Origin of the sequence: Pararoseomonas sp. SCSIO 73927, from assembly GCF_037040815.1 — a bacterium.
In the GTDB taxonomy this organism is placed as follows: Bacteria; Pseudomonadota; Alphaproteobacteria; order Acetobacterales; family Acetobacteraceae; genus Roseomonas.
The window spans coordinates 2,821,072-2,877,209 of record NZ_CP146232.1 but is presented as its reverse complement, the minus strand read 5'-3'; the positions used below and the strand labels follow the sequence as shown (position 1 = coordinate 2,877,209).

Genomic DNA, 56,138 nt, shown 5'->3' with positions numbered 1-56,138 from the left:
CACCCGCTGTCCGATGGTCCTGATCGGCTACGACCGCTTCTCGTCCATCCTCCGGGAGAACGGGTTCCTCGGTGGACGCCTGTTCGCCGCAGACCCGCTGAAGCCCTACTCGTCCAGCGATCCGCAGAGCTTCGATACGTTCCAGTTCGTGCTCCAGTCCTTCGAGGAGGCGCTCGGAATGCCGCTCGCGTCCGGGCTGTCCGAGCCGGACAAGGCGGCGCGCCTGCTCGTCGCGTGCGGGGGCCGTCTCGGCCTGCTGGAGAACCTGCTGACCAACGCCCGCCAGGAAGCCCGCAGGCTCAAGCATTCCAAGCTGACCACCGAGGTCCTGGCGGCGGCGGTGGAGCGCATGCGGAACAGCTGGGGCGACCTCCGCTTCAATCCCTTCGAGGTCCAGGATCTAAAGGCGGCGATCAGACAGTACGGTGAGGGGTTCCGGCTGCCGGAGGATGGGTAGTCAATACCTCCGCCTTCGTCCTTACCCTGCACTACGGTTTGCTGCCTATGTCCAAGGACCAATGCCCTCGATGACCGGAAGACCAAGGTAGACTTTGTCCAGCCCTTTGCTCCTATTTTCTATCGCGAGCTTCAATGTCTCACGGTTAATCTCGACATGGGTCGCAATCGTATCGGTCGGATGGCCGGTTCGTTCTGCAGGAAGGGGATCTCGCCTCATGGCCGTCCATGCACGTCTATCGGCAGATGACTGGAACAGGATCCAAGATGCGAAGCCCGCCGCTTCGGTTCGGGCGCCTCTCAGCAAGGCCCACCAGTGACAGGCAGATGCCTCAAGCGACAGTGCCATCCCTGAACGGTGGCGCAACCGTGCCCATGACCCAACTGGCGGATCGTTGGGCCAAGCTTGCGGAACGGCGAGGGATGCGTCAGTCGAGAAGCCTTGAAGCACTAGTCCGCGTCTACGACGCCAGACGAGCGGCGATCGCGCATCGTCGGCGACTACCGCTTCGAGCCAGTCCTTCCTGCCGTTCGCCAAGGCTGCGACGGCGACGCGCATGAGGCAGGCGTCCGTTCTGGCGTAGCGCAGACCGACAACATCAGCGCGTAGTGCCTCGACGGCCACGGAGTCCGGCGCCCGGAAAACGACATGGAGCAGTTCCTCGACGCCGGATGCCCCGATGTAATTCGTCCTGACCGCCCTCTGGAGGGCATGCCAGAGCGTGACGCCCTTCTCGGGACGCTTGCACAGCAGGGCGCCGCACAGGGCGATGTAGGCACCATCGGCAGCCCTCACCCGCGATCGGAACGCGTCGGTGATCTGCTCCATGCCGTCGAGCCAGCCTTCAACGACGTCCGGCGCGTGATCGAGGACGCCCTCGAAGTCGTCGGAGGGAAAGAAGAAGGCGAAGAGTTCGGCACCATTTTGCCGGGCCGCCCTAATCCGCTCGAAGGCGATCTCGGCCGTCCTGAGGCGCGCCTCGTGTTCTGCGGCTGGGTTCCCCACGATTGCCGACAGGCGTCGCGCGTCATCGCCCGTCGGTCCACCATCACCAGTCGTCACGACCTGGAACATCGTCCCCCGCTCGACGTCGCCCTCCTGGACTCTGATCTCCGCGCCGGGTTCGACGTCGCCGCCGTGCTCGGCACGGAGAACTCGACCGATGATCGAGGCGGCAAGCAGAACCTCGGAAGGACGTGCCCCCCTCGTTCGTGTGGCCTGAAGAAGCATCCAGGGAGCGACGCGGTGCGCGATTTCGTGGAACGGCTGGTTCGACGCTGCGGCCAGGATAGCCTCGCTGCCATAGTGGTTTACCCAGAACTCCTCAGTCGGACTCCAGGTCCAGTCCTCCGCGAGGAGCCTCGCGCCGAAGGACGCTGGGTCCGATCGGTGGATTGCCCGGAACGCGGCGCCGCGAACGTTGAGATCCTCGCTCGCCCTGAACGCTTCGACCCACTGCAAAACCTCGCCCTCAAGCGGAACGCCGATCTCCGAGATCAGCACAAGCAACGTCTTCTGCCGATCTGGCTTATCCTCCCGGTACCGCGTGACGAGCTCAATGAGATCCGATGAGGAGGGGATCGTGAGAGGTGCGGCTAGGTCGAGCGGCACGTATCGAAGGTCGGCCTCGACCAAGAGGGCGATCTGGTCGAGCGCGGACCGACCACGCATCTCGGCCGTGAGCAGGTCTCCTGCCGCGATGCCTTCATTGTTGTCGTCCTTCTCGCTCCCGCCCCTCCGCAACGCTTCTGCCTCCCGCCGCGCGCTCTCATCGACAAGCAGATGGAGACCCGGGACCCGGGACGCGGCTTCGTATCTCCCTTCGGGCGGCGTCGATCCGAGCCGGTGGAGGAAGGTCCTTACGATTTCCGCGAGAAGATCGGGAGCGATACGGGCGAGCGGCACGATCAGGCCACCGAGACGAACCTGCTCCCGATACCAGCGGGCGACGGCAGGATGGTCGCGGAGTTGATCCAGGACGTGGTCGCGTAACTCGGCAGCGAACTCAGGCGGGGTGTCGAAGGTGGGGTCGAGCCAAAGATCTGCATGCCGCCGCACTCGATCACCGATCGACTTCTCTCGGTCCAACAGACTTTCGGCAGCCAGCCCTCGCGAGACATGTTGCAGAGCGCGATGCTCGAGCATGATCGCACTCTGCCCCGCGGGCGAGTCGGCGAATGGCCCCTCGCTTAGCTGAAAAGATCTGATTTCGTCCACCTCGTCTCCCGTGAGTTCAAGAAGGACTGCTGCAACACGCGCGGGCAACGAGGCGTCCTGTTCCGGCTCCGCCGTCCGCTCCGCCATTTCGGTTGCAAGTCGACGTAGGAGTACGGTCGTCTCGGCGGGATCTGCTTCGTTCAGGATGCAAAGCCAGCGGAGTCCCTGCCAGCCCGTGTCGTCCCCGCGAACCACCCGGACGATCGCGGCCATGCGGAGCAGGCCTTCCCATTCCGACAGGCGACGTCCCTCGATGATCGAGGGGATCGCTGACAGGAGAGTGCCGTCGTCAAAATCGACGAACCGGACATCCTGTCCGAGCACGACCGCAGGCCCCGAAACGTCATGGCCGACTAGGCCCACGAGCCTGTCATGGCGTCTGCGTTCCAGCATCTCATGCTGGGAATAGAAATGACTGACTCCCCGAGAGATGGTCGCAAGCCACCGGGTGCAGCGTGGGGAGACTTCGACCGCGAAACGAGCATCGTTTTCAGGAATGCAGCGCAACAGGTTGATGGCTGCGATCCGGATGGAGACCGACGCTCGTCCGGTGGATTGTTCCACGACAGTGAGGAGTTCAGGGATTAGGTCCGGCGCGATCCCCTGCAGTTCCTCGAGATGCGCCTCCGGCAGGTTCTGTGACTGGAGCCAAGCCGTCAGAATGGAACCCATGACGGACGAGGGCACGTGGTCGCGGCGCGCGACAGCGATTGATGCGGCCGCTCTCAATACCTCTGGCGCCGCCGTGAGGGCGGCGATCGGGCCGATCCAGGCATGCAGCGCCGCATCGATCGCCTCTGCCCCCCAGGTCGCCATTTCCCCGAGATGCTTGACGAGGGCCAGACCCAGCGCCTGCTGGGCCAGCAGCGGCGACGGCTGAAAGCGATCGTCGGCAACCCGCTGGGTCAAGGGAGCGTCGACGATGTCGCTCAGCCGCGCGTAGACTGCTTCCGGCGAGAGGTCAGCCCTTACGACGGCAGCGCCGATATCCCTGGAGGAATAGTTGGTGATCTCCCTGCGGTAGTCAGCAGCCACCTTGGCGAGCCAGTCCGCCCATTCCGCCGGGCTGAACGACCGCCCCGCACGGACACCGAGAGTGTCGCGTCCATACTCCCAGAGTAAACGGTGGACCGTCACCTCACGGACGTCACGGAGGCTGCTTCTCATCTTAACGGCCAATTGGAAGAGCCGTGGATTGGAGGCCACCTCTCGGAGGCCGGGTCCCAGCCCATCGGGCGGTATGCCCTCGAGAGCAAGCATCTTGTCTAGTTCGCCACCTTCCTCGGTGCCGAACGGCGCGACCTCGACTGTCGTAGGCCCGGTAGTCAGTCCTCGAAGTTCGGCGAGGCGATCGGTCAGATGGTGCATCCGCGTGGTGCAGATCACGCGCACCCGTTCCGCGAAGGGTTTAGCCTGGAGAATTCTGAGGAGCTGGATCCAGTCCAGTTCCGCCCTTTGGTTCATTCCGTCGAAGAACAGGAGGAACCCGGGACCCTCTTCAAGCGGGCTGGACAGGATGCGTTCGACCCGCTTGAGCCAGTAGGGTTCGTCGCGGGCGCCATCCGTCATCTCGCGCAGGCGGGTCGCGAGGAGGCGCTTGACCGCCAGGGCAGACGAGAAGTCGTCCACGCCGAGCGAGGGCGCCGGGATGGCCACCACGATCGGCAGGTCGTCAAGTCTCTCGACTACCCAGTCCATTATGGCCCAGGTCTTCCCGACGCCCTCCTCTCCGAGCGCGACGAAGGGCAGGGTAGACGGTGTGGAACTCCACCATTCGCTTAACGCCCCATGAGGTGCCTGCCGACGGATGCGGTTCGCGCGGGCGCGGACCGCGACATCCTGGGCAAAACGGGCCTGGGCCTCTGACACAGAGGACGACATTTCCCTTAGAAAAGCGGCAGCGCGATTTCGAAGGGATGCGAAGCCGAGGTTCCAGGATTCGAGGTCGCGCCGGAGCTGGGCGACGACTAAAGTCGACACAGTGGTTAGGGCACGCGCGGCGTCCCCTGCTGCCGGGGAGACGTACTTCTCGACAAGGTCTGGCGCGGAGGAGCACAGGGCGGCCAGGAAGCCCACATCGTCTCTCGGGTAGTCAAGGATGACGACCGGGCATCCCTCGCGCTCGCCCTTCGCACGCAGGTCGTCCCCGACCTGCTCAGGGACATCCCGTGTCGTGACTAGGATCCAGGCCTCGAGGGCGGCATCCCGTTCCACCGCGTAGTCGACTTGGCCAAGGAGTTCGCGGCGGGGGAGCGAGGATTCTGCCGCGTAACGCTTGGCCTCCAATCTAAGCCGCCGTCCGGTCCGCCCGGACGTACCAGCGTCCCCCCCCTGCTGCCATCCCCGCGCGGCGACAAGGACCGGCACATCGAGAAGGCGGCCGAGCAGGGCGGCGGCGAGTTTCTCGAGCGTCTCGGCTTCGGGCATCGCCAGCAGTGCTAGCCGGAGTACCTCCAGGGGCGCGGGGGAGGCGGTCATTCCTGATCCGCTCGACATGAAGCTGGAGCACCTCGCTACTACGGTGACGAACATATCCGCGTGGGCTGCCGCCTCCTACCCGCCGCCGATCAAGCCAGGAGACGACCTCGCATGCCTGGCATGAAGCCCCTGGCCGGTCCTTGCCCGCACAAATCCACAGGCTGGCCGAAGCCTTGCCGGGCGGCGTCACACCGATGCCCGGAGACCGTCCCTGTCAGCGGGCCTCCCGAACCCTGTATCGGGCATCAGGCAGTATCCAGATCGCCGCCCGACCCGTCCAGGACGGTTTCTCAAGTAATGGGCATCAACCGTCCAGTAATATGGATGTCCGCCCGCCACGCGTATGTCCCGGAGCAGCGTTATGGCAGGCAGTCCTGGCCTGAAGCTGGGATGTGGGGGGTGGCGGGAAATCTCACTCCGAAGTGGGACCAATACAGATCAATGGGTTACCGGCTTGGGCAGAGTGAGGTTATGGATGGACTGACATGACGCCTGTGGGTTGACCCATTAACCGGCGCCTCGCCCCGGCACTCCGTGGGCGTCGCAAGTAGTCCGCGCAACAGGTCGGAGTATTCTGGAGACGTCCGGCAAGATGTCCGTGGGAAATTCTGGAGTATCTGGCACCTCCAGCGTCGCCTCAAGTAGATACGGGCAAATAAAAATTTTAATGTATTAGAGCCCGCTTTATAACGGCTGAGGTGAGCGACGGCGGTTCTGCGCGTTCGGAGGGTGTCTGACGTCCTTCTAGGTGGCCCATGTGGACCCCTGCCGCCCGCGCGCAGCTTGCGCGTGGTTCCCAGCCCTATGCAACGTGCCTGACCGATGCCGAGTGGGCGCTGGTCGAGCCCTTCCTGCCCGATCCAGCGCACACAGGGCGGCCGCGATCCTGGCCGATGCGACTGTTGGTCGATTCCACCCTCGACGTTCTCCGGACGGGTTGTGCCCCGGCGCATCTGCCCCGCGACTTCCCGCCACCCGGGACCGTGCATTGCTGGTTCCTGCGCCTCTCGCGTTCGGGCACCTTCGAGCGACTGGCGCACGCCCTCACCATGGCCGACCGCGAGCGTGTCGGCCGGGAGGCCTCGCCGACGGCGGCCGTGCTGGATGCTCAGTCCGCCCGCTCGGGCGGTGTCGGCGTGAAGGGCGTCCGCGGCCATGACGCCGGGAAGAAGGTGACGGGGCGCAAACGCCACGCCCTGGTGGACACCGACGGCAGGCTCTTGCTGGCCGCCGTCTCACCGGCTTCCCTGCACGACAGCCGGGGCGGTGCCGCGCTCCTCGCCATGTCGCGCCGTCCGTGGCCGTTCCTGGCCCGCTGCTTCGCCGGCCGCGCCTATACCGGATCCCGCGTGGCATGGGCCTCGCCGGTTGCCATCACCATCGTCGGCAGCGCGCCCGGCCAGAAGGGTTTCGCCGTCCAACCCAGGCGCTGGGTGGTGGAGAGGTCCTTCGCTTGGTTCGGCCGCTGTCGACGCCTCGCCCGCGACCACGAGACCACCATCAGCTCTGCCATCGCATTCTTCACCCTCGCCGCCACCATGGTCCTCGTCAGGCGTCTGGCTCAGGCGTTATGAAGCGGGCTCTAAGAATGCTACTCACGGCATGACCCCACCACTCCGTCGCCCTGACCAGGACCGGGCTCCGTGCCGGTCAGGCCGACACACCTGGGCGACGGCGATGCCCCGAGCCTCGCGAGAGCGGCAGCCGCGATGTCCCGGTCCGGGCGGTGAGGCCACCCGCAGCGCGAGCTTGACCGGGCGAGGGTCATCCGAGCCTCGGCTGCAGCGGCAACCCACTTCTGGGCCAGTCAACCGCGATCAGGCGCCCGGTCCCGGACAGGGTGATGAATGCCGTCCGGAGACCGTCACCGCCGAAGCAGATGTTCGTGCAGTACGGCTCGGGCGCGGCATGGAACTCCACCAGCTCGCCCGCGGGGGAGATGACCGAGATGCCGGCACGGACCAGTGTCGCCACGCAGATGTTCCCGTCCGCCTCCACGGCAAGAGAATCGAAGCGCTGGTAACCCGGAGGGCCGTAAAGGAGGCGCCCACCGTTGGGTGACGGCCAGGTCTCCAGGCCCACCTCACCCGGCGCGGTCACCGGATAGGACCAAAGGCGGCTCGTCTCCGTCTCCGCCACGTAGAGCGTGCGGCCATCCGGGGAAAGCCCTACCCCGTTCGGGGTCAAGGAGGGGAAGATCACCTCCCGTATAAGGCTGCCGTCACAGCGGGCATAGTAGACGGCGCCACGGTCCATGCTGCGGGCTCGCACCTTGCCTAGATCCGTGAACCAGAAGCCGCCATGGCCATCGAAGACGATGTCGTTTGGCCCATTCAGGGGCTTGCCGTCGCATTCGGCGTAGAGAACCTCCGCGCGGCCCGTCCCAAGGTCCACGCGCTCGATCCGGCCGCCAACGTAGTCCTCCGCAATGCCGACGGGGCGCAGGTAGCCGTCCGCCTGCTCCAGCCAGCGGAAGCCGCCGTTGTTGCAGACGTAGCAGGCGCCGTCCGGCCCGATAGCGGCCCCGTTCGGCCCGCCGCCCAGCCTTGCCACCACTTCCGTGCGGCCGGATGGGGCAATCCGCGTCAGCGTCCCGCCCTCGATCTCCACCACAAGCAGGCTGCCGTCGGGCAGCCAGATCGGCCCTTCCGGAAAGCGCAGCCCGCGCGCGACCTCGCGCCCAGCCAGATCCATCATGCCACCCTTCGTGAATGCATTCACGCCGCCACCTCCCCCGCCCCGAGATAGGCGGCGATGGCCTCCTCCATGGCCGCAGGGTCGCGTAGTTCCGCGGCCTCCCGTCGCCCGAGCATCCGCCCTCCCCGCATGAAGTGCACCGCATCGGACACGCGGACGGTGAGGCGGAAGTTCTGCTCCACCAGGATCATCGCGAGCCCGGTCTCGGCCCGCACCGCCTCCAGCTTCTCGAAGACGCGGCGCACCAGCAGCGGCGCGAGGCCGAGGGAGGGCTCGTCCAGCAGCAGGAGCCGGGGCCCCGCCATCAGCGCGCGGCCGATGGCGAGCATCTGCTGCTCCCCGCCGCTCAGGCGCCAGGCCGGGCTCCCGGCCCGCCCGGCGATCTCGGTGAAGATGCCCAGCACCATGTCCCGGCGCCGGCGCCGCGTCGCCCCGTCGAGGTGGAACCCCCCGAGCACGAGGTTCTCGTCCACCGACAGGTTGGGCACGATCTCCCTCCCCTCCGGCACGTAGACGATCCCGGCCCGCACCAGCGCCCGCGCGTCCTGCGCCGTGATGTCCGCGCCCTCCAGCAGCACGCGGCCCGCGGCCTTCGGGACCAGCCCCGCGATGGCCTTCAGCACCGTGGACTTGCCCGCCCCGTTGGCGCCCAGCAGCCCCACCGTGCCGCGCTGCGGCACGGTCAGCGCAATCCCGCGCACCGCGGTGGCGGCGCCGTAGCGGACCTCGAGCCCTTCCACCCGGAGAAGTTCAGTCATCGGAGTCCCCCAGGTAGACGCGGATGACCTCGGGGTCGGCCCGGATCTCCTCCGGCGTGCCCGTCGCAATCCGCTGGCCGAAGTTCAGCACGTGGATGCGGTGGCAGAGCTGCATGATGAGGTCCATGTCATGCTCCACCACCACGATCATCAGCTCCGGCGAGACGAGGCCCCGCAGCACCGCCATGAGTTGCCGGGTCTCTGCCGGGTTCAGCCCCGCCGCAGGCTCGTCCAGCAGCAGGACGCGGGGGCGCGAGACAATGGCACGGGCAATCTCCACGAGGCGCTGGGTGCCCGGGGGCAGCCCGGCGGGCGTGGTCTCCGCGTAGGCCGCAAGATCCAGGCGGCGGAGCACCTCCATGGCCGCCGCCCGGGCCTCCTCCGCCTCCGCCCGCCCGCGGGAAAGGGGCAGGAAGGCGTCCGCCCAGCCGGAGCGGCCGAGCCGCGCCCGGCCGAACATCACGTTCTCCACCACGTCCAGCTCCGGGCAGAGGGCCACGTGCTGGAAGCTGCGCGACAGGCCGACCCGGGCCCGTTGCGCGGGGGGCAGCCGTTCCAACGGCTCGCCACCCAGGGCGATCGTGCCCTGTTGCGGGCGGTAAAGCCCGGTGAGGCAGTTGAACAGGCTCGTCTTGCCCGCCCCGTTCGGCCCGATGAGCCCGGTGACCTGGCCGGGCCGGAAGTCCATGCTGACGTCCTTGAGAACCCGGTGCCCGCCGAAGGCGAGGGAGACGGAGGCGACCGTCAGGTCCGCACTCCCGGCTGCCAGGGCGTCAAGCATTCCGCCGCCCTCCCCCCAGACGCGCCCACAGTGCCGCCAGGACCTCCGACGGCCGGTGGCCGAGGGTGACGACCAACAGCAGCGCGGCGCCGTAGATGATCGGCACCCAATCCCCCCAGGCCGCGAAAACCTGCGGGACAAGGGTGATGAAGGCGCCCCCGGCCAGGGCTCCGATGAGCCCGAGCGACCCGAAGCTGACCACCGTGCCCACCAGGAGGTAGATGGCCGTCGAGAGGGTGAAGCTGTTCGGCGACACGGTGGATGCCGCGAAGGCGAGGAGCGACCCGGCGACGGAGGCGACGGCGGCGCTGATGGCGAAGGCCGCGAGGCGTGCGTAGCCGCGGGAGAAGCCGAAGGCCTCGGCCGCCCGTGGATGGTCTCGGGCCGTGAGCAGCACCAGCCCTTGCCGGGAGCGCCGGAAGCGCGCCAGCAGCAGGACGACCAGCCCCAGCACGACGAGCGGGAGGTAGTAGCGCTGCAGCTCGATGGACAGGCCGGGCACCAGGGGCCGCGAGACGTAGAGACCCTCGTAGCCGCCAGCGACAGGTCCCGCCTGCAGGATCAGCTCGGGCACCGCCAGCGCCAGCGCCATGGTGGCGATGGCAAGGTAGATGCCGGACAACGCGCGGGACGGCCAGGCAAAGGCAATACCGAGCACCGCGCCCGCGACCGCCGCGACCGGGAGCCCCATCCCGACCGACAGGCCCAGTTGCCGTTCCAGGATGGCGGTGCAGTAGGCGCCGAAGGCCAGGAAGAAGCTGTGCCCGATGGAGACCTCTCCACCGTAGCGGAGCAGGAAGCCGACGGAGAGCACCGCCACGGCGTTCGCCATGCAGACGCCCAGGCTGTAGGTCCAGAAGCCGCCCGCCAGGGCGGGGACGGCGGCCAGGATCACCAGCATGACCCAGCTCGCCAGGTGGCGCGGCATCGCGCGCCCTTCGCTCGTGGCCATCGGAGCCACCACGCCGACCGCCTCAGGCACGCGAGCCTCCTCCGCGCTGGGGCAGGATGCCGCCCGGAAACAGGTTGAGGGCCACGAGCATCAGGACGAGCAGGAAGGTGGCGCTCAGCTCCGAGGTCACGAAGTAGCTGAACAGGTTCATCGTCACCCCCACGATCAGCCCGCCGACGATGCTGCCCGGCAGGCTGGAGAAGCCGCCGAGCACCGCGGCGGCGAAGGACTGCAGCATGAAGGACGCGACCGTCGTGGAGCTTAGGAAGGTGCTGGGGATGATGAGCAGCGCCGCCGTCACGCCCAGCCCTGCCGCCACGCCCCAGGCAAGGCCCTGGACGGCGTGGATGTTCAGCCCGCAGACCCGGCTGGCGAAGGCGCTGGTCGAGACCGCGCGGAAGGCGATGCCGACCCTGGTCCGCTCGATGACGAAGAAGAGGACCGCGATGACGGAGCCGGAGACCGCCAGCACGGCGACGTCGTAGGAGGTGATGCGGAGGCCCGCGACCGTCGCGCTCCAGCTCGGCACGGGCAGGTCGAGGTTGACGATGTCGGCTCCGAACAGGACCTGCACCGCCCCCTGCAGGACGAGGCTGATGCCGAGGGTCGCGATGGTCCCGCGGAGGTCCGATGCCTCCGAGACGCGGGCGATCAGGCCGTAGGAGACGAGCGCCAGGACGATCACGATCGCCAGCGCGACGAGGACGGAGGCGAACCAGCCGAGGCCGCCTCCCATGGCCGTCAAGCCATAGACCACGAAGCCCGCGAGGGCCGCCAGGTTGCCGTGCGCGAAGTTCACCACCCGGGTCGCCTTGAAGATCATCACCAGGCCGAGGGCCCCCATGGCGTAGAGGCAGCCCGTGACGATCCCCGTCCAGACGAGGGAAAGAAGGTCCTGGAGGAGGTCGCTCATGTCACGGCGGGCTCCGTCACGGTGAGGCGCCCCGCCACCAGCTCCAGCAGGACCGGGAAGTACTGGCTGCCCGCGCCGACGCGGACGAGCTCGGCGTAGTAGTCGCGCGCCGTCTCCGTGACGCGGGCCTGAACGCCCGTGTCGCGGGCCAGCTCCAGCGCCCCGGCCAGATCCTTGAGGACGTAGGTGGAGGGGAAGGCGCGCTCCGGGTAGTTCCGGGGTACCATCGCCTTTAGGCCGTGATTGCGGAGCACGAAGCTGTCGCCGGACCCCCGCGAGACGGCCTCCAGCAGCCTCGCAGGCTCCACCCCGGCCCGCTCCCCTATGGCCATCATCTCGGCAAGCGCCGCGACGTGCTCGAAGACCAGGGCGTTGTTGATGAGCTTCACGGCCTGGCCCGTGCCGGTGCCGCCGCAGTGCGTGACGTCGGTGGCCATGTAGCCGAGGAGCGGGCGCAAACGGGCGAAGGTCGCCTCGTCCGCGCCGACCATGATGCTCAGCTCGCCGCGGATCGCGGCCTCGCGGGTGCGGGCCACGGGGGCGTCGGCGAAGCCCATCCCGCCGTCCGCCAGCCGCCGCGCGACGTCCCGGGCCGAGGCGACCGTGGTGGTGCTGAGGTCCACGACGAGGAGGCCGGGCTTGCCGTGGCGCAGGATCCCGTCCTCGCCGAGGCAGACCGCCTCCACCTGCGGCGGCCCCGGCAGGGAGAGGAAGACGATGTCCGCCCCGCGCACGGCCTCCGCCGCGCCCTCCACCACCACGGCCCGGGTGTCCCGCAGCGCGTCGCGCGCGGCCGCGCCCATGTCGAAGGCACGCACCTCGCCCGCGTGCTTGGTGGCGGTGTTGCGGCACATGGGCCCGCCCATGACGCCGAGGCCGATGAAGCCGATGGTTTCCGCTGCTGTCATGTTCGCCTCAATCCATCAACATGCCGCCGTTCACGTCGAGCACGGTTCCCGTGATCCAGTTCGACGCGGGCGAGCAGAGAAACAGGATGGCCTGCGCAATGTCCTCGGGCTGGCCGAAGCGCCCGAGCGGAACGCTGCCGTTGGCAGAGGGCGGCGCGCGGCCGGTCACGGTCTGCCACATGGGCGTCTCCACCGGGCCGGGCGCGATGGTGTTGGCGAAGACGCCGTGCTGGGCACCAGACTTCGCGACCCACTTCATCAGCCCGTGCACCGCCGACTTGGCGGAGACGTAGGCGGGCCCGGACGCCACGCCGCCGATCTTGGCGGCGATGGAGCCCAGGGCGACGATCTTGCCGCCGCCGCTCTGCACCATAAGGGGGTAGAGCTTTCGCAGCGGGTTCACCACGCCCATGAGGTTGACGTCGAGGATGGACCTCCACTCGTCGTCCTCGCTCTCCGCCAGGGGCGTGTTCGCGATCGTGCCCGCGCAGAGGACCAGCGCGTCCACCCGCCCATGCTCCGCAAGGACCGCGTCGATCATCGCCTCCGTCCCGGCCCGGGACGTTACGTCGCACCGCATGAAGGTGACTCCCGGCGTCATCACCGTTCCGGCGGGAGCCTGGTGGAGGTCCGTGGCCACGACCTTCGCCCCGGCTTCCGCAAGGGCGGCGCAGACGGCCCGCCCAATGCCGCCGGTCCCGCCGGTCACGATGGCCACTCGGCCGTCCATCCGCGCGGGCGCGCTGATCGGAATGCTTGTCATGTCTGTCCTGTCTTGGCTGCTTCGTCGGTCGGACGCAGTCGTTGCCTGCTCAGGTCGGGAGGTCGAACGCCGCGGCCGGGTAGGGCCGGAACTCCCGGACGAGGCTGAACTGCCCGCCCTTGGCCTGGATGATTCCTTCCTGACGGGTGCCGCGGTGGTCGCCGGGCTGGAAGGAAACATTGCGGGCGCCGCCGACCGCAGCGTTCGTCAGCCCCTCCATTGCCTCGATCAGGTTGGGGCGCGTCAGCGGCTTGCCGCTGTCCAAGAGCCGCTCAAACCCGGAGGCGAAGAGGGCCGCGTTGCTCCACCCATTCAGCCCGAAGACCCCGATCGGGTCGTTGGGAGCGTACTTCGCGGCGGACTGGCGGTAGGCCTCCACCTCCGGCTCCGACCCGCTGACGGGCAGCAGCCATGAGGAGAAGTAGGTCCCGTCCAGCAGCTCGGAGGCGAGGCGGTAGGTGGATGGGTCGGCGGTGAAGAAGGGTGCGAACCAGGTGGCGCGGAAGCCGCTGCGGCTCGCCGAACGCAGGGCGGCGGCGAGGTTGGCATTGGAGCCGAACATCACCACCGCCTTTGCCCTCGCGCTGATCAGGCGGCGGATCTGCGGCGTGAAGTCGGTCGCCCGCACGTCGAAGGACTGCGACTCCGCAGGCTCCATGTTGCGCGACGCCATGTACTTGTCGAAGCCGCGCTTTGCGGAGCGGCCGAGCTCGTCGTTCTCCCACAGGAGCGCAACGCGCTGGAGCTTCAGCCCGTCGATCGCGTGCTCGGTGTTCGCGGCGGCCGACCAGCCATAGTCCGGCAACAGCGGGAAGACGTGCTTCTCCGTGAAGAAGGCAGAGGCGCCCCCGATCGGGCCGATCATCGGCAGGCCCTGCTCCCGGGCGTAGGGGATGACGGCCACGTTCGTCGCGGTGCCGACCGGCGCGACCAGGGCGAAGATGCCCTGCTCCTCCACCAGTCGACGGGTCACGGCGACGCTGCGGGAGGGCTCGTATCCGTCATCCATGGTGGCGTACCGGACCTGCCACCCCCGGATCCCGCCATTCTCGTTCTTGTACCTGAAGAATGCATCGGCGGCCCGGGTCAGGATGGCATAGAAGGGCACGGGCCCAGTGACGGGCGTGAAGGCGCCGACCGTGACCGTCTTCGTTGCAGCGTCGATTCCCGGCACGGCACCCTGTGCCCGCGCGGGGCGCGCCAACGGTGCCAGCGCCGACGCAGCCAATGCCGACAGGAACTGGGCTCGGCTCATTGTCATCTTCTTGGATCCCCAGTGGCCGCCTTTCCGGTGGCCCTTTCTGATGGCGCCCGCGCAACATCCTGCCCGGCCAACCTTTCCCAGGAGCTTCGTCGCAACTTGGCCGAACGTCAACGAATAATGCATTATGCATCCAAGCTTGTGAGCAGTTCGGCTCTCCGTCCCTCGTCGGAGCACTAACTCACCCGTCCCAGCAGTCCCCGCGCGATCACCTGCGCCTGGATCTCCGCCGCGCCCTCGAAGATGGAGAGGATGCGCGCGTCGCAGAGCACGCGGCTGATGGGGTACTCGATGGCGTAGCCGTTGCCGCCATGGATCTGCAGCGCGGCGTCCGCGTTGCTCCACGCCACGCGCGCGGCCAGCAGCTTCGCCATCCCCGCCTCCATGTCGCAGCGCTGGCCGGAGTCCTTCGTGCGCGCGGCGAAGTAGGAGAGCTGGCGCGCCATCATCGTCTCCGTCGCCATCCAGGCCAGCTTCGCGTGCACGCGCGGGAACTTCAGGATGGGCCGCCCGAACTGCTCGCGCGTGGTGGCGTAGGCGGCGCCCAGCTCCATCGCGTTCTGCGCCACGCCCAGGGCCCGCGCCGCGGTCTGGATGCGCGCGCTCTCGAAGGTCTCCATCAGCTGCTTGAAGCCCTGGCCCTCCACCCCGCCCAGCAGGGAGGAGGCGGGCACCTCGAAGCCGTCGAAGCCGATCTCGTACTCCTTCATGCCGCGGTAGCCGAGCACGGGGATCTCCGCCCCGCTCATGCCCGGGGCAGGGAAGGGATCGCCCTCCGTGCCGCGCGGCTTCTCCGCCAGCAGCATGGACAGGCCCTTGTAGCCCGATCCCGGCGCGCCCGTTCGCACCAGCAGCGTCATGAGGTCGGAGCGCGAGCCGTGGGTGATCCAGGTCTTGGCGCCGTAGATCTTGTAGACCGCACCCTCCCGCACCGCGCGGGTGCGAAGGTTGCCGAGGTCCGACCCCGTGTTGGGCTCGTGGGCCACGCCCGAGGACGCCGCCTCCTCCAGCAGTCTGCGCAGCAGCGGCACCACGGCCTCCGCATGCGTGGGAGGAGGGCGGGTCAGTGCGCGCGAATGCGGGCTGCGAGCGCTTCCGCGGTCGCGGCCGTGCCGAGGTGGCCGCCGATGTCCCGTGTCGTCTCCCCCGCACTGATGGCGTCGGAGACTGCGGCCTCGATTGCGTCACCGGCGGCCGCGAACTCTCCCTTTCCGGTCCGGCGCCCGTACCAGGACAGGAGCAGCGCCGCCGAGAGCACCAGCGAGAAGGGATTGGCCAAGTCCTTTCCGGCGATGTCCGGCGCCGACCCGTGAGCGGCCTGGGCCATGGCGTGCTCCGCCCCGGCATTCAGCGACCCGCCCAGCCCGAGGCTACCCGAGAGCTCGGCTGTTAGGTCTGAGAGGATGTCGCCGAACATGTTCGTGGTGACGACCACGTCGAAGCGCCGGGGATCCCGCACGACATGGGCCATCATGGAGTCCACCAGCACTGTCTCGAGCGAGATGTCCGGGTAGTCGGCGGCCACCTCGCGGCAGGCACCGAGGAACAGACCGTCCGTTACCTTGAGCACGTTGGCCTTGTGCACGACCGTGACGTGGCGCCCGCGGCGCATGGCCAGTTCGCAGGCAGCCCGCGCGACGCGAAGGCTGCAGGCCCGGGTGATCCGGCGCAGCGAGATGGCCACCTCCGGCGTGACCAGGATCTCGCCGTTCCCCGCCTCCATGTTGCGGTCGGCGTAGAAGCCCTCCGTGTTCTCCCTCACTACGACCAGGTCGAACTCGCCGACCTTCCCGACGAAGCCGGGATAGGTCCGGCAGGGGCGGATATTGGCGAAGAGATCCAGGCCCTTGCGAAAGAATTTCGAGGGATTGATCTCCCCTCGCCGCTCGTCGTCGCTCTCCAGGATGTCGGCCGGGCCGAGCATGACCCCGTCCGACCTGCGGGCCTCGTCCAGCAGCTCACCCCGGGCCGTGGTACCGTGGAGCCGGTGGCTCTCCCGGCCGACCACGTCGTTCTTGAACTCCAGGGACAAGGAGAAGCGGCTCCGCGCCGCGTCGAGCACGGCCAGGGTAGCAGCCGTGATCTCAGGGCCGACCCCGTCCCCAGGGAGAACCAGGATGCGCATCTCGTTCAATCCATCTTCGCCGCGTTGATGTGGCGCAGAACCTCGCCCCAGCGGCTCGTGTCGTTTGCGATCAGCACGGCCAGATGTGCGGCCGTCGCCTCCTGCCCGGCCGGGATCCGGCCCATCATCCCCTCGTAGCGGCGCCTCAGCGACGGCTCCTTCAGCGAGGCCGCCAGGGCGGCTTCCCAGGCGGCCCGGACCGGCATGGGCGCGGCGGAGGGCAACGCGAGGGCATTCCAGACCTCCATGTCGAGGCCAGGCAGGCCAGCCTCGCCTGCCGTGGGCACCGCAGGCAGCACATCGAGCCGCTTGGCGCCTGTGACCAGGAGCGCCTTGGCCATGCCGTCCCGGGAGTTGGGGACGGCGCTGAAGGCCTGCTCAATGAGCATGTCCACCTGCCCCGCTAGCAGGTCGTTCACGGCGGGAGCTCCCCCGCGGTAGGGTATGAGATCCGCACGCCCTCCCGCCGCATCCAGGAACTGCAGCGCCGCGAGATGCAGGGTCGAGCCCGCGCCAGAGGTCGCAATCCGCAGGTCCCCGCCCCTGGCCCGGCGAAGCAACTCCTCAAGATCCGCTATTCCGGACCGGGCGGAGACCAGGAGCACCATTGGGTTGGTGCAGACCACCCCCACGGGCGCGAAGTCCCGCTCGCTCTGGAAGCCCGGCGAGCGATAGAGGTGGCCGTTGATTGCGAACACCCCGACGTGGGCGAAGAGCGCCGTGTGTCCGTCGCCCGATGCCCGGGCAACGCGCTCCGCACCGATGTTGCCACCCGCGCCCGTGACGTTCTCTACCACCACGGTCTGACCGAGGCGCTGGCTGAGCTGTTCGGCCAGGAGCCTCGCCATCACGTCCGTGGTCCCGCCCGCGGCGAAGGGCACCACCAGCGATACGGAGCGCGTCGCGCTCCAGGGCGTCTGGGCCCGGGCGATCGCTGGCAGGGACAGTATCCCCGCCAACACCGCCCGTCTGGATGCGCCGGTCAGCGCAAGTATCACCTCGGCGTATCTCCAGCGAGGGTCACGCGGTGCATGATCCGCCGGTACCCGTGGTAGTCGTTCACCGGGTTGTGCAGCGCGCAGCGATTGTCCCAGAACGCGATGGACCCCGGCTCCCAGCGGAAGCGGCAGGTGAACTCGGGCTTGACCTGGTGCTCGAACAAGTAGGCGAGCAGGCCCGCGCTCTCCTCCTCCGACATGCCCTCGAAGCGCAGCGTATGGCCACCGTTGACGTACAGTGCCTTGCGCCCCGTCTCGGGGTGCGTTCGCACCACCGGATGCGCGGCCTCCAGCACCTTGCGCTCCTCGCCCGCCTTGCGGTCCTCGCGCGTGCGCGTCTTCTCGGCCTTGGCGGAGCTGTTGATGGCCTTCAGCGGGTCGATCAGCTTCTTCATGCCGTCCGAGAGCGCGTCGTAGGCCGCGTAGGCGCTCGCGAAGAGCGTGTCGCCGCCAAAGGGCGGGAGCTCGCGCGCCACCAGCATCGTCGCCATGGGCGGCTGGTCCAGGTAGGCCGTGTCCGTGTGCCAGAGGCCGCCGAAATTGACGCGCTCGTCCTCGCGCTTGGCGACGGTGATCACCTCCGGCGCCTCGTCCAGCCCCTTGAGGAAGGGATAGTGGACCACGTCCCCGAAGCGCCGGGCGAAAGCAACGAAGTCCTTGGGCTCCAGCGGCTGGTCACGAAAGAAGATGACCGAGTGCTCGAGCCAGAGCTCGCGGATACGCGCGATGGTCTCGTCGGAGGCCTTGGCGAGCGGACCGACGCCGTAGACCTCGGCGCCGAGAGCCCCAGCAATGGGGCGGGCTGTGATCTGCGGAGTGATGCTATTCATGGCGGCCCCACTTCTTCGAGTGATTGAAAGTCATGATGGTCGTCTCCTCCATAAGATTGTGCATCAGGACGGGGAGAGGCGCTCCGCCGCCAAACACCAGGGCGCCCGGACAGAGCATCCGTCCGGCGATGCCCGCCGGGGCAGGTTGAGAACCGGCGCGCCAAGCATCTCGGGAAGCACCCCGGCGACACCGACCGGAACCAGCATCGTGGAGCGCCTCTATAGATGATGCATAATGCATTCTTTTGGCGCTCACAAGCGGGCTGATTGTCGTGCGCCTGTTTTCTTCTGCAATTCGCTGGAGGGTGCGGGCGAGTTGGATGGGTACAAGCGCCACCCGACATCCGGTCTCCCGGGAGTTCAAATCTCCCGTCTCGGGCACTCACCCGACGGCGGGATGGTTCAGACCGCTTGGCACTGTGCCTGAGGCAGCAGTATCGGCTCAGGTGGAGAGGTCGACCTCGTCAACGGTCTGGATCTTGGCGAAGCGCTGCATGCAGAAGACGGCGTTGCGATGCTCTTCGTCGGAAATCCCGGTGCAACAGTCTTCTACGACCACACAAGCATAGTCGCGATCGTGTCCTTCGCGGACGCCCGTGTGCACGACGCCGTTCGTCGAGACGCCAGTAAGGAAGAGGCGCTTTGCCCCAAGGGCTCTCAGGGTGGGTTCAAGCGAAGTACCGTAGAAGGGGCTGACCCTGTGCTTCACGATATCCAGGTCATCATGTTGGGGCTCCAGAGCCGGATGAACCTCGGTCCCCCAACTGCCGAGCTTGAACAGCCCTTTCTGCCGCGCAGCGGAGAAGACCGGGGAGTTGGGCGGGCACTGGACGTAATCGGGCGAGAAACCCACGCGCACGAACCCCACCCGCATCCTCGCTCCCCGCGCCTTGCGGATCAGCTCGCGCGTCCGCTCGATGACGCCGCGCTCCGCAACGATTGGAGCGTATGTCTTCGCGTTGGGTCCCTCCGGATGGATCAGATCATTCATCATGTCCATTACGAGAAGCACTGAGTCACTCATTCCGTCTCTCCTCCTTGCCGCTCCGCGGCGTCCTACGGACACGGATGGCAGGCGGGTGGTCCCCCCCGCCTTCCGTTTCGTCCTTCACCGTTGCCCACCCCGCCTCGATGTGGCGCCGCAGGGCGAGCATCGCGCCAGCGAGGTCGCCCTCGATCATCGCCCGCAGGAGCTCCTCGTGCTCCTCGACGGCCGTGACCGCGCGTCCCTCGACCCGGTTGATCACGTCGAACGGGTAGCGGGCCCACAGGATCTGCACGAAGTGCAGGGTCTGCGGCAGGTTCGCCGTAGCGTACATCTGCTTGTGGAAACGATAATTGGAGGCACGGGCCTCGGCGCTGTCCTTCCTCCTGACCGCGTCCGCGAACTCGTCGGCGAGGCCTCGGATCAGGCGCAGGTCCTCCGTGGTGGCCCTCTCGACCGCATGCCGGATCAGCTGCCCTTCAAGCAGGATCCGCAGGTTCAAGGTCTCTACGGAGGCTGCGACGTCGAGAGGCGCCACCACCGCACCCTTGTAGGAGCTGCCGCTGATGTACCCCTCTGCCTCGAGAAGCTTGAGAGCCTCCCGCACGGGTGTGATGCTGATCTGAAGCGTTCTCGCAACCTCGGCCTGCTTCAGGCGTGTGCCGCGAGGGAAGTGGCCGGATAGGATGGCCTCGCGGAGGTGATCGGCGACCTGTTCCTCTTTGGTGCGGTACTCCACGGCTCCCTTGATCCCTTCTTGCTGGGCCGACCGGCCTAAGGGGATCTCATACGATGCCTGATGTCGCAGGAACAATCTCGCCAGTTCCTTCACTGCGTCCTGCGGGCTAGTCCGCCTTGACGTTGGCGGCGTGGATGACCTCGCGCCACCGGACGATGTCGGTCGCCAAGAAGCGGCTGAACTCCGCCGGGAGCATCCCCACCGGCACAAGCCCAAGGTCCTGGATCCGGGGCCGCAGCCCAGGGTCGTCCAGTGCGGTCCTGAGTGCAGCGTAGACGGCGTCGACGATCGGCGCCGGAAGTCCGGCCGGGCCGAAGAGCCCGTGCCAGGCGGCCACGTCGAAATCGCGGATTCCCGCCTCCTGGACGGTTGGGACGTCGGGCGTCCAGCTCAGCCGCGCGTCTGAAGTGGTGGCCAGCGCTCGCAAGGATCCCTCGCGCACGTAAGGCAGGACCGCCGTGACCTGGTAGACGAGCATCGGCACCTGGCCAGAGATGACGTCCGTCACGGCCTGAGCCCCGCTGCTGTAGGGCACGTGCTCCAGCGGAGCTCCCGTGCGCAGCACGAGGAGCTCTCCCGCGAGATGGCTAGAGGTGCCGTTCCCGGCGGACGCGTAGGCCACCTTGTCGCGCTGCTGGCGGGCCCAGTCGAGGAACTCCGGCAACGTCCGCGCCCGGACCTTCGGGTTCACCACCAGCAGGTTCGGTGCGTTCGTCGTCAGCGAGATGGCCGTGAAATCGCGAAGCGGATCATAGGGCAACCTCGGCATCAGCGTAGGCAGGATCGCATGGGATGCGACCGCCCCCAGTAGGAGCGAGTAACCATCCGGCGCGGACCTGGCGATCGCCTCGCTGCCAACAGCGCCGCTCGCCCCGGGGCGGTTCTCGACGACGACCGGCTGGCCGAGAACCTTGGCCATGACGGGGCCGATAAGCCGCGCCATGGTGTCGGTGCTGGTTCCCGCACCATAAGGGACAACGAGGCGGATGGCACGACCGGGATAACGCCCCTCGGATTGCTGCGCAGCTCCAAGTCCCGGCCACCCCGCGGTCAGCCCGCCCCCGGCACCGAGCAGCATGGCGCGACGGCCCAGGAGGCCAGATTTGCGAATGACAGCTACCATTCCGGCCAGCCTCCCCTCGTCCTGCAGTGCAGAACCTCTTGTTGGGGCGGATAATGCATTTTATTTTGGTCGTCGCAAGCCGTTATGCTGCGGAGGCCCAGCCGGTCTTCCCACCTTCGAAGTAGTTCTGGCGGCCTCTGTCAGCATTCGAGGAACGGTGCTTCGCGAGGGGTCCGGGCAGTGAACGGTAGTGGCCGGGAAAGCCGCCGGAATCTCCGGTTATGGCTTCAACCCGAAAATGGTACACTGGCATCTGGGGTAAGCTAAAACAGCAGTTTGGTCAGTTCGCGAGTGTACGGTTATGGGGTCACCTACACCCCGCATACTTCCGTCCTCCCGGGACAGCGATCTCCGGGCAGCCCGTCCGGCCGCAGCGGATATTCCGGACAGCAGGCCCGGAATGGTAGCCATGCTGGCGACGACACCCGCTGGAACGCCCATGCCCGACGACAGCGCTCCGAGACCCGGCCTGCCCCCGCTCGATCGCTTCAGGCCGGGCGATCCCGTTCCCAGGTTCCGCGCCAGGACCGACAGCAACCCGCGATACACCTTCGACAGCGTCGCCGGGCGGTACGTGGTGCTGGTCTTCCTCGGCTCCGTCCCGGCCCATGCCCAGACCACGGCCGCCTGGAACATGCTGCGCGCGGCCCAGGCCAGCGGACTTCTGGATGACAGCCGGGCCTGCGCCTTCGCCGTCACCGCGGACCCGCCCCCGGCCGGCGACGACAGCGCCCGCCGCGGTGCCGGGCCGCTCGCGACCGTCCGCGACCACTACCCGGGGCTGAGGGTCTTCCGCGACCACGACCTCGCCGTCAGCCGCCTCTTCGGGGCCCTCCTGCCGGGCGAGGGCGCCGACCAGCGTCCCGTCTATCACGGGGCGGCCCTCCTGCTCGACCCGGCGCTCCGGGTTCTCGCCACGGCCCCTTTGGGAGGGCTCAACGCGCTCCTCGACCATCTCCGCTCGCTTCCGCCGCCGGGTCAGCCCGCCGGCTTCGAGCCGGTCGCTCCCGTGCTGGCACTGCCGAGGATCCTGGATCCGGAGTTCTGCCGGGAGCTGATCGCCCTCTATGAACGGCACGGCGGGCAGGAGAGCGGCTTCATGCGGGAGGTGAACGGGCGCACGGTCGGGATGCTGGACGCCGCCCACAAGCGCCGGCGCGACCACGAGATCGCCGAGGAGCCCGTGCGAGCCGCCCTGCGCGCCCAGCTCCAGCGGCGCCTCCTCCCCGAAATCCAGAGGGCGTTCCAGTTCAAGGCCACCCGGATCGAGCGCTACATCGTCTCCTGCTACGACGCGGCCGATGGCGGCCACTTCCGGGCGCACCGCGACAACACGACCAAGGGCACGGCCCATCGGCGCTTCGCGGTGACGATCAACCTGAACGACAGCTTCGACGGCGGGGATCTGTGGTTCCCGGAGTTCGGGCCGCGGCGCTACCGGGCGCCGGTCGGTGGCGCGGTGGTCTTCTCCTGCTCCCTGCTGCACGAGGCGACACGGGTGACGCGCGGCACCCGCTACGCCACCCTGCCCTTCCTGTACGACGAGGAGGCGGCGCTGCTCAGGGAGCGGAACCTCGCCTTCCTTGGCGGGGCGGGCGAGGCCGCCGGATCCGCCGCGCAGGGGTGAGCGGCCCGGCGAACCCCGCGCCCCCCGCCCGTTGGCCGGGGCGGCGCCGGGTGCGTGATCCCGGTCCGGGCGGCGCTCACCGCACGGGCGGCCCGCCTCCGGGGCGGTGGGTGGCGAGCACGGTGCCTGGCCTGGCCGGGGCGGCCAGCACCTTGTCGATCCGGCGCCCGTCGAGGTCCACCACCTCGAAGCGCCAGCCATCCACCTCCACGCCCTCCCCCACCTGCGGCAGGCGCTTCATCGCGTCCAGCACGAAGCCCGCGACCGTCTGGTAGGGCCGGTCCGCCGGAAGGGTGAGGCGGAGCGTGTCCGCCATCTCGTCCGCGGGCATCCACCCGCCGAGCAGCCAGGAGCCGTCCTCGCGCTGGACCGCCGCCTGCTCGTCACCGGGATCCTCGTCGGAGCGGAACCCGCCCACGATGGCCCCCGTCAGGTCCGTCGGCGTCACCAGCCCCTCGAAGTGGCCGTACTCGTCGTGGACGAGCGCCATCGGCACCTCGGCCTTCCGGAGCGTCGACAGGATCTCCAGCGCCTCCGCCGTGTCCGGCACCATGGGAGCGGTGCGGGCCATGGCGCGCGGGTCGAGCGTCTCGCCGCGAAGCATGGCCGCCAGGAGTGCGCGGGACTGCACGACGCCGATGACAATGTCCGGGGAGCCATCGATCACGGGCAGGCGCGAATGCGCCGTCCGCATCAGCACCTCCCTCATGGCGTCAAGGCTTCCTGCGGCGTCGATCCAGTCCACGTCACCGCGAGGCGTCATCACGCCCTTCACCGGGCGGCCGCCCAGGCGCAGCACGCCCGCGATCATGTGGCGTTCCGCGGTCTCGATGGATCCGTGCCGCTCCGCCTCGGTAACGAGCGAGCGCACGTCGTCCTGGGTGACCTTCTCCTCCGGCTCGTCGCCGCGGCCCATGAGGCGGAAGATCAGTCCCGTGGAGTTGTCCAGCAGCCAGACCAGCGGGGCGGCGACCCTGGACACCACGTTCATCAGGGGCGCCATGGTACAGGCCAGGCCCTCGGCGTTGCTCAGGGCCAGGCGCTTGGGGACCAGCTCGCCCACCACGATGGAGAGGTAGGTTACCACGGCCACCACGCCGCCGAACCCGGCCGGGTCGGCGACGGACTGGGGAACACCCAGCCCCATCAGCCAAGCCGTGAGCCGCCCGCCGAGCGCGGAGCCGGAGAATGCGCCCGCCAGCACGCCGACCAGGGTGATGCCGATCTGGACGGTGGACAGGAAACGGCCAGGGTCGGAAGCGAGGGCCAGGGCGGTCCTGGCCCCCGGCCGCCCCTCCTCCGCCATCGCCCGGAGCCGGGGGCGGCGGGCGGAGACCACTGCGAGCTCGGAGAGGGAGAACACCCCGTTCAGGACCACGAGAACGAGGACGACGGCAATCTCGAGCAGAATAGCCTCCAGCGGATGCGAGCGGCCGGGAAGCGCATCCCCCGCCAGCCCCACAACGGAAACCGGCGGTTCCCGACCTGACACCGTCACAGGGTAGGCTTACGGCGACCTGACGCAAACATGAACGCCGTGCAATGCGGATGGCAGAGGACCATCCGTCCTTCCCCGCTGCTACAGCCCCTTCCCCGGCTACTGCATGGTGATCCCGGCCGTGCGGATCACCGGCTCCCAGCGCTCGACCTCGGCCCGCAGCACGGCGGCCATCTCCGCGGGCGTGCTGCCGGCGTAGTCCGCGCCCAGGGGCGCCAGTCTCGCCTGGGTGGCGGGATCGGCCAGCGCGGCGCGGATGTCGGCCGAGATGCGCTCGACGAGCGCGGGCGGCGTCGCGCCGTTCACCGCGATCGCGTTCCAGGACTGCGCCTCGTAGCCCGGCAGGAGCTCCGTCGCGGTCGGCACCTCCGGCAGGGTGGGGTGCCGCCTCGTGCCCGTGACAGCCAGCGCGCGCACCTTGCCCGCGCGGATGTGCGGCAGCGAGGTGGGGATCTGGTCGATCATCATCTCGATCGTCCCCGCGAGCTGGTCCGTCACCGCCGCGGCCAGGCCGCGATAGGGGATGTGGACGAGCTCCGCCCCGGTCTTCATCTGCAGCAGCTCCCCCATCAGGTGGGAGCCGGTGCCGATCCCCGGCGAGCCGTAGCGCACGGGCTGGCGGCGCGCCCTCGCCTCGGGGATGAACTCCGCGAGGCTGCGCGCCTGCATCGAGCTGTTCACCGTGATCACGTGGTCCGTCGTGAACACCATTGAGACCGGCGTGAGGTCGCGCCCGGGGTCGTAGGGCATCCTGGTGTTCAGCAGCGGTCCCGTGGCGAGGGGGTAGGCGGAGGCGATGAGCCAGGTCAGCCCGTCCGGGGCCGAGCGCGCAACGGCCTCGCCGCCGATGGCGCCGCTGGCGCCGGGGCGGTTCTCGACGATCACGGGCGTGCCGTAGCGCTGGGCGAGGAACTCGGCGACGACGCGGGCGGCGCCGTCCGTCGCGCCGCCGGGCGGAAAGGGCACGACGATGCGCACCGGCCGGCCGGGAAAGCCGTTCGCCAGGGCCGGGCGCGCCAGGAGGGAGGGAAGGCCGAGGGCGCCGGCGATCACGCCGCGCCGCTTCAGGATCGTCATCGTCGCAAGGTCCCGGACAGGCGCGCGGCGGCGCGATGCCGACCAGCACCCCACCCCGCGCGCGTTGATCTTCGACCAGCGTTCCCGTGACGGCCGCCCACCGGGCCCCGCGACGGCGCTCTAACATCGCCGCGCGCGGCGCGGCAAGCCGGGCATCGCCGCGCTCGGCGCGGCAAGCCGGGACGTGGCCGTGTCGCCGGCAGGGGGCGTGGCTTGGAGGCCGGCGGGATGGGTGGGATCCTCCGGCCTCCCCGCCACGGAAGGCCGAGCGCATGAACCTTGCCCCCGATCGCTCGCTGACGGACTTTCCCCGGGGCTTCCACGAGGTCGACGCGCTGCGCTCGGAGTTCGTCCGCCGCCTCTTCGTGGCGGAGTGCGCCGAGGGAAATCCTTCCGCCAACGCCGCCGGGATCCCGAAGGTGCTCGTCCGCTTCTGGGATGACGCCGCCGCCGTGCCGCCCGACGTCCAGGCCTGCCTGGACAGCTGGAACCCCCTGCGGGAGGACGGCTTCGAGGTCCTGACCTTCGACGACGCCTCGGCCGCGGCGCATATCCGGGAGACCTGCGGCCCGCGGCACCTGGAGGCCTTCGCGCGGTGCCACCACCCGGCGATGCGGAGCGACCTCTTCCGCCTGTGCTACCTGCTCTCGTCCGGCGGGTTCTACGTGGATGCGGACGACGCGATGACGGAGGGGGACTGGCCCCTCCTCTACGGCAACGACCGCCTGAAGCTGCAGCCCCTGTCCTTCGACATCCCCAGCCAGTCCATGGTGGAGGTGGCGGGCTTCTGGCGCTTCGACCGGCCGAGGCCCGACCGCCTGTACTACGTGAACAACAATCCCCTGGTCGCGCCCGCCGGCCACCCCGTCCTGAGGCGGGCGCTCGAACGGGCCACCGACGCGCTCCTCGGCGCCACCGGCCCCGTCGAGATCCAGGCCACGACGGGGCCGGGCAACCTGACGGTAGCGCTGGTGGAGCACGCCCATGAGCGGGCGCTCGCCGGGCTGCCGCCGGACTATGAGATGATCCGCGACTGGGACCGGGTGGGGTGGACGCGCTGGGAGCTGTCCTACCGCGAGGACGGCCGAAACTGGCGCAACATCGGCGCCGGCCGGGAGTAGGGCGCCGCCGCGCGCCCGGCGCGGGGCTCCTCTTGCGCCGCACGGCACAAGATGGAATCCCTCCGCCCCTCATTAACTCCCTGTCATCGGAGCTGCAGCTTTGCAGGAAGTTCTGTCGACGCAGGACCTTGCGCCGACCTCGCGCGCGCGCGCCGCCCGGCTGGTCACCTCGGAAGGGTTCCAGCGGGTCGTGGTCGGCCTCATCCTCCTCAACGCCGTCACCCTGGGGCTGGAGACCTCGGACACGGTCATGGCGGGCTTCGGGCCGGTGCTGGAGTTCATCGACGGCGCCCTTCTCCTCCTGTTCACGGCCGAGCTGGCGCTGCGGATCTTCGCCTTCCGCGGCCGCTTCTTCCGGGACCCCTGGGGTATCTTCGACCTGCTCGTGATCGGCATCTCCTGGGCCCCCTCGGGCGGGGATCTCGCGGTGCTGCGGTCCCTTCGCGTGCTGCGGGTGCTGCGCCTCCTCTCGGTCGTCCCGTCGCTGCGCAACGTGGTCGGGGCCATGCTGGCCGCCCTTCCCGGCATGGGCAGCATCGTGCTGCTCATGGGGCTGATGTTCTACGTCTCCGGCGTGATGGCGACGAAGCTCTTCGGCGAGAGCGTGCCGGAGAAGTTCGGCAGCCTCGGGGACTCCATCTTCACCCTGTTCCAGCTCATGACGCTGGAGGGATGGGTGGACGACATCGTCAAGCCCGCCCTGGAGAACCATCCCTGGGCCCTGCTCTTCTTCATCCCCTTCATCGTCATCTCCACCTTCGTGGTCCTGAACCTCTTCCTCGGCGTCATCGTGGAGAGCATCCAGACGCTGCGGGAGACGCGCGAGAGCGCCGATGCCGGGGCGGCCCAGGCGGCCACGGACGCCGCCGCCTCCGCGGCCCATGCCGACAGCGGGATGCTCCTGTCGGAGCTGCGCGCCCTGCGGGCGGAGGTCGCCGCGCTGCGGGCGGAGCGGGGCTAAGGCCGCGGGCGCGGGCCCGGCAAGTCTAGGCTTCCTTGGGGCCGCCCCCGCCGAAGGGCCATCCCGGCGCGGCGCGGAGCTCGCCCAGAACCCGCGCCATGCTCTTGCCCACCCGCCCCAGCGCCTCGTCCCAGGGCAGGATCGCGAAGCGGTCGAACTCCGGCACCCATCCCCCGCCGCGCAGCGGGATGCGGGAGGTGCAGCGCAGGGCATCCAGTTCCGGCATGCCGGGCACCCGCCAGGCGAAGAGGGCCAGGTCCTTGCCCGGCAGGTAGGAGTGGACCCCGAGATCGGTCAGCGCCTCGGGCGCCGCCAGCAACCCCGTCTCCTCCCGCAGCTCGCGGGCCGCGGCCCCGGCGAAGGTCTCGCCGGGTTCCGCCACCCCCTTCGGGATATCCCAGAGCACGGAGCGCGCGGCGTGGCCGAGCAGGAGAAGCGCCCCGTCGCTGACGAGGACCCCGCAGCTGGTCCGGCGCGGCCTGATGGGGCGGCGGGGCAAGGACGGCACTCCTCAGCCGGGGCGGCCGCGCGGGGTACCCGCGGCCCGCTCATCGGTTAGCCAGCCGGTCAACGATGCTGCGGCCATCCCGCCCTCCGACGCCACGCTCCACGAACCCACCGGCCGCCGCGCGGGTTTCGCCCATGCGTGGCCGGGCCGGCGCCGGTGCCTCCCGGCCGGGTTTCCGCCCCTCAGCTCCGGGCGCGCCCCCGGCATCTTGCATTTCGCGGGGCCCTGCCTGAAAACGCCCATACGTACGTATTCTTTCGTTCCGATCGGGGAGGGCCGCATGGGACGTCGCCCCACGATCGACCGCGACAAGGTCCTGGACCTGGCCGAGGGCATCCTGTTCTCCGAGGGGACCCGGGGCCTGACCATCGACGCCGTCGCCAGGGCCGCGGGCTGTTCCAAGGGCGGCCTGCAATCCAGTTTTGGCACCAAGAACGACCTGATCGCCGCCCTGATGGAGCGCTGGGAGCGCGAGCACGAGGCGCGGCTGGCGGCCTGCGTCGGCGCCTCCTCCTGCCCCGTGGATGCGCTGCGCGGGCACATCGAGATCAGCCTCGCGATGACCGAGGCGAGCAAGGCGCGCGCGGCCGGGCTGATGGCCGCCCTCATCGAGGCGCGCGACCACCTCGCCAGCACCAAGAACTGGTATCGCGACCGCTTCAGCCTCCTCGGCCTCCGGACCGAGGAGGCACGGCGGGCGCGGGTCGCCCTCTTCGCCGCCGAGGGCGCCTACATGCTGCGCGCCCTCGGCTTCATCCAGCTCGGCGAGGAGGAGTGGCGCAGCCTTCGCCACGATGTCCTCGCGCTGCTGGACGGCGCGCCGCCGGACGAGGACGAGGATGGCGGGCCCCACGACCCGGATACCCGCGCCTGGTGCCCGCAGGGCCCGCCTCTCGCAGCATCCGAGACCCGTCAGCCGCCATCGGCCCCGGCCTGCCCCGGCACCGACCACAGGGCCGGCACCGACCACCGTGCCCGCATGAAACAACGTGCCAGCACCGGGCACGAGGAAGAATCCCTTGTCTGAACCTGGATCAGCATCCTTGAAAGCCATCGTCCTCTGTGCCGGTCAGGGCAAGCGACTGCTTCCCCTGACCGAGCGGGCGCCCAAGTGCCTCCTGCGCGTGGGCGGCCGGTCCATCCTGGAGTGGCAGCTCCGCGGCCTGGCCGCGGCCGGCATCGCGGAGGCCACCCTCGTCACCGGCTTCGAGGCGGCGGCGATCGAGGCGGCGCTCCCCGGCATCACCCCGCCGGGCCTGCGTGTCCGCACGCGGTTCAACCCCTTCTTCGCGGTGGCCGAGAACATCGGCAGCTGCTTCCTGGTGCGCGACCTGCTGCAGGATGGCGACACGGTGCTGCTGAACGGCGACACCCTCTTCGAGCCCGCCGTGCTGCGCCACCTGCTGGCCGCGCCCGCCGCCCCGATCACCGTGACGATCGACCGCAAGCCCGCCTACGACGCGGACGACATGAAGGTCTCGGTCGAGGGCACGCGCCTGCGCGCCATCGGCAAGACCCTGTCGGCCGCGGAGACGAACGGCGAGTCCATCGGCATGCTGCGCTTCCAGGCCGGCGGCGGCGCCCTCTTCGCCGCGGGGCTGGAGGCGGCGCTGCGCCAGCCGGAAGGGCTGCGGCGCTGGTACCTCTCGGTCATCCACGCCCTTGCCGAAACCGGCGAGGTGCGCGTCACCTCCATCGAGGGCCTGAGCTGGGGCGAGGTGGATTACCCGGGCGACCTGGAGCAGGCGGAGGCGCTCGTCCACTCCTGGGCGGCGCCCGCGCTGGCGGCAGGGGTGGGCTGAGGTGGAGGCGCTCCCGACACGCAACACCCTTCCCCAGCGACTCGGCACCTTCGCCGCCCTGGCGGAGGCGCTGGACTACGCCGCGGGGGGTGAGACCGGCTTCACCTTCTACGACGGCCGGGGCGCGCCCACCCGCGCCCTGCCCTACGCCGCCCTTCGCGCGGAGGCGCGGGCCCTGGCCCGCCGGCTGCTCGGCGCCGGCCTCGCGCGCGGGGACCGCGTGGCGATCGTCGCCGAGACGCACCCGGACGTGGTGGCCGTGTTCCTGGCCTGCCAGTACGCCGGGCTCGTCCCCGCGCTGCTGCCCCTACCCACCGCCTTCGGCGGGCGCGAGACCTACATCGAGCACATCGCCCGACTGACGGAGGCGTCCCGCGCCTCCGCCCTCTTCGTGCCGGCCGCGCTGCAATCCTGGCTGGAGCCCTACGCCGCCGGGGCGGGGCTCGCGATCTTCGGCACCGTGGCGGGGATGCCCGTGGACGAGGCGCGGGAGGCGGCGCTGCCCGAGCCGCACCCGCTGGGCGAGGACGAGGTCGCCTACCTGCAGTTCTCCTCCGGCAGCACGCGCTTCCCGGTCGGCGTCGCCGTCACCGGGCGCGCGCTGATGGAGAACATCCGCTCCATTCTCCAGCACGGCCTCCGGCTGGGGCCGGAGGACCGGGCCGTCTCCTGGCTGCCGCTGTACCACGACATGGGGCTGGTCGGCTTCATGCTGGCGCCGCTGGCGGGGCAGGTGACGGTGGACTACCTCTCACCGCAGGAATTCGCGCGCCGGCCGCAGCTCTGGCTGCGGCTGATCTCCGCGCACCGCGCCACCCTCTCCTACAGCCCGAGCTTCGGCTACGAGCTCTGCACTCGCCGCGGCCGGCCCGACCCGGCGCGGGAGGCGCCGCTCGACCTCTCCTCCTGGCGCGCGGCGGGGATCGGGGGCGACATGATCCGCCCGGCGGTGCTGGCCCGCTTCGCCGAGACCTTCGCGCCGGACGGGTTCCGGGCCGGTGCCTTCGTGCCGAGCTACGGCATGGCGGAGGCGACGCTGGCCATCAGCTTCGCCCCGCTGGACGGCGGCTTCGTGACGGACACGGTGGACCTGGACCGGCTGGAGCGCGAGGGTCTGGCCGCCCCCGCCGCGGACGGCACGGCGCGCCTGCGCGAATTCGCCCTCTGCGGCCCGCCCGTGCCGGGCACGGAGCTGGAGATCCGGGACGCCGGCGGCGCGGCCCTGCCGGAGCGGCGCGTCGGCCACGTCGTGGTGCGCGGCCCCGGGCTGATGCAGGGCTACGACAACAGGCCCGAGGAGAGCGCGGCCGCGCTCTCGCCCGATGGATGGCTGAGGACGGGCGACCTCGGCTACCGGCTGGGCGGGCAGGTGGTCATCACCGGCCGGGCCAAAGACCTGATCATCGTCAACGGCCGCAACGTCTGGCCGCAGGACCTGGAATGGGCGGTGGAGCAGTCCCTTCCCACCGCCCGCAGCGGCGACGCCGCCGCCTTCTCAGTGGAAGAGGACGGGGTGGAGCAGGTGGTGATGCTCGTCGAGGCCCGGGGCGCGCCGGACAGCGCGGCGCGGGAGAGGGTGACGACGGAGGTCTCCGGCCTGCTACGCTCCCGCCACGGGGTGGAGGCGCGGGTGGTGCTCGTCTCCCCGGGCACGCTGCCCCGCACCTCCTCGGGCAAGCTCAGCCGGTCGCTCGCGCGCAGCCGCTACCTCGCCAGCCAGCCAGCCGACGGCGCGGACCCGCTCGCCCCCAGCGTCGAGGCGACGCCGCCCGGATGAGCGGGGCGGGATGAGCGGGCAACCGCTGGTCGCGCTCACCGGCGGGACTGGCTTCCTGGGCAGGCATACGGCCGCGGCGCTCGCGGCCGCGGGCTGGCAGGTGCGGATGCTGGTCCGGGATGTCGGGCGGGCCGGCGACACGGCCGCCGAGGCCGTGCCCGGCGACCTCTCCGACCCGGCCGCGCTGCGCCGGCTGGTGGAGGGCGCGGGGGCCGTGGTCCACCTCGCCGGCCTGACCAAGGCGCGGGGGCCGGCCGAGTTCATGGCGGTGAACCGGGACGGCAGCGCGCGGCTGGCCGAGGCGGTCGCCAACGCGGCCCCGGAGGCGCGCCTCGTCATCCTCTCCTCCCTTGCCGCACGGGAACCGGGCCTCTCCCCCTACGCCGCAAGCAAGCGCGCGGGCGAGGAGGCGGCGATCGCCGCCCTCGGCCCGGCCGGGCGCTGGGTGGTGCTGCGGCCCACCGTGATCTACGGGCCGGGGGACCGGGAGGGACTGGCGCTGCGGCGCCTGGCCACCTCCGTCATCGTCCCGGCCCCGCGCGCGCCGGAGCCGCGGATCACCATGGTCCACGCGCGGGACGTGGCCTCCGCCATCGCCACCCTCTGCGTCTCCGGCCCCCTGGGCGGGGTCTTCGAGGTCACGGACGCCCGGTACGCGGGCCATGGCTGGCGCGAGCTGCTGGGGCGCATCGCCGCCGCCCTCGGCAAGCGGCCGCGCTTCGTGGGGGTGCCGGACGGCGCGATGCTGGCGGCCGGCGCGGCGGCGGATGCCCTGGCGCGGGTCACCGGGCGGGGCGGCATCTTCGGGCTCGGCAAGGCGCGGGAGATCCTGCACCGGGACTGGTCCTCCAGCCCCGCGCGGCAGCTGCCCGGCCTCGTCTGGACCCCGCGCATCGGGTTCGAGGAAGGGCTCCGGGACACGCTGGACTGGTGGGCCAGCCTGGACCGCAAATTGCCCCGTGGCTGAGTTGCCGCCGGCCTCGGCCGGGCCTACTCGGCCTCCTCATCCCCCTGCTGCCGCTCGGCCTCATAGCGGTAGAGACAGGTGCTGCCCCCGGCCAGGGGGCCGATGGAGGGCGGAAGCTCCGTCACGGCCAGGCGGTTGCCCTCGATCCGGCCGGCGGCGAAGCGGTCCGATCCGTCCCGGTTCATCGCCAGCTCGCCGTCCGCCCGGACCCGGCCGGCCATGATGGGGCGCTGCGTGCTGGAATGGCGCCGGCGGGAGCTCCGCAGCTCCACGACGCCGTCCCGCACCCGGAACCAAACGGTGCGCGGCTGGGCCCGGCAGTTCCCCACGGCCCCGGACGGGAGCTGCTGGCCCTGGTATAGCCCGTCGAACCGTGCCAACGCCTGCCGTGCCGCGGGATCAGGCGGCGCCGTCCCCCCGTCAGCGCAGCCCGCCAGCAGGGACGAGACCAGCACCAGCGCCGCCAGCGGGCGGCCGCGGAGAACCGGATGAGCCAGCCCGCCACGCCCACCGGCATGTCTGCCGACCGCCCGGTGGTCTTCATCCACACCAACGCGAAGCAGCGGCTCGGCGCCCTGGTTTCCGCCCACTCCTTCCGCCGCAACGCGAGGGACCCGGACTCCTTCGAGGTGCGCCTGCTGGAGGCCGAGGATTCCGCGCCCCTGCGCGCGGCCGAGGGGCGGAGCTTCCTGCGCGCGGGGCACGCCCGCCCCTGGACAATGGACGACCTGCAATCCTTCACCCCTCTCCGCTTCGCCGTGCCCGACGCCATGGGCCACACCGGCGTGGCCCTGGTGGTGGACCCCGACGTCTTCGCGGCCGGGGACGTGGGCGAGCTCTTCGCCCGCGACCGCCAGGGCAAGGCCATATGGTGCCGCGCCCGCCCCGGGCACAACGGCGCGGCGGATTACCTCGCGTCCAGCGTCATGCTGCTGGACTGCGCCCGCCTGCCGCACTGGCGCTTCGAGGCGCTGCTAGAGGATCTTTTCGCGCACCGGCTGGACTACGTGGACCTGATCGAGCTGCGGCGGGAGCCGCGCGAGACGGTCGGGCTGCTGGAGACGGTCTGGAACGACTTCGACCGGCTGGCCCCCGACACGCGCCTGCTGCACACCACCAAGCGCCGCACCCAGCCCTGGAAGACCGGCCTGCCCGTGGACTTCACCCTGCGGGACCGCGGCTTCGGCCCGATCCCGGCGGCGGTGGTGCGCCCCTTCCTGCGGCTCTGGACCGCCCGGGCCCGGTACAAGCCCCATCCCGACCCGCGGCAGGAGACCTTCTTCTTCGCCCTGCTGGCCGAGTGCCTGGACGAGGGATCCGTCACCCGGGCGGAGGTGGAGCACGGGATCCGCGAGCGGCATATCCGCCCGGACGCGCTGGCGCTGGCGGATCGCTGCCGGGGCCAGCTTCCCCGGCCGCACCGCCCGGCAGCAGCGGCCTGATGCGCGCCAGCGCCGCCGCGGTTGCGTCCATTGAGGCGTCCGGCGGGGCAGCATGCCCGTTCGCCAGCCGGTGATGCTCCAGCCCCCGCCAGAAGAACCAGAGGTCGCGCGGCCAGCCCAACAGCGCGCCCCAGGCCCGGCCCAGCGCGCGCAGGGCGGGTGGGGCCGGGCCGCCGGCCGCCGCCAGCCGCAGCGCGCGCATCCCGCGCAGCAGGGCGCCGCCGAGCGCGCCCGCCCGGACGGGGATGAGGGTGACGGGCCGCCCGGCCGCCAGCGCGTCCGAGACCATCGAGACGCTGTCGGCGGTGACGGCGATGCTTTCCGACAGGGCGAGCAGGCCGGGATAGGGGTTCCGCTCCCCCTCGCCCTCCAGCAGCGCGGCCGGCACCGGGGCTGCGGCCAGGAGATCGCGCACCCGCCCGGCCAGGGCCGTCGGGGTGCGCCGGCTGGCGACCGCGAGGACGCTGCCGCCCTCCGCCTCCGCCCGCGCGACCAGGGCGCGGCAGGCGCGCTCCACCGCCTCCCCGTCCAGCCGCCAGGGCGGGGACGGGCCGCCGAGGAGGAGGGACCGGCGCGGCGCGGGGAAGGCCGCGAAGGCCTCGCCCCAGGCCGCCGCCGCCGCCGCCAGCCGCGCGGGGGTCTGTCGCGTCGGGGCGACCGGCAGCTCCAGCACGGTGGGGCCGGGGGGCACGCCGTACTGCGGCGTGGTCACCACCAGGTCGAAGAGGGCGGGATCGCATCGCGGCCGCCCGATCCCGACGAGCCGGGCGCGCCCGCCGGAGCGCGCGCGCACCCAGCGCGCGGCCGGCACGCTGCGCCGCCCGACGCCGATGACGAGGTCCGGCCAGGGCGGCACCAGCCGCGCGCGGGAGGCCCGGCCCAGGCTCGCCAGCCCGGCCCCGAGGAGCCATGGCGGCAGAAGCCGCAAGGCGTTGTGGCGGAGGCGCACCTCCCTCACCGCGCCGCCCGTCTCCGCCGCCACGGCCTCCGCCAGGGCCAGCACCCCGTTGTTGTCGCCGGTGCGCGGGCCGAGCAGCGCCCAGATGCGCGGCCGCTCGCTGCTCTCCATACCGTCCATGCGGCCTTCCAGCGGTCCCAAGGGGTAGATCCCGGCCGGAGATGCAGCAGGGACAGGCCATGCGCATAGCCTACATCGCCGGCACCGCCCTCCCCTCCCGCGTGGCGAGCGCGGTGAACGTCATGGGCATGTGCCGCGCCTTCACCGCCGCGGGGCACGAGGTCACGCTCTACGCGCGCGGCCGGCAATCGGACGCGCCAGCGGTCTTCGAGGCCTTCGGCAGGCCTCCGGGGTTCGAGCTGGTGCTGCGGGCGCCGCCGGACCTGCCGCTGGGCAAGAACCTGCTCTACCCCCTGCTGGCGGCGCGGGAACTGGCGGCCCGGCCGGCGCCGGACCTGCTCTACGGGCGCCACGCCTACGCGCTGGCCGCCGCCGTGGCCCGCACCCGCACCCCCTTCGCTTACGAGGTCCACGCGCTGCCGCGGCGGCGGGCGCGGCGCCTGGCGGAAGCCTGGCTGCTCCGCCATCCCCGCCTGGCCCTGGCCGTCGCCATCTCCCGCAGCCTGGCCGATGACTACGCCGCCGCCGTGCCGGCCCTGGCCGGGCGCCCGATGACCGTGGCGCATGACGGCGCGGACCCGGTGGCGGATCCCGGACCGCCGCCCGAGCCCTGGCCGGGCCGCCCGGGCGCGCCGCAGCTGGGCTATGTCGGCCACCTCTACCCCGGCAAGGGAATGGAGACTGTGGCCGCCCTGGCGGAGGCCCTGCCCGAATGCGACCTGCACGCGGTGGGCGGGATGGAGGCGGACATCGCCCTCTGGCGCGCACGCCTTGCCGGGCGGGCCAACCTGCACCTGCACGGCCATGTGCCGCACGCGCGCGTGCCCGCCTACCTCGCCCGCTTCGACCTGCTGCTGGCGCCGCCCGCGCCGAGCGTGGCCTCCTCCGCGGGGCGGGAGATCGGGCGCTGGATGTCGCCGCTGAAGCTGTTCGAGTACATGGCCGCCGGCCGCCCGATCCTCGCCTCGGACATCCCGGCGCTACGGGAGATCCTGGCGGGGACCGGGGCCGCGCTTCTCCTGCCGCCGGGGGACGCCCCGGCCTGGGCCGCCGCCGCCCGGGCGCTGCTGGCCGATCCCGCGCGGGCCGCCGCCCTCGGCGCGCGGGCGCGGGCGGCGCTGCTGGAGACCTACACCTGGGATGCCCGGGCCGCCCGCATCCTGGCGCGGCTGGAAGGGCCCCGGGCATGAGCGCCGCGGCCGGCGCGGCCGGGGCCGACGCGCTGTTCCGGCGCATCCTGCGGAACGCCGGGCTGCTGCTGGGCGGCAAGATCGCGACGGCGCTGCTGAACCTGGCGGCCTTCGGCCTGGGAATGCACACGCTCGGCGCCGCGGGCATGGGCGTGCTGGTGCTGATCCACGGCTTCGCCCAGACCGCCGCCTCCTTCGTGAAGTTCCAGTCCTGGCAGGCCGTGCTGCGCTACGGGGCGGGCAGCCTGGAGCCGGAGCGGCGCCCCGCCTTCCGGGCCCTGCTCCGCTTCACCCTGGCGCTCGACATCGGCTCCGGGGTGGTGGGCAGCCTCGGCTGCGCGGGGGCCGCCTGGTACCTCGGCTCCCTCTTCGGCTGGCCGCCGGAGGTGGTGCCGCTGGGCGCCCTCTACGCCACCTGCACGGCCTTCCTGGTCCTGGCCACCCCGATCGGGCTGCTCCGCCTCTTCGACCGCTTCGACCTGCTGGCGCGGCGGGACGCCATGGGGGCGGCCTTCCGGCTGGCAGGCGCCGGGCTGGCCGCGGCCACAGGGGCAGGGCTACCGGGCTTCCTGGCCGCCTGGTACGCGGGCACGGTGCTCGGCGGACTGGTCCTCATCGCGGCCGCCTGGAGGGAGCTCTCCCGCCGCGGGCTGCTGCGGCGGGAGGCGGGGGCGCCGCGGCCACGGGCGACGGAGGCGCATCCCGGCATCTGGGGCTTCGCCTGGTCCACCAACCTGATGACCACCCTCTCCCTCGGCTCCACCCACCTCGCCACCCTCTGCGTCGGCGCGATGCTCGGCCCGGCGGAGGCCGCCCTCTTCGCCCTGGCCCGGCAGCTCGGGGAGGCGGCGCTGAAGCCCAGCCGCTTCCTCACCCCCGCCCTCTACCCGGAGCTGGCCCGGCTGGCGGCGGAGCGGGACCGGGCGGCCCTACGCCGGCTCATGCGGCGCGGTCTCGGCCTCTCGGCAGGGATCGCCCTCGTCTTCCTTGCCGTGCTGGCCGCGCTGGGGGAATGGCTGCTTCGCCTGGTGGGCGGAGCGGACGGTCCCGGGGCCTATCCCGTCATGCTGCTGCTGGGGGTTGCCTCCTCCATCGGCTTCGCCGGTTTCGCGCTGGAACCCCTGCTGGTCTCCATGGGCCGACACGCCCTCGCGCTGCGACTTCGGGCCGTGGCGACAGGGGTTTACGTCCCCCTCGCCCTCACCGGGCTGGCCCTGGTCGGGCTCCCCGGGGCGGGGATGGCCTCCATCCTCTCGGCACTTCTCTTGCTAGCCGGGCAGGCTGTGCCCTCCGCGCAATGGCTGTTACAAGATGACAATTCAGAAACAGGATGATCCTTGCATCTGGCTTACAGGAAGCCTTAGTCCGGAATTGCCCGGGGGGGCGTTGGGGTTTCCTTTGTAGGGGAAAAAAGATGCTGGATGAGCAGGCGGCCCTGCGGGAAATCGCCGCGGCCCTGGAGGAGTCCGGGAAGCTGACCGGCCCCGTGACCATGGAGACGCATATCCTGCGCGACCTGAACTTCGACTCCGTGGGCGCGATCGACTTCATCATGCTGCTGGAGACCCGGCTGGACACCATCATCTCGATGGACCGGATGGCCGAGATCGAGACCGTCGGCGACCTCGTCCGCGTCCTCGTCAGCGACCCGAGCCTGGCGGCCTGAGCATGCTGTCCAAGTTCCGCGCTCTGCGCGATGAGCACGCGGCCGTCAGCGCGGCCGGTCGCGACCCCTTCGGCGTCACCTTCGATGCCATTCTCTCCGCCACTGAGGCCCTGCTGGGCGGGCGGCGAATCCTGCTGCTCGGCACCAACAACTACCTCGGCCTGACTTTCGACGCGGACTGCATCGACGCCGCCGTGGTCGCGACGCAGGAGCGGGGCACGGGCACCACCGGATCCCGCATCGCCAACGGCACCTATGACGGGCACGCGGCGCTGGAGCGGCGGCTGGCCGCCTTCCTGAAGCGCCGCTCGGCCATGGTCTTCACCACCGGCTACCAGGCGAATCTCGGCGCCCTCTCCACCATCGCGGGCAAGGGCGACCACCTGCTGCTGGACGGCGACAGCCACGCCAGCATCTACGACGGCGCGCGCCTCGGCCATGCCCAGGTCACGCGCTTCCGCCACAACGACCCGGACGACCTCCGGCGCCGCCTGCGCATCCTCTCCTCCCAGCCCGGCGAGAAGCTCATCGTGGCGGAAGGCATCTACAGCATGCTCGGCGACACCGCCCCGCTGCGGGAAATGGCGGAGGTGAAGCGCGAGGCCGGCGCCTGGCTGATGGTGGACGAGGCCCATTCCCTCGGCGTGCTGGGCGACAACGGGCGCGGCCTGGCCGAGGCCGAGGGGGTGGAGGACGACGTGGACTTCGTCGTCGGCACCTTCAGCAAGAGCCTCGGCGCGATCGGCGGCTTCCTCGCCTCGGACCTGGACGGGTTCGACGCGCTGCGCCTCTCCGCGCGCCCCTACATGTTCACCGCCTCCCTGCCTCCCGCCATCGCCGCCTCCGTCCTGCGGGCGATCGACGTGATGGAGGCGCGGCCGGAGCTGCGCGGCGCGCTGCGCCGGAACGGGCAGCAGCTGCATGAGGGGCTGGTGGCGTCGGGCTTCCTGCTCAACGCCATGCCGAGCCCCATCGTCTCCCTTTCCATGCCCAACCGGGAGACGGCGGTGATATTCTGGAACCGGCTGTTGGCGGAGGGGGTCTACACCAACCTCGCCCTCGGCCCGGCCACGCCGGGCGGGCGGCCGCTGCTGCGGATGAGCGTGAGCGCCGCCCTTACCCCGGCGCAGATCGGCACGGCGGTGGACGCGATCACCCGCACCGGCCACGCGCTGGGGCTGCTCAGCGTCCCGCTGGCGGCGGAGTAGGCGGCTGACGCCAGCGCAGGCACGGGCGGGGGGCGCCATGCGCGACCTGCCGGCCGCGCTGGCGCTGCTGGCCCTGGCCTTCCTGGCGCGCGGCCTCTTCTTCGGGAACCCGGTGGTCGAGAGCGACGAGCAGTTCTACCTGCTCGTCGGCGACCGGCTGCTCGGCGGCGCCCTGCCCTACCGCGACATCTGGGACCGCAAGCCGGTCGGGCTCTTCTTGGTCTACGCCGCAATCCGCGCCCTCGGCGGGGAAGGGATCGTGCAGTACCAGGTCGTCGCCACCCTCTTCGCAGCGGCCACGGCCTTCCTGGTCTTCCGCATCGGCGCGGAGGTGGCGCCCCGGCGGGGCGGCCTTCTCGCCGGCGCGGCCTATCTCCTCTGGCTCGGCGCCTTCGGGGGAGAGGGCGGGCAGGCGCCGGTCCTCTACAACCTTCCCATGGCCGCGGCCGCCTGGGCCGCGCTGCGCGCGGTTGCGCATCCCGGCACCCCCGCCCGGCTTCTGGGCCTGGGCGCGGCCGCGATGCTCGCCACCGGCCTGGCCATGCAGGTGAAGTACACCGCCGTGTTCGAGGGCGCCTTCCTCGGCCTCGCCCTCCTCTGGGCCGCCTGGCGGGCGCGGGCGGGATGGCCCTTCCTGCTCCTAGCCTCCCTCGCCTGGGCCGCCTGCGCGCTCCTCCCCACCGCCGCCGCCCTTGCCGCCTACGCCGCCCTGGGCGAGGCGGAGGCCTTCCTCTTCGCGAACTTCCTCTCGATCTTCCGGCGCAACACCGCGGCGCTCGGCTCCTCCCTGCCCCGGCTCGCGGCCATGGCCGGGCTGCTGCTGCCGCTCGGGCTCGCCGCGGTGCTCGGCCTGCGGCAGGGCTGGAGGGAGGCCACCGGGGCCCCGCGGCGGCGCGCCCTGGGCTTCGTCGCCGGCTGGTCGGCGGCGGCGGTGCTCGGCGTCCTCCTTTTCGGCACCTACTACAACCACTACGCCCTGCCGCTGCTCCTGCCCCTCTCGGTCGCCGCGGCCCCGCTGCTGGGCCGGCCCCTCCAGGATCCGGGCGCCCGGGCCTGGAAGGTCCCGGCCGCGCCCGCCCTCCTCGCCCTCGGCGCGGTCGCCACGATCGTCCCGGCGATCCTCCACCTCCGCTCCCGCGGCGACGGCAGCGAGGTGCGGGCCCTCGCCGCCGCCGTACGGCCCGGCGCCACCCTTTACGTGTTCGACGGGGAATCGATCCTCTACTTCCTCACCCGCAGCCCCCTGCCGACGCGCTACGTCTTCCCCACCCACCTGAACGACCGGCGCGAGGCGAGCGGGATCGGCGTGGACCCGGTGGCGGAGCTGCGGCGCGTCCTGGCCTCCCGCCCCGACTACGTCGTGACGACCGACAGAACGCGCGAGCGCATCAACCCGGCCGCGGAGGCGGTGCTGGCAGAGGCCCTGGCCGGCGGCTACCGCGTCGTGCAGCAGGTGCGGATCGGCAGCCGGCAGCGGCTGCTCTACGCGCGGCTGCCCTGAGCGGCGCGATGGACGAAAGGGCGGTGCTTCCCGCCGCCCTCGATGGAAGGCGGGCATCCTCCGGCACTGGCACGCATGGCTGGGAAGGAGGCCGGAAGGGGACGGGGTTCAGCGGCTGACCGGCTGGAACAGGCGGGGATGCCGACCGGGCCGGGACACGCCGCCGTTCAGCGCACCGCGCCCCGCCGCCGCAGCCGCCACAGGAGGAGGGGCGCGGCCAGGATCGGGTGCCGGCGCTGCCAGGGCGTCAGCTCCACAGCCACGCCGGAGTGCCGGGCGACCTTGTCGGCGAGGTAGTCGGGCCCGCCGTCGAAGGTGAAGGCGGCCTTGACCAGCCGGGCGACGTTCAACGCCTTCCCGGCGACGCGGCGCCGCCTCCAGGCTCTTTGCCCATCCACCGCCGGGCGCGCGCCGGGCCCGGACAGCGCCGCGGGCAGGGCGGCGTCGAACCAGGCGGGGGCGGTGGCGACGATGCTCTCGGGCCGGTTGCCGCGCTCCACGCGCAGCTCCGCCCCGTAGGTGCTGGCGAAGAGGTGGCGCCACAGGGCGGCCGCCGGCTCCACCGGGGCGCCCAGGCGCAGGGCCCAGGTCACGGCGGTCCGTACCGCCTGCGCCACGGCGGCCTCGACGCGGCGGCGCACCCCGGCATCCCGCGCGTAAACGAGGGTGGTGGGCTGGCAGAACCGCGCCCAGAGGGTGGTATCCACTGAATCGGGCCGCATCCGCCGCTCGAAGGCGTGCAGGGTCATGACGGCGACCTTGGCGCGGAGGGGTTCCTGGCCGTCGAGGCGCCAGTGCAGGACGTTCGGCGGCAGCGCGGCGTTGAGGAGGGCCAGGGCGCCCGGGCCGTTGAAGGCGCGGTCCGAGGTGGTGAGGACGTAGAGGTCCAGCAGCCCCGCGGCCTCCCCGCTGCGCCGGTTGGAGCCGTAGAGGAGCACCGCCTCCACCGCCGCCCCGTGCCGGGCGACGATGCTCTCGGCCAGCCGCCGCGCGGCGCGCATGGCGGGGCTGGGCTCCTCGGGGAAGGCCAGCTCCGCCGCGGCGAGGGCGAGGAGCGGGTCGCTCACGGCGCGGCGAAGGTGGCGGTGGTGGGGGCGGAGAGGAGCAGGCCCTCGGGGCCGGGTTCGTACACCTCGCCGTCGAGGACGAAGGGAACCTTGAGGCGGAGGGAGATCCGGGCGGCCCGGCCGCTGCCGTAGCCCCGCTCGGCCATCCAGGGGGGCATCGCCGCCCCATCAGTGTTCCGGCGGGCGGCCAGGATCGCCGCGGCCAGCCGCCTCGGCGGGGCCTGCACGTCGAGCCAGCGCAGCGGGCCGTCTCCCCCGCCCCAGAAGGGCCAGAGGCCGAGCATCAGCCGGTCCAGCGGCGTCGCGAGAAAGAGGGACCGGCGCCCCGGCGGGGTGGGGCGGCCATCCACCGAGAGGTCCATGGGGTATCCGGCGCGCAGGGGGTGGCCGCGCCCGGCGATGGCGCGGAAGGCGGTGCCGGCGAGCGCCAGCCCGACCGCGAGCCGGTCATGGATGCCGCGCCCGTGGAGCCGGCGATCCGCCATCTCCTTCGCGACCGTGAGGGCGCCGGCGCCGAGGAGGAAGCCCCGCATCGGCGCTTCGTCCAGGCCGGGGCGGGCCACCTCCAGCACGGGCACGGCGCGGCGGCGCAGGGTGCCGCCCTCCGCGGCGCGGCGCAGGGCGGCAAGGCCCTTCTCCCCCGGCCCGGCGGTGCCGAGGACGCGGGCGGCGAGGTTCGTCTTGCCGGTGGCGAGGAGGGCGATCGCAGGGGGGGCTTCGAAGCAGGATGGCAGGGCGGTCAGCACCTCCCGCAGCGTGCCGTCGCCGCCCTGCACGGCCAGCAGCTCCACGCCCCTCGCCGCGAAGTCGCCCAGCACGAAGCGGAGCGCCTCCGGCGTGTCCGGCGCGGCGCGGAGCATCCCGGCGGTGGCGGCCCCGTCGAGCCTGTGCCGCCCCTCCTGTAGGGCGCGGCTGAGCGGGTTGGTGATGAGGCCGATGCGCGGCGCGCTCATCCCTCCAACCAGGAGCGCAGCGGCGCCCGGCGCCGGGCCAGCCCGGCCTGCACCGTCACCACCACCTGCTCCAGGCATCCGAACACCGTCCAGGCGGCCAGGGCGAGCATGCCCCAGTCCGGGCGGCCGAACAGGGTGAACACGCTCAGGATCAGCAGGTTCGGGTTCCGGCGGGCGATCCACAGGCGGAAGAAGCTGTCGAAGCGCCGCCAGACATGGATCTCCATCCTGTAGAGGCCGAGGAACAGCCCCTCCTGCAGGCGCTGCGCCACGTAGCCGCCGAAGACGATGACGCCGACCGTCACGGGATAGGCCAGCGGCATCCCGGCGGCGGAGAGGCCGAGGATCCAGGCCAGCCACCAGAAGGGCGGATGGATCAGGTCGATCGCGTGGTCGAAGACATTGCCCAGCGGGGTCGAGGTCAGCGTCACCCGCGCCAGCTTGCCGTCCACCGTGTCCAGGAAGGTCATGACCCAGGCGGCGAGCAGCCCGGGCCACCAGGACCCGATCGCGAAGAGCCAGAGCGCGACGAAGACGAGGATCAGGCTGGCGAAGGTCACCATGTTCGGCGTGATGCCGAGCGCGGCGCAGGCGCGCACCACCTGGAACGCCGGGCGGGGCCAGACGTGCTTCGTGATGGCGTCCGTCACGCCCTTGTAGGAGCCGCCGAACATCTCCCACTCCACCGCGCCCCGCGTGCCGGCATTGAGGCGGAGGAGGTAGGGGTTCCCGCGCTTGCGCAGCGCCTTGTTGTAGAGGTCCGCGAGGTCAGTCGGGCGGGCGGGGACGAGGCCGGCGAAGGCGGGGTCGCCCGCGGGGCGGCCGGCGAGCAGCGCGGCGGCGACCGGGGCGGCCTCCGCGCCGGCGGGCAGGTGAGCGGCGACGGGCAGCCCGTCCTCCGGCCGGAGGAGGAGCGCGCCGGGGCGGCCGGCGAGGCCCTTCACAAGGGAGGCGTCGTAGACCTGGTCGGCGCGAAGGAGGAGCAGCGCGCCCGCGGGGGCATCGCCCGCCCAGGGCGCGGCATCCGCCACCCCGGCCCGGATCAGGGCCCGGCGCAGCAGCTCCGATCCCGGCATGCTCCAGACAGGCACGGGGGACTCCCCGATCCACCGCGCCGAAGGGGGGGCGGCTGGTGCTGCCGCCGGGGACGGGCGAGATTGCGCGGCCCCATGCTCTTCACCCTCGCGCACCTGTCCGACCTGCACCTGCCTGTACCCTCCGGGGCGATCCGCCCGCTCGGGCAACTCGCGGGGAAGCGCTTGCTCGCCTATCTCGCCTGGCGGCGCAAGCGGCGGCGCGCGGTGCCGGCCGCCACCCTGCTGGCCGACGTGGCGGCGGCGGCGGCGGACCACGTGGCCGTCACGGGCGACCTGACGAACCTCGCCCTGCCCGGCGAGTTCGCGGCGGCGCGGGACCTGCTGGCCGCGCTCGGCCCGCCGGAGGGGGTGACGGTGGTGCCGGGCAACCACGACGCCACCGCCCCCGTGCCCTGGGCCTCCGGCATCGGGCAGTGGGCGCCCTGGATGGCGGGGGAGGCCGGGGACGTGCCTTTCCCCTTCCTGCGGCGGCGCGGGCCTGTGGCGCTGATCGGCCTCTCCTCGGCGGTGCCCACCCTTCCCGGATCCGCGGCGGGCCGGCTGGGCCCGGCGCAGCTCGCGGCCCTGCCCGCCCTGCTGGACACGGCGCGGGAGGAGGGGCTGTTCCGGATCGTGCTGATCCACCACCCGCCGGGGATCGGCCCCGGCGGGCGGCGGAAGGCCTTGTCGGACGGGCCGGCGCTGCGCGGGGTGCTGGCGCGGCACGGGGCGGAGCTGGTGCTGCACGGCCACCACCACCGGCCCATGCGGGGCGCGATCCCCGGCCCGGCCGGCCCCATCCCCGTGCTCGGGGTGCCCCAGGCGCTCGCGGCCGGGCGCGCCGGGCCGCCGGGCTGGCAGGTCCTGCGGATCAGGCGGGAGGGGGATGGCTGGCGGGTGGAGGTGGAGTTGCGCGTGCAGGCGGCGGCGGGCGGCCCCTTCCGGGCGGCGCCGCCGGACCTGCTTCGGATCAGTAGCGCAGGCGGATCGTCATCACCGACTCCCCGGCCGGCACGCTGAAGCGGACGGCGGAGAAGGAGGGAAGGCCGGTGGCGGTCGGGGCGTCGTTGGAGAAGCCGTAGCCCTCGGCGGGCATGCCGATGAGGGTGCGGTTGAAGTCGTGGTCGCCGTTCTCGTCGTGATAGACGGCGATGGCGTAGGTGCCGGGCGCGGCCAGGGCGAAGCACGCCTCGGCGGAGGTGGTCCGCAGGGGGATCCGCTGGCGGGCTAGGTAGGCCCGGCTGGCCAGGAAGCGCTCCGGCCGCGGGCCGTAGATCGTGATCGTGGCGTTGCCCGCGGCGCGGCGGGCGCCGGTGACGGTGACGCGGAGCCGCGGCCCCTCCGGCGCGTCCGCGGCCGCGCAGGCGGTCACGCGCGGGCCGTCCTCCGGCGCCGCGGCGGCGGGGCGTGCCGGCGTGAGCAACAGGGGGAGCAACGGGGCGAGCAGCGCCAGGGCGGCCAACTGGAACCGCCGGGGCCGCGAACCTATAGTCCGTGCCGCCACGAGACGCCCCCTTCCCGGCCGCGCGAGTCCTTCGATGCCCGATGCGTTACCGAATGTCACCCCGAACGCCACGATGACCAAGTTCGGCTACCCCGCCACGCTGATCGGTGAGACCGGCCACTGGAGCGTGCTGCTGCGCCCGCAGCAGGTCACGCTCGGCGCCCTCGTCCTGGCCTGCCGGGAGGAGGCGACCGCCTTCGGGGCCGTCAGCCCCGCCGCCTTCGCCGACCTGCACGCCGCCGTGTCCCGCATCGAGCCGATCCTGCGCGACCTCGTGGGTTATGAGAAGATCAACTACCTGATGCTGATGATGGTGGACCCGGACGTCCACTTCCACGTCATCCCCCGCTACGAGGGCGCGCGGGCGCATCTCGGCCAGGACTTCCCCGATGCCGGCTGGCCCGGGCCGCCCGCGCTGGGACAGGCGGTGGAGCCGGAGGAGGCGGTGCGGGAGGATCTGCTGCGCCGGTTGCGCGAGGCCTGGGCCGCCACGGCGGCCTGAGCGGCCGGGCGTGAGCGCGCGCGCAGGGGCCGGTGGCAGGCCGCCGGCGGGGAGCGGGCTGGTCAGCCGCTACATGCTTCGGCTGCTCGTCCGGCCGCTGGCCGGCACGCTGCTGCTCGTCCTGCCCGCCCTGCTGCTGGAGCGGCTGCTGCGGCTCTTCGACCTGCTGGCGGGCTCGGGCAGCCCGGCCAGTTCCATCGCGCAGCTCCTGCTCTACCTGATCCCCCACTACCTTGGCCTCGCGGTGCCGGCGGCGCTGTTCCTCGCGGTCTATTCCGTCATCTCCCGCCTCAGCCAGGACCATGAGCTGGACGCGCTGCAGGCCTCCGGCCTCTCCCTCGCGCGGATGGCGCGCCCCTTCCTGGGGGTGGGCCTCCTCTGCGCGCTGCTGGGCGGGGCGCTCTACGGCTACGTGCAGCCGATGAGCCGCTACGCCTACCGCGCCGCGCTGCACGCGCTGACGGAGGCGGGGTGGAACGCCACGCTGGTGCCGGGCGAGTTCGCGCAGGTGGGTCGGCGCCTGACCGTCTTCGTGGAGCGGCGGGACCCCGGGACGGGGCTGCTGCACGGCATCCTCCTCCACCAGCGCCAGGATGACGGCACGGAGGTGCTGACCACGGCCGCGACGGGCGAGATGGTGCTGGATGCCGGGCGGAGCGAGCTGCTGCTGCAGCTGGAGGACGGGCGGCAGGTGACGCTGGACGCGGGGGGCGGGGCCTCCACCCTGAACTTCGCCTCCTCCGGCCAGTCGCGGCCCTTCGTGCGGCGCCTGCCGATCTTTCGCCTCCGCGGCGCGGATGAGCGGGAGATGACGCTGGACGAGCTCTGGACGGGGCTGGGGCGGTCGGACCTCCCCGTGCCGGCGCGGCGGATGCGCGGGGAGCTGCACGGGCGGCTGGTGCGCTCGGCCTCGCTGCTGCTGCTGCCGCTGCTGGCGGTGCCGATGGGGCTGGCGGCCAAGCGCTCGCGCCGCTCCGTTGCCATCCTGCTCGGCGCGGTGATCCTGGTGGTCTACCAGCAGGCCGTCCAGCTCGTGGAATCGCTGGGCGACCTCGGGCGGATCGACCCGCGGCCGGGGATGTGGCTGCTCTTCGCGCTCTTCGCCGCCTTCTCCCTCCTCGTCTTCCGGCACAGCAACCGCCACCCGGCCGAGGGGGCCTTCGACGGCGTGCTGGAGCGGCTGGACCGGGCGGCGGGCTGGGCCGGCGCCCGGCTGGCCCGGCTGCTGCCCCGCCGGGCGGGGGTGGCCCGATGAGGCATTGGTCGTGAGGCCTTCGTCGTGAGGGTTCCCTACTGATGCCGCTCGTGCTCGCGCGCTACCTGACGGGGATTTTCCTCGCCCGGGGGGCGGCGGTGCTGCTCGGCCTCGCCGCGCTGCTCCAGCTGCTGGACCTTCTGGACAAGGCGGGGGACGTGCTCTCCCGCGGCGGGGTGCTGGATATCGGGCGCTACGCGCTGCTGCGCCTTCCCTCCACCCTCGGGCAGCTCGTGCCGCTGGCGGTGCTGGTGGCGGCGATCCTGACCTTCCGGCGGCTGGCCGCCACGCTGGAGATCACGGCCATGCGGGCCTCCGGCGTCGGCATGGTGCGGATCATGGCGGCGCTGGCGCCCGCCTGCCTTCTCGCGGCGGGGCTGCAGATCGGGCTGCAGGCGGGGCTGGCGCCGCGGACGGAGCGCGCGCTGCTGGACTGGTGGAACCACCGGGAGGCGCAGGACCGCCCGCTCGCGCTGCAGCGCCGGATCTGGCTGCGGAGCGGGCCGGACATCCTGGCGGCGGACGCGGTCTCGCCGGACGGCACGGCGCTGGGCGGCGTGCTGCTGGTGCGGCGGGACGCGGTGGGGCGGGTGGCGCTGCGGATCGCGGCGGAGGAGGCGCGGCACGGGGCGGAGGGCTGGCGGCTGACGGGCGCGCGGGTGCTGCGCTTGGGCGCGGCGCGGGAGATGGCGACCCCGGACGTCACCTGGCCGGAGGGGCCCCTGCCCCGGGAGATGCGGGAGCTGGCGAGGCCGACCGAGGCGCAGGGCGTGACGGCGCTGCTGCGGGGCGAGAGAGGGTTCGGGCCGGTCACCCGCGGCCCCGCCTACTTCGCCACGCGGGTCCAGGCGATGGCGGCGGCGGCGCTGGCGCCCTTTCTCATGCTGCTCCTGGCGGCGCCCTCGGGTTTCGGGCTGCCGCGCCAGCTGGGGGGCGGGCGGCGCATGGCGGTTGGCCTGGCGCTGGGGCTCGGCTATCTCGTGGCGCAGGGTCTTTTCATCGCGATCGGCGAGGCAGGGGGGCTCGGCCCCCTGCCGGCGGCCTGGTCCATGCTGCCCTGCTTCGCCGTCGCCGGCCTGCTGCGCCTCTGGCGCGAGGAAGCCTGAGAGGCCGCAAGGTCCGGGCGAGGAGTCGATCACATGGATGGTCCCTGGCGCGGCGGTCGGAGCCCCGACCCCGGCTCTCGCGTCGAGGTCGTTCCCGTCGCGGACCGCGCGGGGATGGAGCGGTTCATCCGCCTGCCGCACGCGCTGATGCGCGACGACCCGGCCTGGGTGCCGCCCCTGCTGATGGAGCGGCGGGACGCGCTCTCCCCGAAGAAGAACCCCTGGTTCCGCCACGCGGAGGCGGCGTTCTGGATCGCGCGGCGCGACGGCCGGGACGTCGGCCGCATCAGCGCGCAGGACGACCGGCTGGTGCCGGAGGAGGAGGGCGGGCGCCCCGGGCATTTCGGCCTGCTGGCGGCGGAGGACGACCCGGAGGTCTTCGCGGCCCTGCTGGGCACGGCCGAGAGCTGGGCCCGCGCGCGCGGGCGGCGGCGGATCCTCGGCCCCTTCAGCCTCTCCATCAACGACCAGACCGGGCTTCTCGTCTCCGGCTTCGACACGCCGCCCATGCTGATGATGCCGCACGATCCGCCCTATGCCGGGGCGCGGCTGGAGGCGCTGGGCTACGCCAAGGCGCGCGACGTGCTGGCCTATGTCAGCGACGGGCTGGACCCGCTGCCCCCGGCCGCATCGCGGGCGATCGCCCGCGGCCTGCCCTCCGGCGTCTCTCTGCGGCCGCTGCGCAAGGCGAGGCTGCGGGAGGAGGTCGAGGCGCTGATCGACATCTTCAACGAGGCCTGGTCAGGGAACTGGGGCTTCGTGCCCTTCACCGCGGAGGAGGTGGCGCACCTCGCCTCCGAGTTGCGCCCGCTGCTGGACGAGCGGCTGGTCTGGTTCGCGGAGATCAGTGAGCGGCCGGTGGGCTTCGCCGTGTGCCTGCCCAACCTGAACGAGGCCATCCGGGACCTGGACGGGCGCTTGCTCCCCTTCGGCTGGGCGAAGCTGCTGTGGCGGTTGAAGGTGGCCGGCGTCACCTCCGCCCGCGTGCCGCTGATGGGGGTGCGGCGGGAGATCGGGATGGGGATGTTCGGGCGCGTGCTGCCGCTCTTCCTCGTGGAGGCCCTGCGGAAGGAGGCGCTGGCGCTCGGGATCAGGCGGATCGAGATGTCCTGGGTGCTGGAGGACAACCTGCCCATGCGGCACATGGCGGAATCTTTCGGGGCCAAGGCCTACAAGACCTACCGCGTCTACGGGAAGGCGCTGTGAGCGGCGTGACGGCGCTGGTGCTGGCGGGGCAGCGGCGCGGGACGGATCCGATGGCCGCGGCGGCCGGCGTCTCGCACAAGGCGCTGCTGCCGGTGGCGGGCGTGCCGATGCTGCTGCGGGTGCTGGCCGCGCTGCGGGCGTCGCCGGGCATCGGGCGCGTGGTCGTCTCCATCGAGGAGCCCGGGCGGGTGCTGGCGGGGCTGGAAGGGCTGGACGGCGTGATCCTGCGCCCATCCGGCACCAGCCCTGCCCGCAGCGCCGCCGCGATCTTCGAGAGGTTCGGCGCGCCGCTGCTGGTGACCACGGCCGACCACGCGCTGCTGACGCCGGACATGGTGGGGCATCTTCTGCGCGCCGCCCCGCCCGGTGCCTCCGCGGTCGCGGCGCTGGCGCGGCGCGAGACGATCCTAGCGGAGTTCCCGGACACGCGGCGCACCTGGCTGCGCTTCCGCGACGGCAGCTTCAGCGGCTGCAACCTGTTCCTGCTGTCCCGGCCGGAAGCATCGCGGGCGCTGGAGTTCTGGCAGCGGCTGGAGGAGCAGCGGAAGCGGCCCCTGACCATGGCCCGGATGCTCGGCCCGCTGCCGCTGATCCGCTACGCGCTGGGCCGGATGACCCTGCGGGAGGGGCTGGACGCGGTCGGCGCGCGCTGCCGCACGCCCGTCGCCGTGGTGGAGATGCCCTTCGGAGCGGCGGCGGTGGACGTGGACAAGCCGGACGACCTGGCCCTGGTGGAGGCGACGCTGCGCGCCGGGGCGGGCTGAGCCGGGGGACAACCCGGGCCCGGAAACGAGGAAGGGCTGCCGGATCGCTCCGACAGCCCCCCTTGGGCCAGAGGCCCAGGACTTCCTGAGCCCCCGACCCAGTTCTGCGGCTCAGTTCTGCGGCTCAGTTCTGCTGGCCGGCGCCGCCCGTGGCGCCGCTCTGCTCGAGAAGGTTCCCTGCGGCATTGCCGGCCAGAGGCGTGCGGCTCTCCGCGGCGACCCAGCGGCCGGAGGCAGTGGTGCCCTCGGGGACGCGGTCCTGGTCGGCGAAGGCGGGGGCTGCGACGGAACCGATCAGGGCGGCGGCGAGGGCGAGGGTGCGAAGGTTCGTCATGGCGGCATGTCCTAAATGGATGGGGCGGCGACGTGCCGCCCTGCGTTGACAGGCAGATGCGCCCGGCAGTCCGCGAAAGCCAGCGCAGGGGATGGATACCTTTTATCCACGGCACGGATATCATCCCGGCCGGCTCCTACCCCCGACCCGCCCGGACACCGCCTCAGCCCAGCGCCAGCTCCGCGATGTAGGGATCGAGCGCGTGGAAGGCCGTCGCGGCCTCGCGCAGCTCCCGGCTGGCATGGGACCAGTAGAGCACGGTGACCGCGAAGCCGTCCGCGACCAGTTGCGTCACCGCGGGCTCATAGTCGCCGTCGCCAGCGACGAGGGTGATCCGGTCGCGGCGCGGGTCGCCGAACCGGTAGGCGTCGCGGCAGAGCCGGGTCACGAGGCTCGTGTCCACCCGCTTCTCCCGTCCGGAGAAGCTGCGCTCCACCGTCACCACCTCGAAGCCCGCCCCGGCCGCATGGCGCCAAACGCCCGCATTGGTGTCGGTGGTGCTGCCGAAGACGACCGCCCGCACCGGATCGGCGGCCCGGGCGAGCAGGGCCATGAGGCGGTAGAGGTCCAGCCGGTAGCCGAAATCGAGCGCGCCCCTTTGCCCGGCATCCTGCGGGCTGGCGGCGAGGCCCTGCGCCACCGCGCTCACCTTCTGGGCCTCGATGAAGAGGTTGCTGCTGTCGATGTAGGCGAGGTGCGTCAGCTGCCCCCTCCCCTGCCCCGGGGCACGCCTAGCGCCAGGTCGGCTGGCCGAGCCCCGCGGGACCATCATAGGACGGAGGCGAGGCGTCACGCCGCCCATCGAAGGACGGGCTGGGCTCCGGATCGTCCAGGCGGTTCCGCAGCGGCCGACCGTAGGACGTCTCGTCCTGCGGCTGGTACCGGGCCGGGTCCTGGGGCTGGTACTGCTGCTGGTACTGGGATTGATACGGCTGCTGGTACTGCTGCTGCTGGTACTGTTGCTGATACTGCTGCTGATACTGGGGTTGATCCCGCGGCTGGTACTGCTGCTGGTACTGAGGTGCCTGCCCCCGGCCGTACCCGTCATCCCACTGGCCCGGCCCGCCCGAAGAAGGTCCGGCATAGCCCGGAGGCCCATCAGGCCTGGCACCGAATGGGACCTCGCCGGGGCGGTAGGCCGGCGCGGCGCCGTAGCCGCGGTAGGGCGGCTGGCCGTCATAGGGAGAAGGCACTGCCGCGCCGGGCGGAACAGGCGGCGGGAGCGCGTAGCCACCCGCCGGCACCTGGGGCGGGTAGGGCTGCGAGTAGACGGGCGCGTAGTAGTCCGGGGGCGGCACGCAGGCCGAGAGCAGCAGCCCGGCCGCCCCGACGGCGAGAATGGTCCTGACCGGCATCATCGATGCTTCCCCTTGGAGCGTGGGGCTAGAGAACGTCCCGACGATGGCAGCATTCCGGCCGACCGGTGTCGGCGGCGGGACGGCGGCCCTGCCGTAACGATCAGGCGCCCGGCGAAGAACGGCGGAGCGTGCCCCATGCCGGGAGTCGTTGCACGCCCGGCGACGCGCCGCCAGGACATCCGGGTTCGCCCCTTGCCGCCGCCGCCCCCGCCTCTCAGAGTGCGCGCAACGATACGGGGGAGGAAACAGTGACCCAGCCCATGCACCGCCGCGCCCTGCTCTCGGCCGCCGCCGCCCTGCCCGCGCTGGCCGCGCCACGCCTGGCCGCCGCGCAGCCCCGCTACAAGCCGGAGTACAAGATCACCGTGGTGGGCAACCGCCCCATCGCCCTCTCGGAATCCGCCTTCGTCTGGGCCGACCTGGTGAACCAGCGCAGCGAGGGGCGGCTGAACTTCAAGGTCTATCCCGGCTCATCCCTCGTCGGCGGCGACCAGACGCGGGAGCTGGTGGCGATCCGCCAGGGCGTGATCGATGGCGCCGTCTTCTCCACCATCAACATCTCGCCGCAGGTGCGGGAGATGAACCTCTTCTCCCTGCCCTTCCTCATGCCCGGCCATGCCGCCTTCGACGCGCTGGTGGCGAGCGAAGTGGGCGCCGCCCTGTTCCGCACCCTCGCCCAGCGCGACATCGAGCCGCTGGCCTGGGGCGAGAACGGCTTCCGCGAGATCAGCAACTCCAAGCGCGCGATCCGCGCCCCCGCCGACCTGCGCGGGCTGAAGATCCGCTTCGCCGCCGGCGCCATCTTCTCCGAGATCTACACGGCGCTGGGCGCCAACCCCGTGCAGATGTCCTTCGCGGACCTGCAGCCCGCGCTCTCCACCGGCGCGGTGGACGGGCAGGAGAACCCCGTGAACCTCTTCCTCGGCTTCCGCATGGACACGCTGGCGCAGAAGCACCTGACGATGTGGAACTACTGCGCCGATGCCGGCATCGTCTCCATCAGCAAGCCCGTGCTGGCGAGCCTGGAGCCACGGGACCGCGAGATCGTGGTGGAGGCGGCGCGAGAGGCCGGGGGGGCCGGCAACAACGCCGCGCGCAAGGGCCTCGGCGTTCCCCCCAGCACTGACCGTTCCTCGCTGGAGGAGTGCGCGCGGCGCGGCGTGGAGGTGATCGACCTTTCCGCCGCCGAGAAGCGCGCCTTCGCCGCGGCGACGAAGCCCGTCTACGACAAGTGGGCGGCCACCGTCGGCACCGACCTCGTCCGCAAGGCCGAGGCCGCCATCGCCCGCGTGAGCTGACGCAACCAAGGCCATCATGACCGAGCACGCCGATATCCAGGCCCCGGGCCTCCAGCTCGGGGAGGCCCCGCCGCGCATCCCCATCACCGTGGAGGGCGCGCTGGGCGCGGCCACCATGGCGGTGCTGGCCGTGATCACCATGGCCAACGTCGCCATGCGCTACCTGACGGATGTCTCCATCGCCTTCACCGAGGAGTACTCGGTGGCGCTGATGGTCATCATGACCTTCCTCGGCAGCGCCGCCGCCTTCGGGGCGGACCGGCACATCCGCGTCACCTACTTCACCGAGAAGCTGCCCCTCCGCACCGCGCGCATGGTGGAGATCTTCGTCCTCCTCTGCTGCCTGCTGGTCTTCGGCTCCCTCGCCTGGTTCGGCGCCTACTACACCTGGGACGAGTACCGCTTCGAGGTTCTCTCCCCCGGCCTCGGCGTGCCGCAATGGCTCTACACGGGCTGGATGCCGCTCATGTCCCTCGTCATCTGCGCGCGCCTTCTCGGCCGCATGGTCCGGGTGGCCCGCGCGTGACGCTCGCCATCCTTCTCCTCGTCGGCCTGTTCATCCTCCTCATGCTCGTCGGCGTGCCCATCGGCGTCGCCATGGGCCTCACCGGCTTTCTGGTGATCGCGATGGAGGGCATGGGCGTCATGGCCCTGCCCACCAACATCTGGACGGGCATCGCCAAGTACCCCCTCCTCGCGCTGCCCATGTTCGTCCTGGCGGGCATGGTGTTCGAGCGGGCGGGCGTGGCCGCGCGCATGGTCGGCTTCGCCCAGCTTCTCGTCGGCAACCGCACCGGGGCGCTGGCGATCGTCGCCGTGCTGCTCTGCATGATCCTCGGCGGCGTCAGCGGCTCCGGCGCGGCGGATGCGGCCGCCGTGGCCGCGGTGATGGTGCCGCCCATGCTGCGGCAGGGCTACCCGCCCTCCTACGTCGCCTCGCTCACGGCCGCGGGCGGATCGACGGACGTGCTGATCCCGCCCTCCATTCCCTTCATCGTCTATTCCGTGCTGGTGCCGGGCGTCTCCGTCCCCGCGCTGTTCCTCGCGGGCGTGGTGCCGGGGATCCTCTCCGGCCTCGCCCTTATCATCCCCGCCATCTGGCTCGCCCGGCGCGGCGGCTTCGGCCTGCCCGAACCCCGCTCCGCCCGCCCTCCCCTCACCGCCGCCCGCCTCTGGCGATCCTTCCTCGAAGCCCTCTGGGGCCTCGCCGCGCCGGTGGTGATTCTCGGCGGCCTCCGCTCCGGCGCGTTCACGCCCACCGAGGCGGCGGTGGTCGCCGTCTTCTATGGCCTCTTCGTCGGTGTGGTGGTCTATCACAGCCTGTCCTGGCGGGACATCTACGAGGTGCTGCGCGACAGCGCGGAGATCTCCGCCGTCGTGCTCCTCATCATCGCGCTGGCCGCGATCTACGCCCATGCCGGCAGCGCCGCAGGCATCTTCGACGCGCTGGCGACGCTGCTGATCGGGCTGACCACGAACGAGACGGTGATGCTGCTCGCCATCACCGTGCTGCTGATGATCGCCGGCACCGCGCTGGACGCCATCTCCACCTACCTCATCTTCCTCCCCATCCTCCTGCCCATCGCCGCCATGTTTCAATGGGACCTGACCTGGTTCGGCGTGATCATGACCATGAACGTCGCCATCGGCGCCTTCACCCCGCCGACGGCCGTGAACCTCATGGTCACCTGCCGCATCGCCGGCTGCACCATGGAGAGCACCATGGTCTGGGTCTGGTGGTTCCTGCTGGCGATGACGGCCGTGCTGCTGGCCGTGACCTTCGTGCCGGAGATCGCGCTCGCCCTGCCGCGCTGGATGGGGGACCTGTAGAGGGGGCCGCGCGCCCGCAGGTCACGCGGCGCCGCCGTCACGCGCCCGGGCGATGCAGATCTGGTTCAGGCTGTCGGCCGTGAGCGGGTTGCGCGCGAAATCCCCGTAGCGAGCCACGAGCTCCAGCCCTCCCGCCTCGAGGAGCAGGGGCAGTTCCTGCGGGAAGAACTGGCGGAGGACGAGCGGGGCCATGAACCTCTCCCCCAGCCCGGCCTGCTGGACGCGCCACTGCGAGACGCGCACCTGCCCGACCGGGTCGTAGGTCGCCCTCTCCTCGGCCTCGATCGCCGAAGCGGGGTTGGGCCCGAGATCCAGCCGCAATGCCGCATCCGCGGGCCGGGACAAGAGGCGGAGATCCGGCCGCACGACATCGAACGCAAGGACGCCGCCGGGGGCGAGATGCCGGCGCACCGCGGTGAGGCAGGCGCGCAGATCCTCCAGCGCCGTGAGGTGGGCGAGCGAGTTGCAGGAGATGATGATCACCCCGAAGCGCCGCCGGAGCTCGAAATCCCGCATGTCGCCCTGGACGAAGGAGAGGGCGAGCCCTGTTCCGGCCGCCTTGCGCGCCGCCGCCGCCAGCATCTCGCGCGAGGCGTCCAGCCCGACGACATCGTGCCCGTCCTCCGCGATCGGAAGGCTCAACCGGCCCGTTCCGCAGGCCAGTTCCAGAACCGCCCCGCCACGCCGCGCCTCATGACGGTAGAAGGCCTCGCAGGGGCCCGGGCGCATGATGGCGTCGTACAGCTCGGGGACGTCGTAAAGCGAAGGGCTGGGAAGTGAAGGGCTGGGAAGTGAAGGGCTGGCCGCGGCGGCCTCGCGGACCGGCGTCGAAGCCGGAGGGCGGAACAGGCCATCACGGGGCTGGATGTCTTGATGGGAGAGGGAAAAGGACGGGGAAGGCCAGGGGCGTTCTGATGTCATTCGCATGGGACGTGCCGTCTCATTCATCCAGAGCGGCCTCAACCGAATTCGAGGGCTGCTCCCGGCTTGTTTCGATGCTCGATCGGCAGGGTCTGCGCCCATCCCCGCTCGACCCCGGGCAAATCCGTTCTGATCTGCCAAAGAATCACGCAGGGCCCGCTCAACTGCCCGGCGGCGCGCCATGCCGTTCCGATCAGGATCGGCGGCCTTCCCCCTCCACCCTGGCACGCTTCTCGCAACAACCCCGTGAGCCCGGCCCGCCGCGGAGGACCCGCGGGCGCACCGGCCCTTGTGGGACGCGAGAAGAATGAACACGAATCTCACCCGCCGCGCCGCCCTGGCCGGTCTGGGCGGCGCCCTGGCCCTGCCCGCCATCCGCCCCGCCTTCGCGCAAGGCGCGCCGATCAAGGTGGGCGTCCTCCACTCCCTCTCCGGCACCATGGCCATCAGCGAAACGGCGCTGCGCGACACCGTGCTGATGATGGTGGAGGACCAGAACCGGAAAGGCGGCGTGATGGGCCGCCGGCTGGAGGCCGTGGTGGTGGACCCCGCCTCC

At 71.6% G+C, this 56,138-nt stretch carries 52 protein-coding genes and 1 pseudogene (2 of these 53 only partly in view); 24 read left to right on the top strand and 29 right to left on the bottom strand.

Annotation, left to right across the window (positions count from 1 at the left end):
* Positions 1 to 457, top strand: partial view of a TniB family NTP-binding protein gene (locus tag VQH23_RS13470; RefSeq protein WP_338661247.1) — the 3' end only. It extends 509 nt beyond the left edge of the window; 457 of the gene's 966 nt are visible here — the last part of the coding sequence; its start codon lies beyond the left edge, outside the window; it ends in the stop codon at positions 455 to 457.
* A 45-nt stretch (positions 458 to 502) separates the two neighbouring features.
* On the opposite strand, the gene VQH23_RS13465 is transcribed toward VQH23_RS13470, so the two are convergent.
* Positions 503 to 5,206: a hypothetical protein gene (locus VQH23_RS13465; protein ID WP_338661246.1), complete on the bottom strand. Its 4,704-nt coding sequence runs from the start codon at positions 5,204 to 5,206 to the stop codon at positions 503 to 505.
* 701 nt (positions 5,207 to 5,907) lie between these two features.
* Between VQH23_RS13465 and VQH23_RS13460 the strand changes: the two genes are divergently transcribed.
* Positions 5,908 to 6,726, top strand: coding sequence for an IS5 family transposase (locus VQH23_RS13460; protein WP_338661245.1), 819 nt, complete (start codon positions 5,908 to 5,910; stop codon positions 6,724 to 6,726).
* A 190-nt stretch (positions 6,727 to 6,916) separates the two neighbouring features.
* On the opposite strand, the gene VQH23_RS13455 is transcribed toward VQH23_RS13460, so the two are convergent.
* From VQH23_RS13455 to VQH23_RS13385, 15 genes and pseudogenes are all read right to left on the bottom strand, one after another.
* Positions 6,917 to 7,873 (bottom strand): SMP-30/gluconolactonase/LRE family protein, encoded by a 957-nt coding sequence (locus tag VQH23_RS13455; protein ID WP_338661244.1) that lies wholly within the window; start codon positions 7,871 to 7,873, stop codon positions 6,917 to 6,919.
* Entirely contained in the window at positions 7,870 to 8,607 is a 738-nt protein-coding gene (locus tag VQH23_RS13450; RefSeq protein WP_338661243.1) for an ABC transporter ATP-binding protein, read from the bottom strand. Before VQH23_RS13450 ends, VQH23_RS13455 begins: the two co-directional genes overlap by 4 nt.
* On the bottom strand, positions 8,600 to 9,388 hold the full coding sequence (locus tag VQH23_RS13445) for an ABC transporter ATP-binding protein (protein ID WP_338661242.1): 789 nt from the start codon (positions 9,386 to 9,388) through the stop codon (positions 8,600 to 8,602). Before VQH23_RS13445 ends, VQH23_RS13450 begins: the two co-directional genes overlap by 8 nt.
* Positions 9,381 to 10,370 carry a branched-chain amino acid ABC transporter permease gene (locus tag VQH23_RS13440; RefSeq protein ID WP_338661241.1) on the bottom strand — a complete coding sequence of 330 codons (990 nt, stop codon included), beginning with the start codon at positions 10,368 to 10,370 and terminating at the stop codon, positions 9,381 to 9,383. Before VQH23_RS13440 ends, VQH23_RS13445 begins: the two co-directional genes overlap by 8 nt.
* Complete coding sequence (locus VQH23_RS13435; RefSeq protein ID WP_338661240.1) at positions 10,363 to 11,253, bottom strand: branched-chain amino acid ABC transporter permease; 891 nt, start codon at positions 11,251 to 11,253, stop codon at positions 10,363 to 10,365. Before VQH23_RS13435 ends, VQH23_RS13440 begins: the two co-directional genes overlap by 8 nt.
* Positions 11,250 to 12,161, bottom strand: coding sequence for an NAD(P)-dependent oxidoreductase (locus VQH23_RS13430; RefSeq protein WP_338661239.1), 912 nt, complete (start codon positions 12,159 to 12,161; stop codon positions 11,250 to 11,252). Before VQH23_RS13430 ends, VQH23_RS13435 begins: the two co-directional genes overlap by 4 nt.
* Positions 12,162 to 12,168: 7 nt before the next feature.
* On the bottom strand, positions 12,169 to 12,924 hold the full coding sequence (locus tag VQH23_RS13425) for an SDR family oxidoreductase (protein ID WP_338661238.1): 756 nt from the start codon (positions 12,922 to 12,924) through the stop codon (positions 12,169 to 12,171).
* Positions 12,925 to 12,973: 49 nt separating this feature from the next.
* Positions 12,974 to 14,179, bottom strand: coding sequence for an ABC transporter substrate-binding protein (locus VQH23_RS13420; protein ID WP_338661237.1), 1,206 nt, complete (start codon positions 14,177 to 14,179; stop codon positions 12,974 to 12,976).
* Between the two features lie 182 nt (positions 14,180 to 14,361).
* A pseudogene (locus VQH23_RS13415) lies at positions 14,362 to 15,171 on the bottom strand (acyl-CoA dehydrogenase family protein); the annotation flags it as partial.
* A 77-nt stretch (positions 15,172 to 15,248) separates the two neighbouring features.
* On the bottom strand, positions 15,249 to 16,310 hold the full coding sequence (locus tag VQH23_RS13410; RefSeq protein ID WP_338661236.1) for an isocitrate/isopropylmalate family dehydrogenase: 1,062 nt from the start codon (positions 16,308 to 16,310) through the stop codon (positions 15,249 to 15,251).
* Between the two features lie 5 nt (positions 16,311 to 16,315).
* A complete protein-coding gene (locus VQH23_RS13405) occupies positions 16,316 to 17,308 on the bottom strand; it encodes a tripartite tricarboxylate transporter substrate binding protein (protein ID WP_338661235.1) in 993 nt (330 codons plus the stop codon).
* On the bottom strand, positions 17,305 to 18,138 hold the full coding sequence (locus VQH23_RS13400) for a TauD/TfdA family dioxygenase (RefSeq protein WP_338661234.1): 834 nt from the start codon (positions 18,136 to 18,138) through the stop codon (positions 17,305 to 17,307). The genes VQH23_RS13405 and VQH23_RS13400 overlap by 4 nt, the downstream gene beginning before the upstream one ends.
* A gap of 442 nt (positions 18,139 to 18,580) precedes the next feature.
* The gene (locus VQH23_RS13395; protein ID WP_338661233.1) at positions 18,581 to 19,162 is read right to left on the bottom strand and encodes a cysteine hydrolase; all 582 of its coding nucleotides are present in this window, start codon (positions 19,160 to 19,162) and stop codon (positions 18,581 to 18,583) included.
* Positions 19,155 to 19,937 carry a GntR family transcriptional regulator gene (locus VQH23_RS13390; protein ID WP_338661232.1) on the bottom strand — a complete coding sequence of 261 codons (783 nt, stop codon included), beginning with the start codon at positions 19,935 to 19,937 and terminating at the stop codon, positions 19,155 to 19,157. The genes VQH23_RS13395 and VQH23_RS13390 overlap by 8 nt, the downstream gene beginning before the upstream one ends.
* A gap of 31 nt (positions 19,938 to 19,968) precedes the next feature.
* Positions 19,969 to 20,805 (bottom strand): tripartite tricarboxylate transporter substrate binding protein, encoded by an 837-nt coding sequence (locus VQH23_RS13385; RefSeq protein ID WP_338661231.1) that lies wholly within the window; start codon positions 20,803 to 20,805, stop codon positions 19,969 to 19,971.
* A 619-nt stretch (positions 20,806 to 21,424) separates the two neighbouring features.
* Here VQH23_RS13385 and VQH23_RS13380 point away from each other — a divergent pair.
* Positions 21,425 to 22,612 carry a 2OG-Fe(II) oxygenase gene (locus tag VQH23_RS13380; protein WP_338661230.1) on the top strand — a complete coding sequence of 396 codons (1,188 nt, stop codon included), beginning with the start codon at positions 21,425 to 21,427 and terminating at the stop codon, positions 22,610 to 22,612.
* A gap of 76 nt (positions 22,613 to 22,688) precedes the next feature.
* Here VQH23_RS13380 and VQH23_RS13375 read toward each other — a convergent pair whose 3' ends face one another.
* Both VQH23_RS13375 and VQH23_RS13370 read right to left on the bottom strand, forming a co-directional pair.
* Positions 22,689 to 24,104: a hemolysin family protein gene (locus VQH23_RS13375; RefSeq protein WP_338661229.1), complete on the bottom strand. Its 1,416-nt coding sequence runs from the start codon at positions 24,102 to 24,104 to the stop codon at positions 22,689 to 22,691.
* A gap of 105 nt (positions 24,105 to 24,209) precedes the next feature.
* Positions 24,210 to 25,187, bottom strand: coding sequence for a tripartite tricarboxylate transporter substrate binding protein (locus VQH23_RS13370; RefSeq protein WP_338661228.1), 978 nt, complete (start codon positions 25,185 to 25,187; stop codon positions 24,210 to 24,212).
* Positions 25,188 to 25,459: 272 nt separating this feature from the next.
* On the opposite strand from VQH23_RS13370, the gene VQH23_RS13365 reads away from it, so the two are divergent.
* Together VQH23_RS13365 and VQH23_RS13360 are read left to right on the top strand one after the other, a co-directional pair.
* Entirely contained in the window at positions 25,460 to 26,308 is an 849-nt protein-coding gene (locus tag VQH23_RS13365; protein WP_338661227.1) for a glycosyltransferase, read from the top strand.
* 100 nt (positions 26,309 to 26,408) lie between these two features.
* Positions 26,409 to 27,269, top strand: a complete 861-nt coding sequence (locus VQH23_RS13360; protein ID WP_338661226.1) for an ion transporter — start codon at positions 26,409 to 26,411, stop codon at positions 27,267 to 27,269.
* A 25-nt stretch (positions 27,270 to 27,294) separates the two neighbouring features.
* Here VQH23_RS13360 and VQH23_RS13355 read toward each other — a convergent pair whose 3' ends face one another.
* On the bottom strand, positions 27,295 to 27,768 hold the full coding sequence (locus tag VQH23_RS13355) for an NUDIX hydrolase (protein WP_338661225.1): 474 nt from the start codon (positions 27,766 to 27,768) through the stop codon (positions 27,295 to 27,297).
* Between the two features lie 289 nt (positions 27,769 to 28,057).
* On the opposite strand from VQH23_RS13355, the gene VQH23_RS13350 reads away from it, so the two are divergent.
* The 4 genes from VQH23_RS13350 to VQH23_RS13335 are packed head-to-tail and all read left to right on the top strand — an operon-like array spanning position 28,058 to position 32,323.
* Positions 28,058 to 28,804: a TetR/AcrR family transcriptional regulator gene (locus VQH23_RS13350; RefSeq protein ID WP_338661224.1), complete on the top strand. Its 747-nt coding sequence runs from the start codon at positions 28,058 to 28,060 to the stop codon at positions 28,802 to 28,804.
* A 16-nt stretch (positions 28,805 to 28,820) separates the two neighbouring features.
* A complete protein-coding gene (locus VQH23_RS13345; protein ID WP_338661223.1) occupies positions 28,821 to 29,579 on the top strand; it encodes a phosphocholine cytidylyltransferase family protein in 759 nt (252 codons plus the stop codon).
* 1 nt (position 29,580) lies between these two features.
* Complete coding sequence (locus tag VQH23_RS13340) at positions 29,581 to 31,356, top strand: fatty acyl-AMP ligase (RefSeq protein ID WP_338661222.1); 1,776 nt, start codon at positions 29,581 to 29,583, stop codon at positions 31,354 to 31,356.
* A gap of 10 nt (positions 31,357 to 31,366) precedes the next feature.
* Positions 31,367 to 32,323 (top strand): SDR family NAD(P)-dependent oxidoreductase, encoded by a 957-nt coding sequence (locus VQH23_RS13335; protein ID WP_338661221.1) that lies wholly within the window; start codon positions 31,367 to 31,369, stop codon positions 32,321 to 32,323.
* Between the two features lie 23 nt (positions 32,324 to 32,346).
* On the opposite strand, the gene VQH23_RS13330 is transcribed toward VQH23_RS13335, so the two are convergent.
* Positions 32,347 to 32,778, bottom strand: coding sequence for a hypothetical protein (locus tag VQH23_RS13330; RefSeq protein ID WP_338661220.1), 432 nt, complete (start codon positions 32,776 to 32,778; stop codon positions 32,347 to 32,349).
* Positions 32,779 to 33,643: 865 nt separating this feature from the next.
* The gene (locus VQH23_RS13325; RefSeq protein ID WP_338661219.1) at positions 33,644 to 34,843 is read right to left on the bottom strand and encodes an ELM1/GtrOC1 family putative glycosyltransferase; all 1,200 of its coding nucleotides are present in this window, start codon (positions 34,841 to 34,843) and stop codon (positions 33,644 to 33,646) included.
* 41 nt (positions 34,844 to 34,884) lie between these two features.
* Between VQH23_RS13325 and VQH23_RS13320 the strand changes: the two genes are divergently transcribed.
* The 5 genes from VQH23_RS13320 (at position 34,885) to VQH23_RS13300 (ending at position 40,408) form a co-directional block, all read left to right on the top strand.
* Positions 34,885 to 36,033 (top strand): glycosyltransferase family 4 protein, encoded by a 1,149-nt coding sequence (locus VQH23_RS13320; protein ID WP_338661218.1) that lies wholly within the window; start codon positions 34,885 to 34,887, stop codon positions 36,031 to 36,033.
* Positions 36,030 to 37,367 carry a lipopolysaccharide biosynthesis protein gene (locus VQH23_RS13315; RefSeq protein ID WP_338661217.1) on the top strand — a complete coding sequence of 446 codons (1,338 nt, stop codon included), beginning with the start codon at positions 36,030 to 36,032 and terminating at the stop codon, positions 37,365 to 37,367. The genes VQH23_RS13320 and VQH23_RS13315 overlap by 4 nt, the downstream gene beginning before the upstream one ends.
* Positions 37,368 to 37,447: 80 nt before the next feature.
* Entirely contained in the window at positions 37,448 to 37,699 is a 252-nt protein-coding gene (locus VQH23_RS13310; RefSeq protein WP_338661216.1) for an acyl carrier protein, read from the top strand.
* Positions 37,696 to 38,907, top strand: a complete 1,212-nt coding sequence (gene spt, locus VQH23_RS13305; RefSeq protein WP_338666100.1) for a serine palmitoyltransferase — start codon at positions 37,696 to 37,698, stop codon at positions 38,905 to 38,907. The genes VQH23_RS13310 and spt overlap by 4 nt, the downstream gene beginning before the upstream one ends.
* A 37-nt stretch (positions 38,908 to 38,944) precedes the next feature.
* Entirely contained in the window at positions 38,945 to 40,408 is a 1,464-nt protein-coding gene (locus VQH23_RS13300) for a hypothetical protein (protein WP_338661215.1), read from the top strand.
* Between the two features lie 167 nt (positions 40,409 to 40,575).
* Here the strand turns inward: VQH23_RS13300 and VQH23_RS13295 are convergent, their stop codons facing one another.
* Genes VQH23_RS13295 through VQH23_RS13285 form a run of 3 tightly spaced genes read right to left on the bottom strand, consistent with a single transcriptional unit; the run spans position 40,576 to position 43,519 of the window.
* A complete protein-coding gene (locus tag VQH23_RS13295) occupies positions 40,576 to 41,475 on the bottom strand; it encodes a hypothetical protein (RefSeq protein WP_338661214.1) in 900 nt (299 codons plus the stop codon).
* Positions 41,472 to 42,428, bottom strand: coding sequence for a diacylglycerol kinase family protein (locus tag VQH23_RS13290; RefSeq protein ID WP_338661213.1), 957 nt, complete (start codon positions 42,426 to 42,428; stop codon positions 41,472 to 41,474). Before VQH23_RS13290 ends, VQH23_RS13295 begins: the two co-directional genes overlap by 4 nt.
* Positions 42,425 to 43,519, bottom strand: coding sequence for a CDP-alcohol phosphatidyltransferase family protein (locus VQH23_RS13285; protein ID WP_338661212.1), 1,095 nt, complete (start codon positions 43,517 to 43,519; stop codon positions 42,425 to 42,427). The genes VQH23_RS13290 and VQH23_RS13285 overlap by 4 nt, the downstream gene beginning before the upstream one ends.
* Positions 43,520 to 43,597: 78 nt before the next feature.
* Here VQH23_RS13285 and VQH23_RS13280 point away from each other — a divergent pair, with 78 nt between their 5' ends.
* Positions 43,598 to 44,524, top strand: coding sequence for a metallophosphoesterase (locus tag VQH23_RS13280; protein ID WP_338661211.1), 927 nt, complete (start codon positions 43,598 to 43,600; stop codon positions 44,522 to 44,524).
* On the opposite strand, the gene VQH23_RS13275 is transcribed toward VQH23_RS13280, so the two are convergent.
* Entirely contained in the window at positions 44,475 to 44,966 is a 492-nt protein-coding gene (locus tag VQH23_RS13275) for a DUF2141 domain-containing protein (protein WP_338661210.1), read from the bottom strand. The two genes, VQH23_RS13280 and VQH23_RS13275, sit on opposite strands and share 50 nt — an antisense overlap.
* A gap of 76 nt (positions 44,967 to 45,042) precedes the next feature.
* On the opposite strand from VQH23_RS13275, the gene VQH23_RS13270 reads away from it, so the two are divergent.
* The 5 genes from VQH23_RS13270 to VQH23_RS13250 are packed head-to-tail and all read left to right on the top strand — an operon-like array spanning position 45,043 to position 49,841.
* On the top strand, positions 45,043 to 45,510 hold the full coding sequence (locus VQH23_RS13270; protein ID WP_338661209.1) for an HIT family protein: 468 nt from the start codon (positions 45,043 to 45,045) through the stop codon (positions 45,508 to 45,510).
* A 10-nt stretch (positions 45,511 to 45,520) separates the two neighbouring features.
* Entirely contained in the window at positions 45,521 to 46,765 is a 1,245-nt protein-coding gene (locus VQH23_RS13265; RefSeq protein WP_338661208.1) for an LptF/LptG family permease, read from the top strand.
* Between the two features lie 41 nt (positions 46,766 to 46,806).
* On the top strand, positions 46,807 to 47,871 hold the full coding sequence (locus VQH23_RS13260; RefSeq protein WP_338661207.1) for an LptF/LptG family permease: 1,065 nt from the start codon (positions 46,807 to 46,809) through the stop codon (positions 47,869 to 47,871).
* 33 nt (positions 47,872 to 47,904) lie between these two features.
* Entirely contained in the window at positions 47,905 to 49,077 is a 1,173-nt protein-coding gene (locus tag VQH23_RS13255; RefSeq protein WP_338661206.1) for a dATP pyrophosphohydrolase, read from the top strand.
* Positions 49,074 to 49,841: a nucleotidyltransferase family protein gene (locus VQH23_RS13250; RefSeq protein WP_338661205.1), complete on the top strand. Its 768-nt coding sequence runs from the start codon at positions 49,074 to 49,076 to the stop codon at positions 49,839 to 49,841. The genes VQH23_RS13255 and VQH23_RS13250 overlap by 4 nt, the downstream gene beginning before the upstream one ends.
* Positions 49,842 to 49,965: 124 nt before the next feature.
* Here the strand turns inward: VQH23_RS13250 and VQH23_RS13245 are convergent, their stop codons facing one another.
* From VQH23_RS13245 to VQH23_RS13235, 3 genes are all read right to left on the bottom strand, one after another.
* Complete coding sequence (locus tag VQH23_RS13245) at positions 49,966 to 50,175, bottom strand: hypothetical protein (protein ID WP_338661204.1); 210 nt, start codon at positions 50,173 to 50,175, stop codon at positions 49,966 to 49,968.
* A 163-nt stretch (positions 50,176 to 50,338) separates the two neighbouring features.
* Positions 50,339 to 50,824 carry an NYN domain-containing protein gene (locus tag VQH23_RS13240; RefSeq protein WP_338661203.1) on the bottom strand — a complete coding sequence of 162 codons (486 nt, stop codon included), beginning with the start codon at positions 50,822 to 50,824 and terminating at the stop codon, positions 50,339 to 50,341.
* Between the two features lie 82 nt (positions 50,825 to 50,906).
* The gene (locus VQH23_RS13235) at positions 50,907 to 51,533 is read right to left on the bottom strand and encodes a hypothetical protein (protein ID WP_338661202.1); all 627 of its coding nucleotides are present in this window, start codon (positions 51,531 to 51,533) and stop codon (positions 50,907 to 50,909) included.
* A 248-nt stretch (positions 51,534 to 51,781) separates the two neighbouring features.
* Between VQH23_RS13235 and dctP the strand changes: the two genes are divergently transcribed.
* Genes dctP through VQH23_RS13220 form a run of 3 tightly spaced genes read left to right on the top strand, consistent with a single transcriptional unit; the run spans position 51,782 to position 54,661 of the window.
* Entirely contained in the window at positions 51,782 to 52,831 is a 1,050-nt protein-coding gene (dctP, locus tag VQH23_RS13230) for a TRAP transporter substrate-binding protein DctP (protein WP_338661201.1), read from the top strand.
* Between the two features lie 16 nt (positions 52,832 to 52,847).
* Positions 52,848 to 53,357, top strand: coding sequence for a TRAP transporter small permease (locus tag VQH23_RS13225; protein WP_338661200.1), 510 nt, complete (start codon positions 52,848 to 52,850; stop codon positions 53,355 to 53,357).
* Positions 53,354 to 54,661 carry a TRAP transporter large permease gene (locus VQH23_RS13220; protein ID WP_338661199.1) on the top strand — a complete coding sequence of 436 codons (1,308 nt, stop codon included), beginning with the start codon at positions 53,354 to 53,356 and terminating at the stop codon, positions 54,659 to 54,661. Before VQH23_RS13225 ends, VQH23_RS13220 begins: the two co-directional genes overlap by 4 nt.
* A 21-nt stretch (positions 54,662 to 54,682) precedes the next feature.
* Here VQH23_RS13220 and VQH23_RS13215 read toward each other — a convergent pair whose 3' ends face one another.
* Entirely contained in the window at positions 54,683 to 55,390 is a 708-nt protein-coding gene (locus VQH23_RS13215) for a class I SAM-dependent methyltransferase (RefSeq protein WP_338661198.1), read from the bottom strand.
* A 499-nt stretch (positions 55,391 to 55,889) separates the two neighbouring features.
* Between VQH23_RS13215 and urtA the strand changes: the two genes are divergently transcribed.
* On the top strand, positions 55,890 to 56,138 hold the 5' portion of the coding sequence (gene urtA / locus VQH23_RS13210; RefSeq protein ID WP_338661197.1) for an urea ABC transporter substrate-binding protein. It continues 987 nt past the right edge of the window; 249 of the gene's 1,236 nt are visible here — the first part of the coding sequence; the start codon lies at positions 55,890 to 55,892; the stop codon falls past the right edge of the window.

Excerpts from the sequence above, each read along its gene's own strand:
- VQH23_RS13445 (WP_338661242.1), bottom strand. The coding sequence starts at position 9,388 with ATGCTTGACGCCCTGGCAGCCGGGAGTGCGGACCTGACGGTCGCCTCC.
- VQH23_RS13310 (WP_338661216.1), top strand. The coding sequence starts at position 37,448 with ATGCTGGATGAGCAGGCGGCCCTGCGGGAAATCGCCGCGGCCCTGGAG.
- VQH23_RS13460 (WP_338661245.1), top strand. The coding sequence starts at position 5,908 with ATGTGGACCCCTGCCGCCCGCGCGCAGCTTGCGCGTGGTTCCCAGCCC.
- VQH23_RS13225 (WP_338661200.1), top strand. The coding sequence starts at position 52,848 with ATGACCGAGCACGCCGATATCCAGGCCCCGGGCCTCCAGCTCGGGGAG.
- VQH23_RS13385 (WP_338661231.1), bottom strand. The coding sequence starts at position 20,805 with ATGGCGCGGCTTATCGGCCCCGTCATGGCCAAGGTTCTCGGCCAGCCG.
- VQH23_RS13260 (WP_338661207.1), top strand. The coding sequence starts at position 46,807 with ATGCCGCTCGTGCTCGCGCGCTACCTGACGGGGATTTTCCTCGCCCGG.
- VQH23_RS13395 (WP_338661233.1), bottom strand. The coding sequence starts at position 19,162 with ATGAGTGACTCAGTGCTTCTCGTAATGGACATGATGAATGATCTGATC.
- VQH23_RS13325 (WP_338661219.1), bottom strand. The coding sequence starts at position 34,843 with ATGGACGGTATGGAGAGCAGCGAGCGGCCGCGCATCTGGGCGCTGCTC.
- VQH23_RS13290 (WP_338661213.1), bottom strand. The coding sequence starts at position 42,428 with ATGAGCGCGCCGCGCATCGGCCTCATCACCAACCCGCTCAGCCGCGCC.
- VQH23_RS13435 (WP_338661240.1), bottom strand. The coding sequence starts at position 11,253 with ATGAGCGACCTCCTCCAGGACCTTCTTTCCCTCGTCTGGACGGGGATC.
- VQH23_RS13465 (WP_338661246.1), bottom strand. The coding sequence starts at position 5,206 with ATGTTCGTCACCGTAGTAGCGAGGTGCTCCAGCTTCATGTCGAGCGGA.
- VQH23_RS13300 (WP_338661215.1), top strand. The coding sequence starts at position 38,945 with ATGCGCGACCTGCCGGCCGCGCTGGCGCTGCTGGCCCTGGCCTTCCTG.
- VQH23_RS13410 (WP_338661236.1), bottom strand. The coding sequence starts at position 16,310 with ATGCGCATCCTGGTTCTCCCTGGGGACGGGGTCGGCCCTGAGATCACG.
- VQH23_RS13255 (WP_338661206.1), top strand. The coding sequence starts at position 47,905 with ATGGATGGTCCCTGGCGCGGCGGTCGGAGCCCCGACCCCGGCTCTCGC.
- VQH23_RS13235 (WP_338661202.1), bottom strand. The coding sequence starts at position 51,533 with ATGATGCCGGTCAGGACCATTCTCGCCGTCGGGGCGGCCGGGCTGCTG.
- VQH23_RS13335 (WP_338661221.1), top strand. The coding sequence starts at position 31,367 with ATGAGCGGGCAACCGCTGGTCGCGCTCACCGGCGGGACTGGCTTCCTG.
- VQH23_RS13430 (WP_338661239.1), bottom strand. The coding sequence starts at position 12,161 with ATGACAGCAGCGGAAACCATCGGCTTCATCGGCCTCGGCGTCATGGGC.
- VQH23_RS13370 (WP_338661228.1), bottom strand. The coding sequence starts at position 25,187 with ATGACGATCCTGAAGCGGCGCGGCGTGATCGCCGGCGCCCTCGGCCTT.
- VQH23_RS13450 (WP_338661243.1), bottom strand. The coding sequence starts at position 8,607 with ATGACTGAACTTCTCCGGGTGGAAGGGCTCGAGGTCCGCTACGGCGCC.
- VQH23_RS13315 (WP_338661217.1), top strand. The coding sequence starts at position 36,030 with ATGAGCGCCGCGGCCGGCGCGGCCGGGGCCGACGCGCTGTTCCGGCGC.
- VQH23_RS13350 (WP_338661224.1), top strand. The coding sequence starts at position 28,058 with ATGGGACGTCGCCCCACGATCGACCGCGACAAGGTCCTGGACCTGGCC.
- VQH23_RS13400 (WP_338661234.1), bottom strand. The coding sequence starts at position 18,138 with ATGAATAGCATCACTCCGCAGATCACAGCCCGCCCCATTGCTGGGGCT.
- VQH23_RS13280 (WP_338661211.1), top strand. The coding sequence starts at position 43,598 with ATGCTCTTCACCCTCGCGCACCTGTCCGACCTGCACCTGCCTGTACCC.
- VQH23_RS13245 (WP_338661204.1), bottom strand. The coding sequence starts at position 50,175 with ATGACGAACCTTCGCACCCTCGCCCTCGCCGCCGCCCTGATCGGTTCC.
- VQH23_RS13215 (WP_338661198.1), bottom strand. The coding sequence starts at position 55,390 with ATGCGCCCGGGCCCCTGCGAGGCCTTCTACCGTCATGAGGCGCGGCGT.
- VQH23_RS13380 (WP_338661230.1), top strand. The coding sequence starts at position 21,425 with ATGCCCGACGACAGCGCTCCGAGACCCGGCCTGCCCCCGCTCGATCGC.
- VQH23_RS13425 (WP_338661238.1), bottom strand. The coding sequence starts at position 12,924 with ATGACAAGCATTCCGATCAGCGCGCCCGCGCGGATGGACGGCCGAGTG.
- VQH23_RS13270 (WP_338661209.1), top strand. The coding sequence starts at position 45,043 with ATGCCCGATGCGTTACCGAATGTCACCCCGAACGCCACGATGACCAAG.
- VQH23_RS13365 (WP_338661227.1), top strand. The coding sequence starts at position 25,460 with ATGAACCTTGCCCCCGATCGCTCGCTGACGGACTTTCCCCGGGGCTTC.
- VQH23_RS13320 (WP_338661218.1), top strand. The coding sequence starts at position 34,885 with ATGCAGCAGGGACAGGCCATGCGCATAGCCTACATCGCCGGCACCGCC.
- VQH23_RS13420 (WP_338661237.1), bottom strand. The coding sequence starts at position 14,179 with ATGAGCCGAGCCCAGTTCCTGTCGGCATTGGCTGCGTCGGCGCTGGCA.